This is a genomic window from Bdellovibrionales bacterium, from assembly GCA_016716765.1.
GTDB lineage: Bacteria > Bdellovibrionota > Bdellovibrionia > Bdellovibrionales > UBA1609 > JADJVA01.
In genome coordinates, this window is sequence record JADJVA010000025.1 from 690,643 (window position 1) to 747,967 (window position 57,325).

Below are 57,325 nucleotides of genomic sequence, written 5' to 3' on the forward strand. Positions count from 1 at the left end.
GGAGAGAGACCGCCTCTACAATGATTTGGTTGAGGTTGAAAGGGCGGCCTCACGGTGCCAGGCGATCATTTTCAACCTCCTTGAGTTTTCGAGCGACAGGAGTGATACTTCGATTAATTTGATCAGTTTGAATGACATGATTGAGAAAACTCTGCCCTTACTTAAAGCGGCAATGATTCCTTTTTTCAGAGAGATTAACCTCACCTCAGAAAGTACAAATGTGAGAGCGGAACCTCAGCTTTTACAACAGGTCATCTTCAATATCGTTAACAATGCTTGTCAGGCGATGGGAGACGAGGGGACCTTAACTATTTTGACCCATCACACCATGATCGATGGTTTGGATTACATAGATCTTCTTGTGCGGGACTCAGGAAAGGGAATTCCAGTCGATATTCAGCATTCCATTTTTAATCCCTTCTTTACAACTAAGGAAGTTGGGCAAGGAACGGGTTTAGGATTGAGTATCAGCCAGAGAGTGGTCGAAGGATTTGGGGGCAAGATTTTTTTGAATAAAAGTAATTTGGAGGAGGGCACTGAATTTGTTATTCGTCTGCCCTTTGCTGGTAATTCTCAATGAGAATCCTTGTCATTGATGATGAGCCTTTGTTGCGCAGGGCACTCGGGAGAGTGGGGCAAATGAGAGGGCATACTGTTTTTGAGACCTCCAATGGGGCCGAGGGGCGCAAAGTATGGCAGTTCGAGCGCCCAGAATTGGTGTTCGTGGATGTGTTGATGCCGGGAATAAGTGGTCCTCAGCTCCTCAAGGAAATGGGAACAGGCCATGGAGCCAAGGTTGTCTTGATTTCTGCCTATTCTGGGGATTATAACCTGGAAACGGCCAAATTCCTCGGTGCGGACATGTTTGTAGCCAAGCCATTTGAAGATATTTTTGCGATATTTTCTGCCGCCGAGGCTTTGTGTCGATGAGATAGGTAAATCGACGATGAGAGTTATCTCTGGAAAATTTAAGGGAAGGAACTTAGTTTCTTTTCAGGCCCCTCATATTCGGCCGACGACAGACAGAGTCAAGGAGAGCTTATTTAATAAGCTGATTCATGAAGTTTCTGAAGCTCAGGTGCTAGATCTGTTTGCGGGTACTGGAAATTTGGGAATTGAGGCACTCTCTCGCGGTGCCGCCGCTGTGACTTTTGTGGAATTGAGTGCCAAGAGTCTGAGCATTTTGAAAAAAAATCTCCATCTTTTGGGACTCACTGGAAGTGTTCAAGTCCGGCTCGTCAAGGAGGATGTCCTTCGATTCATCAAGCGTTGGCGGGGCACTCCTTTTGATCTTATTCTTGCAGACCCACCGTTTACGGAGCAGATTGCCCATGAGGTGATGCAAGCTATCTCGGTATCTGCCCTGTTGAGGGAGGGTGGGATAGTGGTTATTGAATCTGGTCAGCATGAACAAATTGAAGATAGCTATCCCCCTTATATTCTCTTGGACAGGCGCAGTTTTGGTGATAAGTTGCTGTCGTTCTTTGTCCTGTCGGAGAGTGACTCTGATGGTGGGCGAGGTGATTCATGATTCGCGCCGTATATCCTGGAAGTTTCGATCCGATTACGTTTGGCCATTTGGACATTATTCAGCGAATATTGCCCCTTTATGATGAGGTCGTTGTTCTTGTTGCTCAGGCTGAGCAGAAACAGTATTTTTTCAGCGGATCCCAGCGGGTCAATATGATTGCGGCTTGTTTGGCACCTTCCCCGAAGTTAAAAATTGAGTGTTATTCGGGCCTGACAATTGACTTTGTTCGTCAGATTGGAGCTCAGGTTATTGTTCGTGGTCTCCGGGCGGTTTCTGATTATGAGTATGAATTGGCAATGGCAAATATGAATCATAAATTGGCCCCTGAAATTGAAACGATGATTGTGTTCACTCGCCCTGAATACAATTATGTGTCCTCACGCATGGTGAAAGAGGTTGCTATTAACGGAGGTTCTCTCCAGGATTTGGTGCCTGAGCCAGTTGTTGAGGCGCTAAGAACTTGCATTAGGAATAAATAATTTCGTAATTTATAAATTTAAATAAAGGGTTGTTAAATGCTCTCAAAACGTGTTGAAAATCTAAAATCGTCACCCACACTCGCTCTCGCTGCCAAAGCGAAGGAGTTAAAAAATCAAGGTCTTGATGTTTATTCTCTCACAGTAGGAGAGCCAGACTGGGACACTTTTGATCTGATAAAAAAAGCAGGAATAGAGGCAATTCAAGCAGGTCAAACAAAGTACAGCCCTGCTGAAGGGACGCCGGAGTTACGTGCGGCTATTTGCCAGCAAACTGTCTTAGATTTAGGGGTTCACTATGACCCGAAGCAAGTGACTGTTACAGCCGGAGCGAAATTTGTAATTTACAGTGCGCTCCAGTGCCTGATTAACCCGGGTGATGAAGTTGTCATCCCTTCACCTTACTGGGTGAGTTATCCCACGATGGTAGAATTGGCCGGTGGTGTCCCGGTCATTGCCAAATGTGGAACCAAGGAAGGGTTTAAACTCACGCCAGAGATTTTGGCTCGAAGTTTGAGCTCTCGAACAAAAATGCTGATTCTGAATTCTCCAAGCAACCCGACGGGTGTGATTTACACTCGCGATGAGTTGCAGGCCATTGCGGAGGTACTGAGGGAGCACAGAGAGGTCGTCGTTCTAAGCGATGATATTTACAATCGACTTGTTTTTACAGGAGAATCAGTGGCTCCTCATCTGTTGCATGTGGCCCCAGACCTTGCGGATAGGACTCTCGTGGTCAATGGAGTTTCAAAAACCTATGCTATGACGGGGTGGCGATTGGGCTGGGCCTTGGGTCCGCACGAGATTGTAAAGGCGATGACAAATCTTCAGAGTCAATCGGTCAGTTGCGCAAGCCCTTTTACCCAGATTGCTGCCCTTGAGGCTTTGCGCTCCGGAAGCGAAAGTTTAAAGCCGTTTCTCAAAAAGCTTCATGCTCGGCGAGATTTTGTTTTCGAGAGATTGTCAAAAATGAAGGACATCGTGGTTGAAAAGCCCCAAGGGGCCTTTTATATCTGGCCCGATTTTGGTAAGATCTGCGGCAGGGGATTTAAAGGCAAATGCCTTGCAGGCTGTTCAGACATTGCAAGAGTCCTTTTGGAGGAAGAGTTGGTTGCGGTTGTGCCTGGTGTTGAATTTGGGGCCCCCGGATTCTTGAGGTTGAGTTTTGCGCTCAATGAGGACAGACTGGGCAAGGCGCTCATGAGAATAGAGTCCTTTCTAGATAGACTTGAATGACGAGAAAAGAAGACGGCAACAGGGGGGGGTGTATGTTGAAAAGATTAATTTCTGGTTTTGTGTCGATCAGTGCTTTGGTTTTTGTTTCAGGGGTTGGATTCTCTGCATATGCGCAGGCCAGAGGTTATCTCGGCGCCATTGGTGGCATCAGCGTTCCGAGTTATGAGAACACCAGTTCCCGCGTTGCCTTTGGATTGGTGGGAGGCACGAGACTTGACGGGGAACTTGGTATCGGCGCTTATTATCTTAATTCTGCCAAGTCAGAAGATGTGGCTGGGATTCAGACTGCTATTGATTACGGTCTTTTTGGTATCGAAGGGTCTTTTCATTTTGAAGGTGTTGCCGATGGGGCATTTGTTGGGGTTCGAGTAGGGACGACTAAGTTGAAAGTGGGACCTACTTTGAATACGAGCCCCACCCATTATGGGTTGGTCTTTGGTTATGATAAATTTCTGAATGAAAGTGTATCTCTTGGAGTAGAGGGAAGTTGGATTTCTATTGAATCCTCATCCTATTCCGGGAATGAGTTAAAGGGATTTAGCGCCCTTAATTTTATGATTGCTGCAAAATTCTGGTTTTAGAGTCATTTTGAGGGGAGGGTGACTGATGGGTGGGATGGACTGGCTTCAAGGTTTCGTCGATCTGGTTTTGGCCGTGGGAGTTTATGTTCTTTGGGTAAAACTTAAACAGCCACCGCAGGACGACCCTCGACTCAGTCGCGGGCTCCAATTGCTGCAGAGCAAAATAGCGGTCCTTGAAGATCTTTCGGATCGCACAGAGGTGCAGGTCGGGCAATTGACTGCTCTTTTGGAACAGAAGGTTCGAAAAGTTCAGGCGAAAATTGAAGAATCTCAAAAGCAGCTTCAGATGATAGACCAATCAATGCAGAGAAGTCGCGAAGTAGCGGAGATATTCCAGGACAAGATCCCTCATGAGGAAATTATTGAAAGGCAAAATACGATTAAGTATATCAAGGCCGCTCAGCTTGCTCACGAAGGAAAGACAGTTGCTGAGATTTCTCAGGTTGTGGATTTACCTACCGGTGAGATAGAATTTATTGCGAAGGTCAATAGAGACACTTTAATGTTTGATTCTAGCGCTCTACCGGAGTGGGCCAGACAGCCTAGCGCCACTGATGATTCTGTGGGCGGCCAATTCGCAGCCGCCGATAGCCGTGACGCCTTTGTATTCAAGGAGTCAGCTGAGGATTTTGAATTTCGAGAGAAGGATCTGGCGCGCGCTTTCGATATTCCTGAGGGGGACTATTCGTCTTTAAAGAAGTTGGGAGATGATTTTCGGCAAGCTTGTCGAGACTATGAGGAGCAACAGGTGGCGCAGTCTCGAGCTGAGCCTCATCGGGTGGTAGAGTCTGCTCGAAGTTTGACTGAAAAAATCATTGGCAAGGCCACTGAAATGCTTCACGACCGTGGAATTGCGTTTAAAGAGAGCGCTATTGACCAGGAGCAGAAGCTGGATGCGGTCTTCCTTCCTGTCGCAGATGATTTTCAAGACACAAAGAAATCTGGAGCGGTTGATTCTCCGGCGATTGCTTCCGAATTGGAAATCATAATGCCCGAATCAGCACAAGAGTCGCCTGCAGGAAAAAAGGCAATCCCCTTTGTGTTAAAAAAGGAGGAAAAGCTGATCAGAAGAGTGGAATTTCCGCGCATAGATTCGAACGATCCGTCGAGATAGTTTCTGTGAAACCAACTCTTTCTCATTTGAAAGTAGGAGACCAAATCAAAGGACGCATTTTAGAGATTCAGGACGATGGTTCTTTGATTATCAGTTTCCAAGGTGACTTGATTCGCGTTTGCAATCAAACTCAAAAGATTTTAAAGTGCGGCAATTCCATAGACTTGATCGTGACAGCCATCAACCCTTATGCTTTTCGCCTTGCGGAGAATCAAGGACTGCACATTGATGTTTCGATCTAGATCTATTTAGAGCTCTCTCGTATAAATCGACTTAAATAATATCTCACCAAGAAGTCGAGATTGATCACCTGGTCGTTATAAGTCCATTTGAGTTCTCCGAAAGCTCCCCATGCTCCTTTCAAGAGATCTTCTTTTCCCAAGTTTTCATCAGGATTTTGACCGGGTAAAAAACTAGCACCGATCTGATTGAAACGAACTCCAATGAGGCCTGGTTTTCGAATTGCGAAAATGAGTTTATAGCCATTTCGGAAAAGCATAAAGTCAGCTTGTGTTTTTGAAATTCCATAAATTTTCACTAGTCCAATGGAGGATCCTTTGAGCTGATTGAAAGCTGAGGCACTCTCAACAAACGAGGCCTTGAGATCATTCATAAATTCAATTGTTGTTAATGAGACGTCCTGCGCGGGATCAAAACCAGCTGAAAAATCAACAATCCCTGACTCTTCCATTTGCCGCTCAGCTGAAATTAGATCCCGAATCCACTGTAACTTGTCCATCTTTCCCCCGGAGGAAGTCATCACTCTGCTTTAATAGATGCAGCACATCATAATCATTTCCCGTGGGGGGAGAAAAGTCAAGAAAGAGGTGTTGGATCTCCTGCCAAATCAGGTGGACTTGCGCTGAACTCTTGGTCTCCCTCAGTGCAATTATTATCTTGATTTTGCTTTGAAAACATAAAACTCAGTTTATTAGCGAGAATTGTGACCTGCCGGTAACTTTGACCTGTTGAGTTTTTCATTTCCATCGAACTCAGGCTTCCCTCGATAGCAACGGGGGAGCCACGCCGAAGTTGGAGTCGACAGCGATCTGCCAGATTTCCGAAGACGAGAACTCGGTGCCAATGAGTTTGTGTTTCCCATTCCTTGTCAGCCCCTTTGCGACGTGACTGATGAGTTGCTAGATTGAGGTGAATGTAAGAGTAGCCGCTTTGGCTTTCTTTGACTTCTGGGTCGGTGCCAAGGTAGCCGGTCAATATGACGCTATTGATACTGTTCATTTTAAAATCCTCCAGTAGTGAATGTCGGTAGGGCTCAGCTGAGCCAGCTAGATGCATCACTTGGTATAGCAATCTCCGTGTCGCTGAAATAAGCGCTCAGATTCTCGTAGAAGGCATATTGGGTCCGATCTTCAGACGAAGTAGAGTTTAGGAAAGGGGGCCGGTTCGGCTTGCTCGCCGAAAGGAATTTATTGAATGGCGTCAAGTGTAATTGACTATGAATTCTCGTTTAAATTGACTTTCTGAGAACAATTCCTAGAATGGGGGCTTCCAAAAATAAGGAGTGTTCATATGTCTAGGTTTCTCGCGCTTTTATTCGTTTCCACAGCCATGATTTTCACGATGTCATGTGGAAGCTCTAAGAAAAAAGAAGATACATCTCAAGTAGGTGATGTGGCTGCTGATCCAAATGTTTCTTCAGAAGGGATGTCCTTTGACCCTACGGGGAGTGACAGTGGTAAAATTTCAGGTCTTAACAGCGTTAATTTTGATTACGACCAAGCTACCTTGACTACTGTGGCGCGTAAGTCTCTTTCTGCTAACGCTCAGTGGATTAAGAATAGTTCGAAAGTATCCGTTCAGATTGAGGGTCATTGTGACTCAAGGGGCTCTATCGAGTACAACTTGTCTTTGGGTGAAAGAAGAGCCAAAGCAGTTAAGAATTATTTGGTCAGCCTGGGGATTGATGCCAAGCGGATGACAATCATTAGTTATGGTAAGGAAAAATTATTGGCTATGGGAGATACTGAAGAGGATCATGCCAAGAATCGCCGGGCCAACTTTGTTCCTCTCCCAGAATAATTGAAGTCGGAGAATCCCTACAGCGGGGATAGATGATGAAGCTACTTAAGTTTATTATATTTTCTCCGCTCCTTTTTTGTGGTTGGAGTTGTGCCTCTCGGCCACCGATTTCTGAATACACGATCGCGAGGGCGGCTATGGAAGCCGCTCGTGACAAAGAAGCGGCTCGCTATGCTTCGGGACTTTGGCACAAGGCTGAAGAGTTCTACCGCAAGGGAGAAAAATCCTTCCAAGAGTCTGATTTTGTTGATGCCAAGGAGAATTTTGAAAGAGCTAGAATCTTTGCTGAAAAGGCTGAAAACGCGACTCGGTTAAGATTGTTTCAATCAGGAGATGGAGTTCCATGAGGCTTGGGAAATTTCTTGTTTCATGTTCTATGTTGCCCGTGTTCCTTTTGGGTTGTCTGAGAACTAGATCTGATCTAATGCAAGAGTCTGATCAAAAAAAAGAAATGAAAACCCAGCTTTCTACTCTGCAGCAGACTGCGGCTCGCGATGAATTGCGATTTCAGGATTACGAGACGCAGTTTCGTGTGATGAATGGCAAAATCGAGAATCTAGAACACCAGTTAAATGAGGCAAATGCCCAGCATCAGGAACTTATTAAAGCTCGTGATGTTGAGAGATTAAAAACTGAAGAGCGCTTAAAAATATATGAGGAGGCCCTGCGTTCTTTGGAAGCGCGATCTCTGCAAGTCAGTCAAGAACTGGAACAAATGAGGAGAGAGCGCGAGGTTGCATCCTCCTCTGCAGCTTCAAATCTTAAGACTGCTGAAAAGGGAAGTTACAAAATTGCTGATGAGGCCTTTACTAAGAAGGAATGGAAGACTGCAATTGTGGGTTTTCAAAAGTATCGGGAGGGAAATCCCAAGGGAAAGAACTATGCTTCAGCGACCTTTAAGATTGCTGTGTGTTTTAAGGAACTTGGAATGAACAGTGACGCCAAGCCATTTTTTGAAGAGGTTATTGAAAAATTTCCCAAGGCGAAGGAGGCCCTCCAGGCCAAGTCTCATCTCAAGTCGATCAAATAGTTCTCTGGGGTCTACGGGTGGGGGTCTGCGAGCGAGTCCCTGAATCTCTCGCCTTTCTGTTTTCTGTGTGCTAATTCATTTGTATGTTGAAAGCTCAGTTCGAGCGGGTGTTGGCTCTTGAAACTAGCTGTGATGACACATCGGTTGCAATTGTCATGCAGAATGGTTGGGTTGAGGCCGTATGCTCTGCCAATCAAGATTTGGCCCACGAGCCCTTTGGAGGGGTTGTTCCCGAGATTGCATCCCGAAATCACACTCTTAATATCCTTCCCCTCGTAGATGCAACTCTCGCGAAAGCGGGGCGAAGTTGGGCAGATATCGATGGTTTGGCGGTGACTTCGCGGCCAGGTCTTGTCGGATCTTTGTTGGTAGGACTTGTGACGGCAAAGTCTTTAGCCCTGGCTCGGGGTTTGCCTTTGGTGACAGTGAATCATTTGGAGGGACACCTCTGGGCCGGACTTTTAAGTGACTCTCAGACGCCGGCTCCAGAAGGGCTTGTCTTCCCGTTCATTGGACTGATCATTTCGGGGGGGCATACCCATTTGATCTTAGCAAAGGCCCTTGGAGAATATCACGTTCTCGGGCAAACCTTAGACGATGCAGCCGGGGAGGCATTTGATAAATTTGCAAAAATGGCAGGCTTGGGTTTTCCGGGGGGGATTCAGGTCGATCGACTTGCAAAGTCGGGGGATTCCTCCCTGTTTGCATTTCCTCGAGCAATGATAAATGAACATCACCTTAACTTTAGTTTTTCAGGATTGAAGACATCCGCACAAAATCAGTGGTTAAAGATGGATGCCGAAGACCGCAAGGCGAATATTCATTCGATCTGCGCATCTTATCAGGAAGCCATTGTTGATGTCTTATTGGCTAAACTGGAAAGAGCAGTTCGAAAAACAGGTGTTGATCGTGTTCTTATCTCAGGAGGGGTCAGCGCGAATTCCCGACTACGCCAGGCGGCTCAGGAGTGGGGAGACAAACAGAAGATTTTGGTTGTTGCACCTCCTCTCCGATATTGTACTGACAATGCGGCAATGATTGGTTATCCAGGAATACTCCGCCTTAATAGGGGTGAAAGAGCAAGTGATGAGATAGGCCCCTGTCCAAGGTCGCTCCCCGATGATTTTATCCATTCGGTTTACACATGAATCTTAAATCCTTAATATTGTCTCGCTTGGAGTTAAGTGGTGCGACTCCAAAAAGATCTCTGGGTCAGAATTTTCTTATCGATGAACAGGTTGTCGCTAAGATCATTGGCGCGGTCAAAGCGTCTCCAGGGGAGTTGATCATCGAAGTTGGCCCCGGATTGGGATCCTTGACTGAATCGCTCTGCAAAATGGATAGGCCATTGGTATTGATAGAACTTGATCGTCAATTTGCTGATTACTGGCGCGAGCGCGGTCAAAAAATGATCGAGGGAGATGCATTACAAATTGAGTGGGACTCGCTGACACTTTCGCCCAAGACAATTTTGGTGAGCAATCTGCCTTACCAAATTTCTTCTTCCTTGGTTATTGACAGGTGTTTTGGGCCGTCAGAGTTGAAAACAATGATTTTGATGTTTCAGAAAGAAGTCGCTCAACGGATCACTGCCTCTCCTCGGAAGAAAAATTATGGAATGCTTTCTGTTATGTCTCAGACATTCTGGGATATCACTTCGGTGTGCGATGCGGGGCCAAGGTGTTTTTTTCCGTCTCCTAAAATAGCCAGTCAAGTGCTGAAGTTCACTCGCAAAGATCCTTTTGGTGGTCTATCTGATGTAGCGAATAGTCAGGCCTTTTTGAATTTTGTAAAGATGGCTTTTTCTTATCGACGCAAAGTGATTTGGAAGAACTTGAATGTCGAATATCAGAAGTATGGTATGAATGTAGAGGAGGCGATTTTGCTGGGCGAAAGATTGGGGTTTGGTCGATTTGCTCGAGTGGAGGAGTTGAGTCCTTTGTAGTTTTGGAATTTGCATATCGAGATGGGAAAAGTGAAATGCAAAAAGTGAACGGAATAAAGCTTGTAGCCGACAATCGAAAGGCTCGCTTTGATTATGAAATTCTCGAAACAATGGAGGCTGGTCTTGTTCTCATGGGGAGCGAAGTGAAGTCTTTACGAGGAGGAAAATGTACCCTAAAGGACTCTTACGTTTCCTTTCAGGGAAGTGAAGCGTTTTTGCAGAACGCGCATATTCCCGTTTACAAACCCAGCAGTTATAACAATCATCCTCCTGAGAGATTGCGAAAATTGCTTATGAATAGGTCTGAGTTAGACAGAGTCGCGGCAGCGATTCAGGAGAAAGGTCTGACCTGTATTCCCCTGAAGGTTTATTTTAAGCAGGGGAAGGCAAAAGTTGAATTGGCCTTAGCCCGCGGCAAAAAGAGGCACGACAAACGGGAATCGGCTAAGACGCGCGACGCGAATCGTGAGGTTCAGCGCTCTTTGCGGAGGTCAAAGTGATTGGTTTTGGCAGAGGGTAGTCATGGGGTTGGTGCAGTTGGCTGGATTTTTCTTCAACCATCTGGCTCCATGCCATATACGCATCGCGGTTGCTGGCCTCGATGTTGAACTTCTTAAGGCGATCGAGATCTTTTTGTAGCATGGTACGATAGCTTGAATAGAAGTAGTTATACGCTTCTATGAGATCCTGAAATTCGTCGGTTTCCCGAACCTTGATTGGATTCAGACGCCAATTCCCTCGCGTGATTTGTTTCAGATGGTTTCGCATCACTTTCAGGGGGCCGAGTACTCTTGAAGTTAAACTAAACGCGACGAAACTAAAAAATACCACTGTTGAAAGAAAAGAACTCAGACAAAAAAGTTGAAGCCAAATCCGCTCGCGCCCCATTTGATCAATGATTTCTGGAGCACTGAGAAAGGCGAGATCATAGAAAATTCGGTAGTTTTGTTCCAGAAAGAAATAGATGGGAATTAAGTTAATGGTTGCCCCGAGAATTCCTGAGGCCAGTACGATGAGCACGTACTTCAGTTGGAACTCACGATCTATAAAAAAGCTGCCTCGCTTTTTGTAGGTTGCTGGGTGAATATGTTCCATTCCTTTACTTAGCCACATGCTCTCAATTGTATCTACCTTGAGTTACTATATGAAGACCTTTAGCAAGAGTTGTGTAACTCAATTCTTAAGTCGGTCGGAAACTTTTTCCCTCGTTACTTTGGTATGAGGACTATTTTGCCTACTCAGGCTGCGAAGGTCGCTCGCTGGTACTTAGGGGGCTTGTGCGCACGGCTTGACTGAGATATGAAAGTCATAAACTGGCCCACGAGGATGTTGGTGTGGCCCACGAGGATGTTGGTGAGGCGGACTTAGATCCCATGAGTTGGCGCATCATTTGCCTCTCCCTTCTGCTATGAAGCAGGTAGGCCAGTTTGTGAAAATCACTTTCGTTTGAGAAGCGCATCTTTCTTGAGTGATTTTTGTCTTTCCTTCTTTACCTTGCGAGCGAAGATTTTGCGAAGGTCATCGGGACCTAACAATTTATGTTCACCGTGCTTGAGGTTTCCAAGTTTCAACTGGCCAATTGAAACGCGTTGAAGTTTTTTAACGTCGAAACCAATTTTTTCAAACATTTTTCGAATTTGCCGATTTTTACCTTCAGTGATAACCACTCTCACCCAATCGTACTGAACAGAGCCTTTGCCTCGGGCACGATCAGCACTCTGCGCTCTGACTCTGCCACCGATGATAGAAACCCCTTGTACGAGTTTTCGGAGCTGCTCATCTGTTGGTTTGCCATTGAGCTTAGCTAGGTAAGCTTTGGGTATTTCATGTCGAGGATGCATGACTTTTTGGGCGAACTCGCCATCGTTCGTTAGGAGAATGAGGCCCTCTGTATCCCAATCAAGACGACCCACTGGAAATAATCTGAATGGCAGTTTGCGAAAATAATCTGCCACGGTGGCGCGGCCTTCTGGATCGCTCATGGAAGTCAGAACATGTTTGGGTTTATAAAACATCACATAAACTTTTTGATTGTCCTGGCGGAGGAGCTTGCCTTTGAGCGTGACGCGATCATTTTGAGGATCGACCTTGATTCCCAGTTCGAAAACGGTTTTTCCATTGATCTGAACATCACCCGAGTCGATCAATTCATCGGCCTTGCGTCGGCTGGCAACGCCACAGTCAGCAAGGTATTTGTTGAGGCGAACTAATTTATTGGTTGAGGCAGGAGACATGACTCGTCAGTTTCTGGTTGGGGTCCATTTTCGAAGACTTGATGACCCTCAGTTATTCGATACTCTAGGTTGGTTACCAGAAGACGCAGCAGCTTGTCATCGGGAAAAATATTTTTGAGGGCAAGCCGACCCTTTCGAAGGGCTGTATCGGCCAATCTGTAGGCTTCAGGATGTTGGGTCCCGATCAAATTGAGCGCCTTCTCGAGCATTGAGGCCAATTCTTGATAAAGCGGGTCCGACCTCAGATCGATGTAAAACCTCTCAAGCTGTTTGAGCCCGTAATAGAGTTCCGGGTAAAGGCTCATATTCTTACCGACAAAAACTTCGGCCTTTTGAAAAATATAGCCCTTGACAAGCAAACCATGGCACCCATCATCATCGATTTGAAATTTTGACCAGGCGGTGTGGCCTGTCTGTAAAATCTGAACCAGTCCCGGAATAAGTTCCAACTGAGATGAATACTGAAGCTGGGTCAGTGGTGCCAGTGGTTTTAACTGGTGGCCCGCAACTTTCATTTGATTTGTAAATACGCGAACAAGAAAGCCTTGATTGGGTGTGGCCTGTATCGTGAGGATTTGGTGGTTGTTGAGTGGCAATATCTTAAATTTTCCATGAGCTTTCGAGGTTTCCATGTGGGCCTCAATTGCCGAGAGCAAATCGCTGGTATGACTCAGCTCAATGGTCTGTAGCTGATGGGCATGTCGAATATCTTTCGGATCGAAATTCAGTGTATGTGAGCGAGAAAAAAGAAGAAGATCTTGGGCGACGGTTTCTCCCAACAATTGGGAGTTCGTTTGCCAGTGGGAGATCAACAAGGCATGGTCGTAGAAGCGATCTATCATATCTGCCTGAAGCTCGGCGTTTAGATCGAGAAAATTTTTGACCCAATGGTAAAAGCTAAGACGCGCCGAATGTGTCTGGGGATTTAGTTTCAAAAGAAATTGAGCTAATTGAGTGACAGATACCATAACCCAACGATAAATTTGTGACCTTGTTGGAGTCCAGTAAAAAGTGCGATACTAACGGGGAGAGAGGGCATGTCAAGAGAGTTAAAACGTGATCTTTTTGACGATTTACAACCTCCAGCCAGGACGGAATCCTCATTTCTTAATGTGAACCTTCAAGGATCTGTGGAGACAAACTCAGCTCTGCAGGAGGACTGGCACGTCTTGCTAGCCCAGTTTGACCTCTTTAAACGTCGTTTCAAGGAGTTGGAAAGTCGCCAGGAGAACACACAAAACCGAATGAGCGAGTGGATGGAGTCCACCAAAAATCGTTTTGACCGGTTCAATAGCGCGGGTTCTCGAATGGAGCAATTTCTTAAACAGACAATCCATGAGATCAATGAGAAATTTGCACAGCTCAACAGTCGCGTGACGGAGCGGCGTCTTCAGGAATCAAAAATTCAAGAAATGATGGATCGGCACAATCAGGTTTTGCAGACCTACGACGTGCGAATGGGGCAAATTCAGAAAATTGTTCATGAACAAGAACTTCAGTTGATGGGTGCGAAGGCCTCTTTAGAGGAGGCGCGTCGCGAAATTGCCCGTTTGAAAAAAATTTAATCGAGATTCAAGCGTTTCAGAAATGCGTTCGCATCTTCGAAACCTGTCAGAGTAAGATCCGCTCTCCATTCTTTCCCATCATAGATCACGATAGTAGGCAGTCCCAGTATGTTAAACTTTTGTCTGAGGCTCTCAAACTCTTCGCTTGTGTGAGTTGCATCAAATCTGAGAGGCAGGAAATTTTTTATTTTTTGAATGACCCTGGGATCCGAAAATGTTCGAGTTTCAAGCTCTTTGCAAGCGACACACCAGTCTGCATAAAAATCAATGATGACGGGTTGGTTCTTTGCGATGGCATTATCCAAGAGGACCGAGGAAAAGGGCTGCCACCCATGAAGAAGTTCCGATTTTTCGTTGGGTAGATTCACATTTGAATCTCTTTTGAAAGGCTCAGGGACGAAGGCTTTCGCTACAAATAGAACACCAACAAGGAACCCGGTCAGCATGAACCCTTTGGTCAGACTTCTGATTGGGCTGCTCTTCTGAAGAGGGCTAAAAGCGCCATGGATACTCGAGACTAAAATCAAAACCAGTCCTATGAGTCCATCAAATAACTGCGGGTGAGTTATTGGCCGTAAATAGAACAGAGCCAAGGCCATCATTGTGGTTCCAAAGGCAAATTTCGTTATATTCATCCAAGGTCCTGCTTTAGGAAGTTTGTGGATGAATTCGGTGGAGAGACCCAAAGCAAGAAACAGTTGGCCCATGCCCACAGCGAATGTAAACAGCAATGAAAAACCCATAAAAGGGTCTTTCGTTTGAGCGACGAAGGCGAGAATGGCGACAAGAACAGGCCCAACGCAGGGGCCCGCAATGACGCCAGCCAGCAGTCCAGATAAAAAAGCACCGACCCAACGGCTTTTGCTTTGATAGGTTCCCAGACGACGTCGAATAAAAAGGGGAGCTTGGATTTCAATAAGCCCGAAGGATCCTAAGGCCATGAGAGTAAAAATAAATGCAAAGCCAATCGCGACACTTGGGTGCCCAAGAATAGATCCAAAGATGGATCCCGTCAGGGCGGCTCCCACGCCTAGAAGGGAATATGAGAGAGCAATTCCGCCCACATAGACGAGGCTAACTCCGAAGTTTTGTAATCGACTCCTTTTTGTCCCCACAGAACCGATGACCGCGAGGGTAATCGGAATCATCGGAAAAACGCAAGGAGTAAAACTGGTCAATAGACCTGCCAAAAAGACCGTTAAAAAAATGAAAAGCCACCCCTTATCATGGGCTTGAGAAAATAAATTACCCTCCGAGTGGGCGCCTTGTGGTGATGGCTCCACTTTGCTTTCAACAACCTCAAATTCGAGGGGAACCACTAATTTTTTTGGAAGAAGACAAAAAGTGGGCGCACAAGCCTGATAAGTGAGTTCCAGCTTTGCCTTGATGGGTCCCAATGAGAATCCTTCTGGGACACCTAAAACACACTTCAATTGAGCACTAGCCCTCACCCCTTTCTTAATTTTTTTGGTCACGAAATCAGTAAAGTCCACAATAGGTAAAATTTCAAATTGGCTGAGTTGCAGGCCTTCAGGTTCAAGCAGGCTTAACTGAAATTGATCCACGTAGGCATGAAAATCGGGTGCCAATTCCAAGTCGATTTTCAGAGGACTATTGCTGCCCTGTGGGACGGAGTTTACGAGGAGCGAAGCTTGTGCCTTTAAGGGGTTATTGTTGATTGATCTTGAAGGGCTTTGGCCAAGACCTGTCAGGGAAGCAACCACAAACAGAAAACTAAGGGTCGTCCGGAAATAAAAAAAAGCGCAATTTAAGGCCAACAACTTCTTTTTCATGAATCTCACATAGGCTGTTACGTCTATTTGGGAGAAGAAGTTAACATCTCAAATTGGATTTATAAATTGTTTTCTCGTTGAAAGGCTAGGTTTAGGGTTTCTTGACCAAGAGGAATTCAAGAATAGGTCGAGAAAAGCTTACACTTCTGCCAAAGGTCGTGATTCTGAGAGGAATTTGAACACCTCTTCATTTCCATTGTCTATTTTCCGAATAATTGCTCGGAGGAGATAGCATGGGTTTTGTTGGAGCCATTATCGTGATCGTCTGTGTATTTGGCGGCTATCTAGCTGCTGGTGGGCATTTGCATGTCATTTGGCAACCTTTCGAAGTATTGATCATCGGAGGAGCTGCGCTGGGCGGGTTTATTACCGCCAATCCAATTGGTACGATCAAGATGGCGATATCTAAAGCCATGCACGCGATGGTTGGAAAGGGTCCTTCAAAAAAGGATTATCTTGAACTCCTCCAGATGTTGTTTCAGCTATTTCAGATATTTCGGAAGGATGGTCCGCAGGCAGTCGAAAAACATATTGAAGAACCTGAGGCCAGTGAGATTTTTAAAGCCTACCCGACCTTCTTGAAGAATCATCATGCAATTGACTTTTTATGTGACACAATGAAAATCACCCTTTCGGCGGATCTGACTCAATACGATGTCGATGATCTTCTTGATCAAGATATAAAGGTTGCCCACGCTGAAGAACATGCTGCATCTCATGCTGTCCAGTCTGTGGCAGACGCTCTTCCTGGGCTTGGAATTGTGGCCGCGGTTTTGGGAATCGTGCACACGATGGATTATCTGGATCAAGGTGTTCAAACAATCGGAAGTTTGGTCGCCGCAGCTCTTGTTGGAACCTTCCTTGGGGTTTTGATGTGCTATGGATTTATTGGTCCAATCTCAACCAAGATGAATAATGATATAGAAGTAGAGGGTCGCTATTTATCTGTGATCAAGGCCGCTCTCGTTGCACTTCAAAGAGGTGCACCTCCTCTTGTGTGCGTTGAATTTGCTCGGCGCAATATTTTTCCAGCGGATCGCCCCTCATTTGATGAAATGGATACTGCAACAAAAGAAGCGAAGAAAGCCGCCTAGGAAGGTTGAGGAGACATCGTGGCCGAGAAACAGCCAATCATTGTGGTGAAAAAAATCACGATTCAAGCGGCGGGCGCTCACGGTGGCTCCTGGAAGGTCGCCTTTGCTGATTTCATGACGGCCCTGATGTCATTCTTTTTAGTGATGTGGCTTGTAAGTCAGTCTGAACCGGTCAAGAAGAACATTTCTGACTATTTCTCCACTCCCAGTGTGATAGAATATAACTTCTCGAATTATGGTGTGGAACTTACTCTCGAAAAGCTGTTTCTCGATATTATCAATGAACCGCTTAAATTCTTTCAGGCCTTCATTACTCCCACTGATTTTACACCCAACATTCTTGGAATGGGCTCGAAGAAAATCGTGCTTCATCACCTGGCCGATCAATTGGGAGATCTAGCTCAAAATGTAGAAGTTAACGAGGATGAAATTGTCTTCAACATTTCGGCCGATCAGTTGTTCGAGCATGGGACGAGCAAGCCCGCAGCCAATTATGTTGGCATCATGGAAAAGCTGAAGACCATTATTTCGGGTCTAGAGGATTCAAATGTCTACATAGACGGACTGATCTTTGATAAAACTGTGAGTGATGGAAGCCGCGCCACTGCACGCAATGTAGCTGAGGCCAGGGTCGATTTGATTTCAGGTCAAATACAATCCTCACTTGAACATCCTAGTGTCGATGTTTATGGGAAAAGCGAGGTTCGGGAGGCGAAAGGTATTCAGCCAGGGCAAAAACCGTCCAATGGTGAAATAAAATTTCGCATGAAACAAAAGGATCTCACTCAAGATGGACGAAAACCCCGTGAGCTAGATGAAGTCTTTGGAAAATCAAAGGAAGAGGGATCTGTCTACAATAACTTTGTCAAACAGTTGGTTGAGAATAAGAAGGCATCTCCTGCAAAGGAGACAAGGAAGCGGGCGCAAAAAAAATCATTGTAATAGCCATAAAAACAACCTAAACCGAAACAATGGATCTCAGTCAGTTGTGGCCTGATGCCACCTTTGTTATCTTTGATACAGAAACAACCGGAAAGTATCCTCTTGACGCCGAGCTTTGTGAACTAGCGGCTGTGAAATGGGTCAGCGGAAAGGTTGTTGATCAGTTTCAAACCTTATTGAAACCGAGCCGTCCCATTCCTCCCGAGGTGACGGCCATTCATAATATAAACGATGGCATGGTCGAAAAGGCGCCAAGAATTCGAGACAAGATTGCTGAATTTCATCGTTTTATTGGAGACGGGATTCCAGTTGCCCACCATGTTCCTTTTGATTTGGGCTTTCTTGCCATCGAATTTGAAAGGGCGAGGCTCCCTCTGCCCACCGCCCCTGTCTTGTGTACGAGTTTGCTTTCAAGGGCTGTCATCACTGAATCCCCAAATCATCGAATGGCAACATTAGTGCAGGTTTTAGGTTTAGATGGTGGCCAGGCTCACCGAGCACTTGATGACACAAAGGCTTGCTTGGGTTTGTTCTCAAAAATTTTGGAGAGGATGGGTTCGAATTGCACAATAGCCGAATTGATCAGGAAACAAGGGGTAGATTTGCAGTGGAGAGACTATTCCTTGCAAAATCTGCGGGCAAATCGTGTCGTCGCAGAAATTCTCACGGCAATTGAAGAAAAGCGCGCGGTAGAAATCGTGTATTCCGGAGGATCTCGGCCTGGACAGGCACGAACTATTTTGCCCTTGGGACTTGTAAGAAATCATCAAGGTGATTTTTTGGTGGCCCGAGAAGAGTCCGAGGGAGTTCAAAAAACCCTTGATGATGTTCCAAAGCGCTATTTTTTGAGCAGAATTACTGCGGCAAGATCTTAGTTAATAGTCTGAGTGTCAGCTTGGCGTTGAAACTCAGGAGTTGGCTGTTTCTTTCCTAGATGGAAGGTTTGGGATGTCAATGCTCTCCTTGATTTCATTTTCGCTGGATGGAGAAGCGGGGTCATCTATCAGCTTGCCGAGAACAGAAGTGTCCTCAGGTTCAGTGATGGTGATTGGTTTTTCAGAGGGACGAAGAATTCCCTCGCGAATAAACGTCTCTCTAATCTTGCCAGCGAGTTCTTCGAGATGAAGGAATTCATCGCCCTGACGGAGCTTGAGAATCCGATCTTTCCCCTGCAAGACGTCATCGACGAATCGTTCGAAAGCATAAAGGGGGCCTGCCGTTCTGTGAGAAAGAATCCGCCCAATCAGAAAAAGCATCAACATAAATCCCAAATTGATTGACGAGTAGGTCAACAAGAAAGGAGTGAGAAATTTCTGTTCGGCCATCAAGGGCGGGCCAATGACAATATCGTCAATAGTCACTTTGAGAAAGGTATACGAAAAAACCCCTGAGATGATGCCGAATCCAAAACCAACAAAAACCAATACGAAGCAATATTTCCACTGAAAAATTGGATTTATCCAGACCTTTTTTCTTTCATTTTCGTTTGGCCATATTTGATTGCCCTCCCTTATCAGAGATCCGACAATCATAAAATATCCCACCCACTGAATAGCATCTGAAAAATTGAAGGCAGGAGTCGTCCACTGCATGTTTCCAAATAAAATCCAGTCAACAACTGAGCCCCAGATAATTCTGTCGGTTACGTTTCCGAGTATTCCACCAAGAAGAATCGACATTCCGGCTCGCAATACAAAAGATCGACGCGGAAGCAAATATTGAATAGTTGCGTAAGTAAAAATAAGAAAGGCGCCTCCCGTACTCAGTGATACGATCCGCAAGAGTGCTGGAAGGTTTGAGAACACTCCAAGTATAGCCCCAGGATTGCGGTGCAAGACGAATCCGATGGGCCCATAGAATTGGAGTTGAGTTACATATTCAACCGCAAGCGATTTGGTCACTCGATCGATGAACCAAACCACAAAAACCAAGCCGATCACAATCATCCAATCACGTTTATTCATAGGAATAAGAATACCGATGGATGAGGAAATTTAAAAGATGATTCATCGAAACTTCTAGTTCCGGTCGTGAGTCGAGGTTGCGACAGCAGTGCAATTTCGACCGAATTTTTTTGCCTGATAGAGGGCGGTATCTGCCGCAGCAATAAGGTCTGCCGGATGAGAAAATTCCTGTCTTTTGGTTTGGGTAGCCACTCCGATGCTTACGGTCAAAACATGATTGATGCCTTTGTCTAGGGAGACGGGTGAGGAAGCGATTTGTTGTCGGAGAGAGTCAGCTCTGGAATGAGCATCAGTGGACTCAGTGTTAGGTAGAAGGAGTGCGAATTCCTCTCCTCCATATCGACTCAACGACTCATTTCCTCTTTTTGTCGCATTCATACGATCAGCAATCTCCGCAAGCATTTGGTCTCCAGCCAAATGGCCGTACCGGTCGTTGCAGGATTTGAAGTTGTCGATATCTATCATGAATAAACTGAGGGGGGAGGAAAAGTTTTTTGATTTTGAGTGGAGCCATTCTCGCTGGAGAGTTTCCTGGAAGTACCTGTGATTTGTAAGGCCAGTGACAGGATCTGTGATTGCAAGCTGACGCAAGAGATCCTTTTCCAACAAGATGCTGTGAGCAAAGAGGGCTTCTTTCATTTGAATAATGAGATAGTCGTTGTCCCAGGGCTTCAGAATTAATCGGTGGATTTCGGCACGATTGATTGAGTCAGACATTTGTTTCAGATCGATGTGTCCGCTCAATAGCGCTCGCACAGCGTTGGGCGCTTTATTTCTGGCGATTCGCAAGAAATCTCCGCCGGAAAGCCCTTTTAGGTTAAAGTCACTCAAGAGTACAGAGATGTCTCCATTTTTGTCCAGAATCCCAAGTCCTTCTTCTGCTGATTCTGCCGTCAAGACTTCAAAATCAGTTCGCAATGTCCGGGTCAAAGCCTTGAGAACATCCGGTTCATCATCGATACAGAGGATCTTTGGTTTCTTTGGCAGGTTTACAATCAAAACGATCCCACTATTTTTTACTCACCTGAATCAGTGGACTGAAGTCCCCTCCCAGATGAGGTTGGTAATTTTTGACTCGGCGATGCACAATTGACACCTGTTCATCGTACCAGAGAGGAATGATTGCGAGGTCATCATTTATGATTTTCTGGACTTTCTGATATATTGCGATTCGCTTGGTCTTGTCTGATTCCTTCAGACCCTGTTCTAAAATTCGGTCGAGATTTGGATTTGAATAACGTCCGCGATTACGACCTGGGGGCTTTTCTGAACTATGAAAGGCGAGACGATAGATGTCGGGATCGAGAGCGCCTATCCAGCGAAGCGTGGCCATCTGAAACTTGCCCTTTTGAACGTCCTCATAAAATGTTCCCCATTCGAAACTCTCAAGCTTAACTTTCAGCCCAATCAGACTCAGTTGATTAGCAATAATCTTTCCGTTGTCGACAGCACTTTGGGTGTTTGATGTTTTAAGAACAATCTCTTTTCCTGGTAGTCCCAGTTTAGCAATCAAACCCTTCGCTTTTGAGGCATCAAATGAAAAGTTCGTCAGAGATTTGTCAAAAAAGGGGTTGTTGGGAGTAAGAATGGAAGTTGCCGGTCTGGCAAACCCTTCGAGCTTGTATTTGATGATTTCCTCTCGGTTGATTCCTTGAGCGAGAGCTGCTCTTAGCGACTTTTCCTTAAGTATGGGATCTTCAAAATTAATTAAGATATAACTCATAGACAACCCAGGATATCTAAAAACTTGAAATTCATCGGGCTTGTCTGAAAAATCCTTTATTTTGTTGAGTGGAATTTCGGCTTGCGCAATATCAACAGAGCCTTTGATTGCCTTTTGATATCGTGTAAAGTCATCGCGAATAATCTTGAAAACGACTCTTTTCATTTTTGGAGGCGCAAAGTTGTGATCAAATCTGCCGCTAAGGACAATTTCATTTGCAGTTTGAGTCTCAAACTTGAAGCTTCCTGTTCCAATGAGATATTGGTTGAATTCGGCTCCGTGTTCGAGGATTTCAGCTTTTGGAAGAATTTTGATGGCCGGAAGATCTGAGGCCAAGAACTTTGCCGAAAATTCATTGAGTATGATTTTTACGAGGAGACCGCGGCCATCCTCGCTCACATCAACAGACTTGACAGATGTCAGGGCTGTACGAAAGGGGCTGATCGAACTTTGGTATTCAGAGAAGGTAAATCGAATGTCTTCGGGAGTGACCGCTCGGCCATTGCTGAACTTCAATCCTTGACGAAGGCGGAATTGGTATATTTTGTCCTGGTACTCCCAAGATTCGGCTGCATCTCCCACAACGTCGAGTTCGGGCCCAATTTTCACGAGAGAATTAAATAGGAGGCCCGCAATCCTCATTCCATTGGCATCCGTCGCAAATCGCGGATCCAGAGTTGCAGGCGCGGAGGAAAGGGCCACCACGATGGCGTCAGGATCTGCACTTAGGTCCTTGGTGCATGAGGCTCCCAGTAAACATACGACAAACAAAAATAGAGTTGACAAAATTATGCGCTGCATTCGCTTCCCATCTGACGGTCGGTTGGTATGCTAGACAAATCAACCACACGTCATTTTGAAGGGTAATATGGCGACCAATATCTGGCAACTGGGCTTGAGTGCGTATCTTCTTTGCTTCAGTTTTTTTTGGACTGTAGCGTTAGGCACTGAATTGTCCGGTCGACTCAATCGAAGTCTGAGTCAGTCAAATTTGAATAAAGATGAGTTAGCACTTGTCGTCATGCTTCATTCTGAGGGTAAAGCTGAGGAGATTTTGTCAATCAATGCGGACCAGAAATTTATTCCTGCATCTGTAACCAAGATACTCACTGCTGCGATGGCTTTGGAGAAATACCCGACGGGACACCGGTTTGTAACGGAGCTGGTGTCTTCAAAGGCAAATGAAGGTCCGCTTCTTAAAGGAGACCTCTTTTTGAAAGGGGGAGGAGACCCAGGCTTTGTGTCAGAATCAATGTGGGCATTGGTGAATGAATTTGTCCGTACCGGAATCAAAACTATTGAAGGCGACTTGGTTGTCGATGACAGTCGCTTTGATAAGGAGCGTTTTGATTCAGGTCGAGATCCTGAGAGAGTAGATCGAGCCTATGACGCTCCGATTGGGGCCATGTCGTTCAATTGGAATTCGGTTAATATCTATGTTCGACCTGGAAAAAAGGAAGGGGATAAGCCTTTTGTATATGCGGATCCCGAGAATGAATACATTCGCCTTATTAATGAAGCTCACACGAGTGGGCCTCGTTCTAAAAAAGATCTGCAAGTGAGTCGGAAACCAAATGGCACGAAAAGTGATACAATTGTTGTCTCTGGAAAAATTCCAGTGGGAGGGGATGAGGTCGTTATATATAAGGGAGTTTTGCAGCCTGAAATTTGGTCGGCATTTAATTTACGTTCCTTTTTGCTCAGCAGGGGAATATCGGTCAAGGGTCAAGTTCGAGAGGGAAAGATCCCTTCTACGGGTGTCGTTCGTTTGGCAAAAATTGAAAGCAAGCCGATCGGTGCTATTGTGACTGACATGATGAAGTTTTCAAACAACTACGTTGCTGAGATGTTAACTAAGAATCTCGCTGCTGAGTTGGTTGGAATTCCCGGCACCATGGAGAACGGGATCAAAGTGCTTTCTGACTACATGAACGAAAAGGGTTTTAAGTCTGATAGCTTTTCTCTGACCAGCCCTTCAGGCCTTTCGCGTCGCAACCGTGTTACGGCCCACCAGCTCCTTCGGATTCTCGAAGACTTACGCAAAAATTTTACCGTTTTTCCGGAATTTGTCTCTTCACTTCCTATTTTGGGAGTTGACGGAACCTTGAAGTCGAGAATGAAAGGATCAGAAGCGAAAGGTTGGGTCAGAGCTAAAACGGGAATGCTCACTGGGACCATAGGGCTTTCTGGATATGCTGGGAGAGCAGATGGAGGAGTGATCACTTTTGTTTTTTTATTTAATGGCTCTGCTAACAAGATGGATGTGGCAAAGCGTTTTTTTGATTCCCTCATCATGGAGCTATTCCTCTAGAATGGAAAATACGAGAATGAGAAATGGATTTTTTAGGCGCTACCTGTCGCTTTGGATATCATTGTCGCCAATAGCATTTGTTGGAAGCTATCACAAAGCTCTGATTGGGGGAACCCTCGATGAGGAAACTCCGGTTGTAATGAGTGATATGGAGGGGTTAAAATCTATGGCTGGAGATCGCCCCTGGACTCCTCCTAAGTACGATTTGCAGTCCGATGCTTTGGGCTATTCTCCTGACGCATTCGGAATCCCGGCAGGAATGGAGTCACGAGTTTCATTTTGGGTTGACATCTATTCTAAGTACACGACGGATCAGGGACTTCTGCACGACAGTCAATATATTAATATTGTGTATGAATCGGTTGATTTCTCGGACTTAATGTCACAACCGGATTTGAGTCTTCATCAGAAAACGCGCGCAAGAAAAAAACGTGTAGATGAAGCAAAAAAGGCGATTCGAGAGAGACTGGCTCGTTTGCAAAAGATAAAAAATTCAGAGGGGCTTGAAGGTGAGGACCTGCGATACTGGAACCTATTTGCCTCTATCGAGGGGAACGGAAAGTTTGTAGAAGCCGGGCGAGAGGGACGCCTCCGATTTCAACTAGGGCAGAAGGATAGATTTGAGCAAGGAATTCATTATTCTGGAAAATACCTAGAAGAAATGGAACAAATCTTTCGAGATGAAAAACTGCCGATAGAATTGACTCGTCTTCCATTTGTTGAAAGCAGTTTTAATATCAAGGCGAGATCGAGAGTCGGAGCCTCGGGGATCTGGCAATTTATGCGGTACACTGGTAGGCAGTATTTGAAAGTGAATGCTTTTGTTGATGAGCGAAATGATCCCCTTATCGCCACTCGCGCTGCTGCCAGATTGCTTCGCTTTAATTACAATATGTTGGAGTCGTGGCCACTCGCCGTTACGGCTTATAATCATGGACCGGCAGGAGTACGCCGGCTCTCTCAGAAGTTCAGTACGACAAATATTGTCGAATTGATCGATGTGAGAAAGGGCCGATTTGGCTTCGCTTCGGCGAACTTCTATGCCAGCTTTCTTGCTGCTCTTGTGGTAGAAAAGAATGCGAAGGCATTCTTTTCAAATCCCATTTGGATGCCGACCCTGAAGACGGAGTTGTTGAAGCTGGATCGGAGTATCTTTACTAAAAATCTAATAGAATTCTTTAGTGGGGATGAGCAAAAGGCCCAAGAGTCAAATCCACATTTGCATTCAAGTGTTTGGCGGGGCAATCGAACTCTTCGAGAAGGTACAAGTATTCGAATTCCACAAGGCATGAAAGAACTATTTGTTCAAAAATCAAAGGAATTTAAAATCCAAGCTTTGCAGAAGGGAGAGAAAACAGAACAAAAACTAGAAGCGGAATACCGTGTGGAGAGGGGAGATACTTTGAGTGAAATTGCTCGGCAGTTTAATGTGAGTGTACAGGATATTCTTGAGCTCAATGACATCGGGAATCCGCGGTTACTTCGACCCGGAGTAAAAATTAGCATTCCCGAAAAATGACACAATCAAAAAAGAATGCTCCGACGAGACTAGATGAGTCCCTCGACTTGCGCAATATAGGGGATATTGCGGAAGTACCCCTGGTAATCAAGGCCATATCCAACAACGAATTCGTCGGAAACCTCGAATCCAACATGATCAACCGGACAATCGACTTTCAGGCATCCTGGTTTGAGCAAGAGAGTGGCCGTGGTGAGGCTTCTTGGCTTTCGGGCACTGAGATTCTTTTGAAGATAAGACATAGTCAGTCCTGTATCTACAATGTCCTCGATGAGCAGAACGTGTTTGCCCTCAATTGGGGTGTTTAGGTCGAGAGTCAGTTGGACTTCACCGGAAGACCTGGAAGCGTTAAGGTAACTAGATACGCCAAAAAACTCACACACCATATCAGTATCAATCTCTCTCACCAAATCGGCGTAAAACATAAAAGATCCCTTAAGAATGCAAATGGCGACGAGGGGCTCTCCCATGAATTTTTCGCTTAGGATTTTTCCCATTTCTTTGATTTTTTTTTGGAGCCTCTCTTCGGAGATGAGCTCAGTCAATTTGAGTTGTGACGACATAGGGAACTCCCTTTTGTTTAAAGAGCCCAGATACTGCCATCATCTCCTTTGAATTTCAAGTTTCCACCGATTTCAGCCTTAAAATCTCATTTTGCCTGCAATAAGATGGCAAATTCTGATTCATTTGCTTGAAACTCTGGTGAAATCAAAATCACGAGGGGCGTCTCCCGAAAGCCTCCCAGATCCTTTTCATTGAAGGGACGATGAGGGATAAATCCAGTGAGGATCAGGATAGATCCGACACTGATTGGATACGAACCGGCGAGGTTGAGGTGCACTGTTTGTTCAGGGGAGGTTCCCTTAATAAACAGGCTTCCTTCTGTTTCTAGGACCATTTCGAGAGGTGATAAACTGGACACTTGAATTTCAAAGTTGAAGTTGAGAAGCTCGTTGGAGCCAGGTGGCGGCGTTTGGCCCAGGATCATTTGCAAACGTCCTTCTAAAAAGACGGCGTCCTTTTTGCCTGGCAAGAGGATACTTCTAGGATTTTTCTTCAAAACTTCTTCGATAGATTGACTTGTCGAATGTCTAACAGCTTGGATCTGCTGAGATTCCTGTATGATCTGAGATTCGGAAAATATTTGTGCAAGAAATTCGCGCGGAATTTCGGCAAATCGAAGGAACAGCTTAGCAGGTGGGGAGGTTTTTGGTTTTTCTATTTCTCCTCCGACAGCTTTCTCGTTTGGGAGGTCTGTGCTGTTGCCTGTGTCTTGCAAGTTTAGAAGGCTGGAACTTTCCTGGCCAACTTCTTCTCTTTGCGAGCTTGGAACTCTCTCCCAACCATTCCTATCTTCATCGAAATCCTGGTCAAAAGCCGGGTCGTCTGTATTGGTGGCGATAGTGGTTGCGGTTGTGGCGGGCTCGGGAAGAAAATGCTGCTGCTGCGCTCTGAGTAAAACCTCGGAGAAGGAGGGGAGTCCCTTTTGCTGCCAATAGATATACCCGAAAGTACTGCAGATTGTGATACCCAGAACACCCACCTGAAATGCGGTGTTTAAGAGCACTCGCCGATACCACGGCTGAGGTTTAGTCAAGAAACTCTCGATATCTAAACCACAATAGGCACAGTAACGATCTCGTGGTTGAAGAAAACCACATCGAGGGCATTCCTGCATCATTCGTCCATTAACCTCCATGTGATGATCAAGACCAATCTTTGGTCTGCAGGCCCTCTGTCCTCAGCCGCGCAGCTTGATGCTAACACGCCTGGACAGAGAGCCCAAATGGATTTGCCCCATCTTGACGCGTAACCGCTCTCTGCTAAAGTGGATGAAGGTGGTAAGAAGTGGAACATGGGTGGTATTGCCTGTTTCTGTTTTACCCTGAAGGCCCATGGATGGGCTTTCCTCTCAGTTGGCCAATATCAAGGCCAGCTTTGTCTGGAGATCTGTTCATTATGGAACATGTACCCGTCTTACTCGAAGCTGTTCTTAAAATGGCGGGAGAGCTTGGCGCTTCCCCGCGGTTTATGCTTGATGGAACTTTTGGTCGTGGTGGGCATACTCAGGCTTGCCTGAAGTTGTTTCCGTTTCTGAAGGTCTTTGCAATTGATCAAGATGCGGACGCCATTGAGTTTGGTGAAAGCCACTTTGCTGCAGAAATCAAATCTGGGAGACTCGCTTTAATGCGTTCCAATTTTGCATCTCTATTGGATTGGAAGGCAGCTGCAGAAATATTCCATGGCGGCAGCGGTTTTGATTTGATTTTGTTAGATCTCGGAGTGAGTTCGCCCCAGCTTGATCGTGGCGAGAGGGGTTTTAGTTTTTATCATGATGGTCCTCTTGATATGCGAATGGACCAACGAAGCGAGCTAACAGCCGCTGATATTATTAATAACTGGGATGCCGATGACCTGAAAGAATTGTTTCGCTCCCTTGGTGAATTGCACCGACCAGGCAGAGTCGTTGAAGCAATTATAGCTGCTCGTCGTAACCGATTATTTCGAACAACAGGTGAACTTTCTGCTTTGATTGAAAAATGTGAGGGATGGAGGAAAAAGGGGTGCCATCCAGCGACGCAATATTTTCTTGCATTGCGATTGGCTGTGAATCGCGAAATTGAAGTGGTGAGAGAGGTCATTTTGCCTATGATTGAGTGTTTGGCTGACCAGGGTCGACTTCTTGTTATCACATTTCATTCGCTTGAAGATCGAATCGTTAAATATTCATTTAAAGAGCACTTAGATAAGGGCTTCCTGGTAAATAAAAAGGTCATACAGGCAGACCGTGTCGAAGCGAAGGATAATCCAAGGGCTCGCAGTGCAAAGCTTCGAGTTTTTCAGAGGGGCCAAAGAGAAAAAAAGGAGAAGGGGTTTAAAACATGGATCGGGGACAAGCGGGTGAATTGAAGCCATTTTTGAGTATAGTTCTTATTATCTCCACCCTTTTTACGCTCGTTTTTTTAAAGATGGAAGTGCGTAGAATGGGATATTCGGTTTTTGCTGTGTCTCGGAATTACAAGGTTCTGCGAGATCGCCATCGTCTGCTCGTCATGCAATACGCTCAAATTACGCGACCAGATCGTGTCAAGAGAATCGCCATTTCAAAATACACTTTGAATGATGCAAAGGTTGGCCAAATTATTCAAATGATGGGTTCTCAGATTGCTTTGCCCCAATAAAACGGTGGAAGTAAAATGAAGTCACGAATTGCTTTGATTTTTATGTTGTTTCTGATGCTGTGGGGCGGTTTGGTTTTGAGGGGGAGTTATCTGCAATTGGTTGCAGATCCAAGACTAAAGGAGCTCAAAAAGAGACAATTTGAAACTATGCTCACTCTGAGATCGAGACGGGGGGCCATCTATGATCGTGAGGGCCGAGAGTTGGCTGTGACAGTTTCCTCTCACTCGCTCTTCGTGGATCCGAAAATAATTGAAAACCCAAGAGCCGTTGGTCGGCGACTGGGTCGGTTCTTACAGGCAGACAGTCATCAAATAATCAAAAGACTATCGGCGAAGAACCGGCGTTTTTTATGGATCAAGCGCTATTTATCTAAAGAACAGAGAGATGAAATCGCTAAATGGGAGATTCGTGGTTTGGGATTCATTGAAGAGCCCAAACGCATTTATCCAAATAACTCTTTGGCAGCAGCTACCTTGGGTTTTGTTGGAACTGATGGACAGGGATTGGAGGGATTGGAGAGTCACTATGAAAAACACCTTCATGGTCGACAAATACGGATTCATCTTCCTCGAGATGCGAGAGGAAGGCCCTTGATTGAGGGTGGAAACTTTTATTCACAGGTTCCCGATGGTTTTAGCTTAGAACTCACCCTTGATAATCAACTCCAGTTTATGTTGGAGCAAGAACTAGAATCTACAGTGGAGAAATATCAAGCAGACTCAGCTGTTGGTGTTATTCTCGATGCGAGAACTTCAGATATTTTGGCTCTTGGTCAGGTTCCGAGTTTTGATTTGAATTCGGCGAGGAGCTATCCTCAGTCGGTTCGGCGCAATCGGGCAATTGTTGACGCATTTGAGCCTGGTTCGACCGTGAAAACATTTGTTATGGCAGCTGCTTTGAAATATGGGGTGGCGCAACCAAATACGGCTATCGATTGCCAGGGTGGCCGCTTGGAGGTGAACAAACGCATTATTCGTGAAGCCGAAGCGGACCATGAGTTTGGAGTTTTATCAATGAATGAGGTTCTTGCCTATTCTTCGAACGTGGGAACTGCCAAATTGGCTTTTATGTTGGGTGAGGAACGATTGCGAGAAATACTGACGGACTTTGGATTCGGCCAACGGACTCAAGTGGATTTTATGGGAGAGACGACAGGAGTCTTGCGCAACGAGTCCTGGAATAAGCATTTATTGGCAAATATTTCTTTTGGTCAGGGAATGACTGCAAGTCCACTGCAGCTTGCAACGGCCTATGCTGCGATTGCAAATGGCGGAATTTGGCGTCAGCCTCGGCTTGTGAAACGGGTTTTTTCTGATGATTTAAAAGTGGAAGACAAGGAAGAGAGCAGACTGGAGCGTCGAGTTATTTCACAAGATCATGCAGCAACTCTCACACTCATGTTAACGAACGCGACATCGGCGACCGGAACGGGGAGCCTGTCACGAATCAAAGGTTTTCCGGTCGCAGGAAAGACTGGTACTGCACAGAAGGTAGATTTTGATTTGGGAGGATACAAGGCTGGGGCCTATATCTCGAGCTTTGCAGGCTTTGTTCCAGCAAATGATCCACGGTTTGTCATTTACATTGCAGTCGACAATCCCCGCGTAAAATATTATGGGTCTCAGGTTGCGGCGCCTGTTTTTTCGCGTCTTGGAGCCTTTGCTGTCAGGAGGTGGGGTTTGGCTCCCGTACTTCTGTCTGAAGGCGATATCATCAGGCGGAAACCTGAGATTGTTGGCTCAGAGGACCTCATGCGCCGAGCCTTGGAGTCAGTGCATGAATCTAAGCGCATGGAAGCTGAAGGCAAAGTACCTGATTTGAGAGGCCTGACTTATCGAGAAGTCGTGAGAAGACTGAGAGGCACGGAAATCAAGTTTCGAATGCGCGGCTCTGGAGTTGTTGTATCATCAGTTCCGGCCCCAGGCAGTATTCTGAGCTCTGGTCAGTCAATCCAAATTTTGCTAAAACCAGCAGATAGCCTTGATTTGTAGTCCAATCAAATTGGATCGGGATAATCACAAAGGGGGGGCATTTGAAGTTAGCCCAGTTATTGTCCGTCTATTCTCAACTGAAATGGGGAGATGATCCTCTGGCTGAGGTCACTTCTGTTTGCCGAGACACTCGGTCCATGAAGGCAGGTTCCTTGTACGTTGCCATTCGGGGTCAGGCCTTGGATGGGCATGATTATATTTCTCAGGCCTGCGCAGGGGGGGCGATTGGATTGGTAGTTGAAAATGAAGCAAAGGTGCCCCTTGATTACCGCGGTGCTGTGGTTGTCGTGGAAGACTCTCGGAGAGCTCTCGATATTTTAGCAAGCCGATTCTTCGGAAATCCGGCCCAGAATCTTTTTTGCGTGGGAGTGACGGGAACAAACGGAAAAACGAGTACAACTCTTTTGACGGAAGCCATTCTGAATCGCTATGGGTGGACGACGGGGGTCATGGGTACGATCGATCACCATGTTGGCACTCACACCTGGGAAACTCAGATGACAACGCCTGACGCAATTGATTTGCAGAGGAGACTTTCAGAGTTTAACTCTCTTGGGGCCAGAGCCGCCATTTTTGAAGTTTCAAGTCATGCCCTTTCTCAATTTCGTGTTGATGCGATACCATTCGACTGTGTTGTTTTTACCAATTTAACCCGAGACCATCTCGACTATCATGAAACAATGGAGAACTATTTTATTGCAAAGCAACGGCTTTTTGATGAGATCCTTTCCCGCTCTACGAAATCCCCGGTTTTTGCGATCATCAATTCCAATGATCCTTACGGAAAGAAACTTCAGCTATCGAGTCGGTCGGTGAATTGGACTTATGGCCAAGGGGAAGCGGATTTTTCCTTTCAGGTAGAAAAGGCCGATTTTTCTGGAACGAGCTATCGATTGAAATACCTTGGTGGAGTGGTCAGGATAGAAATTCCACTGATAGGTATTCATAATGTCTACAATGCGACGGCGGCCTTTGCTGTTGGGATGGCTGCTGGCGCTGGAGCTGAAACCTGTCGTACAGCTTTGGCTGGATTTTGTGGCATTCGTGGTCGAATGGAAAGAGTGGGTGATCCAAACAGTGCAATTCACGTGTTCGTTGATTATGCGCACACAGATGATGCCTTGAGGTTTGTTCTTGAGGGACTAAATGAAATTCGGCGCGAGGGTCAACTGCCGGTTCGAATCATCACCGTATTTGGCTGTGGTGGCGATAGAGACAGAGGCAAGAGGCCTTTGATGATGCGAGTGGCTTTGAATGGCTCTGACCGTGTCTACGTGACTTCGGATAATCCGCGAAGCGAAGATCCGGAGAGGATTATTTCTGAAATCATCTCTGAGACACCCAAACCCGTACTCAAGGACAAGGTCGTTGTTGAAGCGGATCGGAGGGAGGCAATCAAGATGGCCATCTTGTCTGCTCAGCCTGGAGATGTGGTGCTTATTGCTGGAAAGGGCCATGAGAATTATCAAATTTTAAATACGGGGCAGATCTTTTTTTCTGATACTTTGGTTGCTGGGGAGTTTTTAAAATGAAATGGGAAGTCAAAATTGATGAAATCTTGAAAGTAACCGGAGGCAAGCTCTTATCTCAACATGAGACCATTTGGAACGGGGTCGGAACGGACACTCGCACAGATCTTTCTGGACAGCTCTTTATCCCGCTCCGCGGAGATCGTTTTGATGCCCATGAATTTGTTCGTGTCGCGTTTGAGAGGGGGGCGAAGGGGGCTCTTTTTGACAGGTCATTTCCGGAGATGGAAAAACTGAAGTCACAGATGACCTTGATTGAAGTCTCCGACACTTTAGAAGCCTTGCAGAGTTTAGGTCAGTATTGGCGTCGAAAAAACAAGGCCAAGATCGTCGCGATCACGGGATCATCAGGAAAGACGACAACAAAGGAATTTGCCGCAAGTATTTTAGAGAAAAAATATAAGACGCATTTTAGTCAGGGCAGCTACAACAACCATTGGGGAGTTCCGATCACTCTTTTGGGGATTCACCCAGACCACGAAGTTGCAGTCATCGAGATGGGCATGAATCACTCTGGTGAGATATCAGAGCTTTGTCGAATTGCAGAGCCAGATATCACCCTGGTGACAAACGTTGGGAGTGCCCATATCGGCGAACTTGGATCGCAAGAGGCCGTTGCTGAAGCAAAATGGGAAATTTACAGAACTTGTCCAGATTCAATTCAAATTTATAATCTGGCCAATTCCTTCACGAGGAAAATGTATGAAGCGGCCGCGATGAGCCTTGAGAGAAGTTCGAACGGAAGAAAGAAAATCTTCACCTATTCTGATCAAGGAGATGTCCACCTGAAGGTTGTTGAAGTGGGCCTTGATTTCATTAGGGTCAATGGGCACATAGGAAAGCAAATGGGAGAGGTCTCTATTCCGATTTTTGGTCGTCACAATGTGGAGAATGCCATGGCAGCGGCGGCCTTGGCTCTTAGTCTGGAGATGGAGCCAGGTACTATTTGGCAGGCACTGGCAGGTTTGAAGACCTCTTGGGGTCGGAATCACCTGGTGCGTTTGCGATCGGGCACCCGGGTGTTATTCGATGCTTACAATGCAAACCCTGAGAGCATGGCGGCCCTGTTAAGTAATTTTTCTGAAGTGTCATGTGAGGGAGAGAAAATATTGGTGCTCGGAGAAATGCTCGAGCTAGGGGCCGATTCTTCGCGTTTTCATGAGGAGTTGGGACGGCGGGCTGGAAATGCAGGAGCCTCAACCATTTGGTTTATGGGACCCCACCAGGTTGATTTTGAGCGCGGTATCGGCCTCAGCAGCTTTACTAAAAACTTAATCCTATCAGATGGTTACAAAGTAGACCTTGCATCTAAACTAGGCTCTGTGTTAAACGAGTCAGATATTGTCGCCTTAAAAGGTTCAAGAGGCATGAGGCTGGAACAAGTTTTGCGGGTTTGGAATCCCGTCGACTTTGACGGGTAGACACAACCTTTAATTGCGGAAACTAAATGTTATATCGTTTGCTTCATGAGGCGTCTGTATCGGTTTCGGCCTTCAACGTTTTTCGATACATTACCTTTCGGACCTTCATTTCTTTTTTTACGGCGTTTTTTCTTTGCTGGATATTGGGTCCATTTTTTATTCGTCACTTGCTGCGTCGGCAGTTGGGACAAAATATTCGTGAGGACGGCCCTCAATCCCATAAAAAAAAGGCGGGCACTCCCACTATGGGGGGGGGACTCATTTTAATGGGATTATTGTCCTCATTTCTTTTGTGGGTGGACGTTTTTAATCCTATGGCTTGGGCGGTCATTTTCGTCACTTTTAGCTTTGGAGCTATTGGCTACCGTGATGATTTTTTAAAAGTTTCAAAAAAGAATTCAAAGGGTTTGTCGGGCCGGATCCGATTGTTGTTAGAGTTTGGAATTTCTATTTTGATGGTGGCTTTTTTGGTTTGGAACGGAAGTCTTTCCTCCGTGCTTTCAGTTCCATTTTTGAAGTTCATTAATATTGATTTAGGATGGGGATATGTCCTTTTTGCGAGTCTGGTGATTGTTGGGTGTGCGAATGCCGTCAATTTGACTGACGGTCTAGATGGTTTGGCCATATTTCCTGTTATTGTTTGTGCCGGTACCTTTATGATTTTTGCCTATGTTTCAGGACATGCTGAGATCGCCCACTACTTAGCGATTCCTTACGTTCAAGGCGCCGGCGAGTTGACGATATTGGCAGCTGCCGTCGTGGCCGCGGGTCTTGCGTTTCTCTGGTTTAACACCTTTCCGGCTCAAGTTTTTATGGGGGATGTGGGGAGTCTGTCTCTGGGAGGGTTTTTGGGAATAATGGCAGTTTTGACGAAGAACGAATTGCTCCTGGTTCTTTTGGGTGGAGTTTTTGTTGTGGAAGCCCTATCAGTTATTACCCAAGTGGCCTCGTTTAAATTAACTGGCAAACGAGTTTTCAGAATGGCTCCCATTCACCATCATTTTGAATTAAAGGGATTGGACGAAACAAAAATTATCGTCCGATTTTGGATTATTTCTATTCTCTTAGCGGTGCTGAGTCTCAGCACCCTCAAGTTGCGATAATAAGGAAGGATTAAATCAATGGAACTTTCTGAGTTGAAGGACAAACGCATATTGATCGTTGGATTGGCCAGGACTGGCGTTTCTCTGGCACACCTTTTAGTAGAAAAGGGAGCTGATGTTACCGTGAGTGATCACAAGTCTAAGGCGGAACTTTCGAATCATCTCGAGAAATTGGCTGGGCTACAGATCAATTATGATTTGGGTGGCCACACGCCCAAGACTTTTTTGCAGCAGGACCTCATTGTTCTCAGTCCGGGGGTTCCACCTCATCTGAAGATTTTTGATTACGCTCGAAGTCACGGAGTTAAGGTGTCAGGTGAGTTCGAGTTTTGTGCTCAACTCATTAAGGAGCCAATTATTGCGATAACCGGGACGAACGGAAAGACGACGACCACTCATCTGGTTGAGCTTTTTTTGAAACGTTCAGGAGTCAATGCTTGGGTGGGTGGAAATTATGGTTCGCCGTTGAGTGAGTATCTTCGCTCGGGGGAAAAAGCGCCGGTTGTCATTGCAGAGGTCAGTAGTTTTCAGCTTGAGCACGTTGAAAATTTTAATCCTACCAATATCGTGTTTATGAATTTGGCAGAAAACCATTTAGATCGTTATCGAAGCATGGAAGAGTACGTGAACGCCAAGCGAAGGATTTTCCTTAATACGAATCAATCAACGACCAGCGTGCTGAATGCCGATGACAATGCTGTCGTAGAACTGGCCCGTGATCCGGCTGTGCAGAGGGGTCGGATATTTTATTTCTCTCGTAGACCGACCCTTGAACCTCAAATTATGAACATTGGTGGAGCAGTATTGATCAAAGATCAAATTCGAGTCAGAACTGGGCCAGAGATTGAGTATTACAGTGTTGGAAGTGCTAAGATTCGTGGCAAGCACAATTATGAAAACGTCATGGCGGCCATTCTTGTTGCGCGCGAACACGGAGCCGTTCATGAGGCCATCCAGAGAGTGATTGATGATTTTCCGGGTATGCCTCATCGTCTTGAGTATGTGCGACGGGTGGGAGGTGTCGAATTTTATAATGACTCAAAGGCGACAAATGTTCATGCAGTCATGCGAGCCCTAGACGCTTTTGATGAGAACGTGATTTTAATAATGGGCGGTAAAGACACAAATCTCAATTATTTGCCTTTGAAAGACCGTATCAAGCGATCGGTTAAGACTTTGATTTTGGTTGGCGAGGCCAAGGAGCGGATCAATCGCGACGTCGGTGATTTCACTGAAACTTTCTTGATTGGAACTTTTGAGGAAGCTGTGTTGATCGCGTACCAAAAGTCTAGAATTGGCGACACAGTCCTACTGTCTCCTGGTGCGTCGAGTTTTGATATTTTTGATAGCTACGTTGAGCGTGGAAATTATTTTAAGGAGCTGGTGAATAAGTTTCGTTAGGCCTAATTTTCTTATGCCATGGGGTTGGGGTTGTCCGGATTTATCTCTGAGGAGCTACGAGATTGTTTGGGATTGTGCTAGACTCCACTGGGGGTGGGTGTGGCAAAATGGGAAATTGACAAAGGAATCTTGCTCATTGTTTTTTTCTTTCTTGGGCTAGGTTTAGTTCAAATTTACAGTGCGTCGTTTATTTTTGCGATGGAGAAACATGGCGACGGACTGTATATTTTTCGACGGCAGTTGCTGTTTTCACTGCTTGGAGTCCTTGCAATCTTTGTTGGATTTAAAATGCCACTCCAGTGGTTACGAAAATGGTCTGCCTTATTTTGGTTGGCAGCTATTTTTTCTTTGGTTCTTACGTTTGTTCCCGAATTTGGAATCAAGGCTGGGGGCGCGCAGCGTTGGGTGAGACTTCCCTTTGACCAGAGATTTGAGCCGGCCGAAGTTATAAAACTCCTGCTCCCCTTTTTGATGGCCACGTTTATCTCTCGATCTCAAAAATCTCTGACTGGAAGCCAGTGGCTATTGCGGTATCTATTTCTGGGAGTTCCGCTTCTGTTGTTATTGAGGCAACCTGATTTTGGTACGTTTGCGATTTGCATGGCTGTGATTTTCCTTATGCTGTTTGCCTTTGGACTGAGGTGGAGATACATCATTGCGGGCCTCAGCTTGATTCTTCCCGCTTTTTATTTTTTAGTTCTTCAGGTACCTTACCGAGCGGCGAGAATTCGCGCTTTTTTAGATCCTTGGTCAGATCCATCGCAAAAGGGCTTTCAGGTTATTCAGAGCATGCTGGCCTTTTCCAATGGTGGACTCTGGGGGGAGGGTTTGGGCCAGGGACAAGGAAAGCTTTTTTTTCTCCCTGAGGCTCACACAGATTTTACCCTTGCCGTTTTGGGAGAAGAAACAGGTTACGTGGGCTTTGTTGCTGTTCTTCTTTTATATGGCGTTTTGGTTTTTAAGGGGATTCAGATTTCTGTCAGAGCCCAGGACTCATTTTCTAGAGCGGCGGCTTTGGGTTGGATTTTGATTTTTGGCTTGTCGGTATTTATTAATGTGGGAGTGGTGCTTGGACTCTTGCCGACGAAGGGTCTTACACTGCCATTCCTGAGTTATGGGGGAAGTTCCCTGGTGACAACTTGTCTTGGCTTTGGTTGGCTACTAAACATCGACAGAATGAACAAGAGGCTTAGATTTGGCGTTCTTTCTCATCTGCAAGCTTAGGGATCACTTTTGATTATATGAGAAAAGCAGTTTTTATTGCGGGAGGCGGCACTGGTGGTCACATTTATCCGGCGCTGGCTATCGCCCACAGTTTGAGAGGAATGGCTCCTGATCTTCAGATTCATTTTGTGGGTTCTCGGGGTGGACTTGAATCCAAGATCATTCCCGAACATGGGTTTCCTCTTCATTTGGTTCCCATTGGAAAACTCAACCACAATGTGAGCCTTGCCGAACGCTTTGAGAACATTGGTCAGTTTGCCTATTTCGTTCATTGTCAGCCTTTTTCTTTTACTCAAACATCGGCCACTCATTATTGTTGGAGTTGGGGGTTTTGTTTCTGCCCCGATTCTATTTACGGGAGCTTTACTTGGTTTTCGCACTGTCATATGGGAGCCAAATGCTTTTCCAGGAATGGCCAATAGATTGTTGGTGAATTGGGTTGGGCTTGCCTTGGTGGTCTTCGAAGAGGCAAAGGGAATTTTCGAAAGAAAAATGAGGAGGGTTCAGATTGTTGGTCTTCCTATTCGGCAGGAAATTGAAAATCTCAGGGATTTTGTATCTGAAACAGTGAGTTCTCAAAATTCCTCCAGTCCAATGAAAATTCTCATCTTTGGGGGTAGTCAGGGAGCGAGAGGTATCAACAATACCGTTTGCGAAGCATTGACTTCAGGAGAAGAGTGGTTACGAGATTTTGACTTTATTCACCAGACGGGATCGCTGGATTATTCCTCCATCAAAGAACGCTATCGAGCCAAGGGCGCGAGGGTTAGCGTGAGGGAATACCTCCCGGAGATATTTAAGGAATACAGGTGGGCGGATTTGATTGTATGTCGCGCCGGAGCCAGTACAATTTCAGAGTTGGCGGCAGCCGAGAAGGCGGCCGTACTCATTCCTTTTCCGTTCGCTGCTGATAATCACCAGCAGCGAAATGCTGAAGCCGCCGTTAACAAGGGAGCGGCGGTAATGATCCTTCAGCGCGACTTTAGTCCGGAATGCTTTCGTGAGTTGCTATTAGAACTAAGGGCCAACCCCCAAAAATGCACAGAATTATCAAGAAACATGGGAAGGCTTTATCACGCTCATGCGGCCGATGAAATTGCTCAAATTCTTATCAAGGAAATTTCAGGGAAACTACAATGAATGAAATTCGAATTCGTTCTCAAAAATTGACCAATGCCAAAGTGCATTTTATCGGTGTTGGCGGGATAGGTATGTGCGGTTTGGCTGAGCTCCTTCATAATATGGGGGCACGAGTATCGGGCAGTGATTCGGCTGAGAACAGCCAAACGATTCGCCTGCGGGAAATGGGTGTCTTGATTTTTATTGGACAGCGGCCCGAGCAAGTTGGCGATTCCGAAGTTGTGGTTTATTCGAGCGCAGTTAAGTCCCATAATCCAGAGTACCGCGAGGCGCGACGCAGGGGCATTCCACTTATCCCAAGAGCTGAGGCTCTCGCCGAGATGATGCGCCTGAAGCGAGGCATCGCTATCGCTGGCACTCACGGAAAGACGACGACCACGAGCATGACGGCCTCTGTTTTTTTGGCAGCAAAGGTCGATCCTACCATCGTGGTGGGGGGACGCCTTGATGTCATTAAATCGACGGCCCAGCTGGGGCAGGGAGAGTTCTTAATAGCTGAGGCCGATGAGTCGGATGGGAGTTTTAATCGTCTCTCTCCTGAAATTGTGATTATCACTAATATCGACAACGACCACCTGGATCACTATAAGGATTTCGGAAGTTTAAAAAATGCGTTTTTCGATTTTGCTTCGCGAGTTCCATTTTTTGGATCTGTCATTCTTTGTGGAGACGATCCAAAAATTCGAGAAGTTTTTTCTGATTTTCCGAAAAGAACTTTGCACTATGGTTTTAATTTGGAGAATGATTTCATTCTCGAAGGAGAGAATGGAGAATATGTGGTGAGAACTTCAGGTGCAGCACTGGGAAAATTGATCGTTCCAATTCCGGGACGTCATAATGCGCTAAATGCTCTGGCGGCTGTGTTAGCTGGATTAGCTGCGGGTTTGGAATTTGACGTGTGCGCCAAAGGGATCAGTGGTTTTCAGGGAGTCGATCGAAGATTTCAAAAAATGGGAGAATGTAACTCCATATCTTTTTATGATGATTACGGTCATCATCCGACAGAAGTGCGAGCTGTTTTATCAGCATTTAAGGAAAAGTTTCCAGAGAGCCGAATTGTCGTGCTATTTCAACCCCATCGCTACTCTCGAACTCAGTTGTGTTGGGAGCAATTCCTGATTTGTTTTCGAGACGCAGATGCTCTCTTTCTTGCGGACATCTACGCGGCTGGAGAAGCGCCGATCGAGGGAATTACCTCGCATCTTTTGGCTCAACAGATCGAAAGCGTAAATGTCAGATGTCTTGACATCACTTCTGCAGATTCTCAGAGGGAGATACTCGATTTTCTAAAACCTGGAGATGTCTTTGTGACTTTGGGAGCTGGGGATGTGTGGAAATTTGGCGAGAGAGTTCGCAAATCATTGCTTGGTGATAAATCGTGAACAGCGAAGGACTCATAGCAAAGGGAGTTGAGCTAGCCCCCCTCACTTCCTGGCGAGTGGGAGGCAAGGCGGAGTTTTTTTGCTCCCCTCGCAGCATCGAAGAGTTGGAATGGATTTTGGTATGGGCACATCAAAGAAATCAAGCCCTCACGGTGTTAGGTGGCGGCAGCAATGTTTTGGTGAGCGATGATGGCGTATCTGGTTTGGTTTTGTCAATGCGACTTCTCGCAGGAATAGATGCAAAGGAATCCGCAGGCCATTGTCGATTAACCGTGATGGCGGGGACTCATAAGTCTCAACTTTTGAGATTTTTTCTCCAGCGGCAGCTTGCGCCTGCATTGTTCTTGTCGGGTCTTCCTGGAGATGTTGGGGGGGGAGTTGCGATGAACGCCGGAGTGAGTGAAAAGCGGATTCCTCGCGAATTTTGTGAGATTGTGGACTGGGTTGAAGTGATGCGCATGGAAGGAGACAAGCCCTTGCGAGTATCGAAGCCCGCAAGCGAGATTGTTTGGTCCTATCGTCACAGTTCAGGTTGGCAGCCTGGAGTGATCACGAGAGTTGGTATTGCCTGGCCAAATTTGCCCGATGAAAATATTCCCGCGTTGGTAAAGGAAGTGAATCGAAGAAGACTTTCCAAACAACCTCTCGACCTCCCGAGCGGGGGCTCTGTGTTTGTGAATCCGCCTGGTGAAAAGGCAGCCGGAGCCTTAATTGATGAGTGCGGGTTTAAGGGATTCACAATTGGCGGCGCCAGAGTTTCTGAAAAACATGCCAACTTTATCGTGAACATTGGCGGAGCAAACGCCAAGGATATTCATTCTGTCATTCAAGAGGTTAGGCAAGGAGTTTTGGTTAAGACGGGAGTTCTGTTATCTACTGAGGTTGTTTATTTAGGCAATTGGCCTTAGTTGTTTTGTGGAGTCTTTTGAGGGGAAGACCCTGCTCCTATTGAGCAGAGTCTTTGATTTGACAGGTAAAAGAGAGAGATAGATTTATTCGCAGAAACTGAGTGAGATGGCTCTTTCCTTTCCATCCTGTGAAATCGTGGCGGAGCCGCAGCCCTCGAAAGTGATGGAGCCGGAAGAAGAAATACTACCAGAGTAGTTTACTGTTAGACTTCCGGATATTGGGTGGCAGCAAGTAGAACTGTATTGGATATTATTTGGCGTAAATATAGCGGTGTATTTTGCCAAGTTATGATTGACTTCTAATTGACCACCATTGACCAGCCGGCTGGCTCGATCTAAACCTCCAATGATATTGATGGGTGTTAAAGTTCGGATGGAGTGACTCATGAATACTCTGTTTCCGCGACTCAGTTCATTGTTTTTTCCGATAATTTCAAGATCCCAGCCTCCTGATGTTTTTGTGAGTTTGCCTCCACCAGAAATAGAAGTTCCACGGTAATCAGTATGGGCGGAGCTGAACACTCGCAGTTCGCCATTGCGAGGTCCAATGATTCTAAAGTCGTAAGTTCTGTTGACTGAATCTCCAATAGCACTGAGGCCACATCCAGAGTCGGAATAGGAAAGCGAGACAGAGCCATCAATGCTCAAAGCAGTACCGGAGATATCACAATCCGAATAGGAGGCAGTTTTTAACCCGCTGACACAAGATTCAGAGAAGGCCCGCGAACAAGTTGCCGCAAAGGCTTTTGGAAGCAAAGACTCTTGAATGGATTGAGCAAAGGTCTTGTGCTGCAAGTTAAGGGATGTGTATCCGATTCCGTTTTGGTCATCAACTGATCCACTGATAGATGTAATTGCCGATTCAGCAGTCAACTCAAAGGATTCATCGAGTTGACTTTGGTTGATTTTTTTTCCGCATCCATTGATACATATGGCAAGTCCGACAATCGCGATCATTTTTAATTTTTCCAGATGTTCCGTTTTCATAAATTCCTCCGTTTGAGATGTAAAGGGACACAGGAGTGAAGCCCCAGCGGGAACGAACAGTTGCGTTATAAATTAAAAAAATGCCTTATTTTCTCCGAACCCATTAGATTTCTTAGGTAAATCAAAGTCGAGTTTCAGTAAAATGAATCGCCAGTGATGGATCCTATTGCATATAATGGATAACAATTCTCTCAATGGTTCATTTTGAGACAAGGGTGGGGGATTAGTGGCTATATGGTCGAGAAAGTTGTTGAGCGGCATAGCAGGATTCTTGATTGCCTCGACAATGGGATTTGGAACCTATTGGGCAATCCAGGGGCCTTGGTTTGGTATTGAGCAAATAGAAATCGAGATGGATCCGATCAGCGGTCAGGACGTTCTGTTTCAGAGAATTCAGGGAGATTTAAGGAAGAAATACCAATTATTTAATGGCAAAAAATTGTGGGAGGTGTCCATTCAGGATCTTCGTTCTATTGCAGAGAAGGATTCGCGAGTGAAGCGCGCCTCTGTTTCTCGCCGATTTCCAGATGGTATTCTTGTACAAATTCGACCTCGCGATCCTGTGTTAGGCCTGGTAGATAACCGTGGCAGAGTGCATCCAGTGGCCAACGATGCCAGCTTGCTACCGGACCTACCTCCTGAGGATGCTCCCGATCTTCCCTATTTGAGGGGAGCTGAATTTTTCAAGAAATCAGAAATGCGTTCCAAAGCTGTGCACCTCATTGCGCAAATTCCCCCACAGGGGATGATCAGCGTTGCCTCAATATCTGAAATACACTTTCTCCCCAAGGAGGGATTCTATTTTATTTTAAGACAAAAAGGGATTCGGGTTCTAATTGGGGAGAGCGTTCCAAAAATGAAGCTGAGTCACGTTGAACAAGTTTTGAACTATCTTGCCGAACATCAGATTGACGGACGCGTCATTGACGCTAGATTCTCCAAGAAAGTTGTTGTCAGGCTGCGTAATCAACCTTAGTTTGTGAGAATAATTCATTAGTCTGGGTTTCTTTCAAACAGTCGCAGGTGTTATAAACATAGTCTAGTGCGGGAGTAGCACTGTTTAACTGTGGCAGTTGAAGGTTTTAGCAACAGAGTGAACGCAGCATTGAGGACTTATGGCAAAAGTGACTAAGAAGAGCCACGTGGTAACGGGTCTTGATATTGGTACGACAAAGGTGGCTTGTGTCGTTGGCGTGGTGGGGGTTTCTGGCGGGTTGGACATTGTTGGAGTTGGAGTTGCTGCCAACCCAGGTATGCGCCAGGGAATAGTTATCAATATTGAGGCGACTGTCGAAGCGATAAAGAAAGCTCGTGAAGAAGCAGAGCTGATGTCCGGCATGCCAGTTTCGCCGGGCGTTTGGTTGAGTATCGGGGGCACCCACGTTGAATCTTTTGATTCAAGTGGAATGGTGGCGATACGACACAACGAGGTCACTGCCGATGATATTGATAGAGTGATTGAGGCCGCTAGGGCGATCGTAATTCCCACGGATAGACAGGTTCTCCATGTACTTCCCAAAGATTATAAGATTGATGGCCAAGATGGAATTAGCGATCCTATTGGTATGTCAGGAGTCAGACTAGAGACGTCTGTACACATCATTACTGGCAATGCATCTGCCGTTCAAAACGCAATAAAATGTACTGAAAAGGCGGGGCTTCAGGTCCGGGGCTTGGTATTGCAACAGTTAGCTTCAGCACTGGCTGTTGCAACTGAAGATGAAAAGGGCCTTGGATGTACTGTCATTGATATTGGTGGTGGAACCTGTGATATGGTCAGTTTTGTCCAGGGTAGTGTAGCTCACACAGCAGTGATTCCCGTCGGGGGTAATAATTTTACTCATGATGTTGCGATGGGTTTGCGGACGACTCAAATGAGTGCTGAAAATCTCAAAAGAAAATATGGTTGTGCCTTGGCAGAATTGGTGCCAGCAGAAGAGGCAATCGAAGTGGAGGCCGTAGGTGGGCGAAAATCTCGAAGTCTTCCGCGTCGAGAGTTGTGCGAAGTCATCGAAGCCAGAGCTGAGGAAACTTTGCAACTGTTACGGACTGAATTATCTAAAATGGATTTCTTTAAAAAAATAGGGTCCGGTTTGATTCTCACCGGAGGAGGAAGCCTATTGCCAGGTTTGGTAGAAATGGGCGATTTTATTTTCGATGTGCCTGTTCGTAAAGGTGCTCCGGATCGAGTTGGAGGTCTTACGGATGTGGTTCGTTGTGCGAGCTTTGCGACTGGAGTGGGTCTTGTTCTTTACGGATTAAGGCAGGAAAAGCACAAGGCAACAGAAGTGGCGGTCGCGGTCAAGACGAACGTTTCTTTCGCGGATGTAACAAGAAAAATTAAAGATTATTTTGTGAGCGTTTTTTAGGATGGCTCCATGGGAGGGGTTATGTTTGAACTCGAAGAAAACACCAGCGTCGGAGCTTGCATTAAGGTTATAGGTGTTGGTGGTGGAGGCAACAATGCTGTTCAGACGATGATCGAAGGTGGTCTGACGGGCGTTGAGTTTGTCGTTGCTAATACTGACCGTCAGGCTCTTTCTGCGAACCGGGCAGAAAGGAAAATTAATCTGGGGTCGGAGCTCACTAAGGGGTTAGGCGCAGGAGCTAATCCTGAAATTGGTAAGCGTGCAGCGATCGAATCTTATAATGACATTGTCGAGACTCTTGATGGTGCCGACATGGTTTTTGTCACCGCAGGAATGGGTGGAGGAACAGGCACAGGGGGGGCTCCCATTGTGGCAAAAATTGCCAAAGAATTGGGAGCATTGACAATTGGCGTGGTGACCCGTCCCTTCTTTTTTGAGGGCAAAAAGCGCAAACGTCATGCAGATCTCGGAATACAAGAGCTTAAGGAAAATGTTGATACTCTGATTGTGATTCCCAACCAGAAGCTACTTTCTGTTTCAAGCGAAAAGACGCCCCTACTTGAGACCTTTAAAAAAGCGGATCATGTATTGTTACAGGCCGTGAAAGGCATTTCTGATCTGATAAATATACGTGGTTTGATCAACCTGGACTTCGCTGATATTCGCACGGTTATGGCAGCTAAAGGCATGGCGATCATGGGTTCTGGAGTTGCGGTTGGAGAGAATCGTGCGGTGGAGGCGGCGACAGCTGCGATTTCTTCTCCGCTTCTTGAGAACATCGCGATTGATGGAGCTACCGGAATTATTATCAATGTTACCGGCGGCTCGAATTTGACTCTTTGGGAGGTAAATGAAGCATCAACTCTCATTACAGAGGCCGCCCATGAAGATGCAGAAATTATTTTTGGAGCCGTCATTGATGAAGAAATGGGCGATGAGGTGAGAGTGACAGTTATTGCGACAGGCTTTGGCGAGGACAATCAAACCACAATTGTCTCAGATCAAATCATGCGATTGCAAGCCTTAGCGGAGGCCCAGGTCAACCAGGTCAATGCAATGGGACAAAGACTGATGGATCAGATGGAATCTCGGACGATGGCACAGGTCTCGGTGAGTGCTGAAGTCGAGATGAGATCCCAGGCGGCAACGGCCTGGCATCAGTCACAACAAGCGCCACCCGCTCTTCCTGAGGAAAGAATTGAAAAGCTGACTCCTCTTTCAGAAGAGGAGGGGGTTGATCAGACTATGATCGCAGAGGGCCAGACGGATACGAGCGGCGATTTGGCTGATACAGAAAGACCGCGTTTGCCTCGCGATATACTTCTTGCTAAAGCCAAGGCCTATCGTGAGAGTCAGGCAAAAAACCCTTCTCATCAACCGGAGCAGTTAAGTATGGATGTCGAAGATGATGGTGATGCTTTGGCTGCGGCGAGGCGCTTGGCGCGAGAGATGGCTCGCTCTCCATTTGATTCTGAGACTTTGGAAGTGCCATCCTATCTTCGTAAAAAGCAGCAGTCAGATGAGCAGAACAGTGATGGCATTTAGGGATTTGAAATCCTACTCTTCATGATTTGGGTTGCCATTGAGCATTAAGGCCTTGTTTGTTTCTGATCTTCATCTTGGTGACCCAGGTGATGAGCGGACTAAAAAATTTTTGAATTTTTTGAGTCGTCTGGGTGGAAGAGAAGAATGTACCCACCTTTTTCTTTTGGGGGATATTTTTGATTTATGGATTGCTCATCATTCCTATTTTGTTGACCGCTTTCGCCCTGTTATTGAACAACTTCGGCGTCTTCAGGCTGTGGGTATCGAATTGCACTATTTTGAGGGGAATCACGATCTTTACTTGAGGGATTATTGGCAGAATCAGCTCGGACTAGTGGTCCACTCTGGTCCTTGCTATTTCACCTTGGATGGATTGGTTTTCCGTCTGGAGCATGGTGATCAAATGGATCCTGACGACAAAGGATATATTTTTTTACGCTGGCTTTTGCGAACTCGCGTCTTGAGGTTTTTGGCTTTCCACCTTTCCGGTAAAATACTCGCAAAGATTGGTGAGAAAGCCAGCCGAAAAAGTCGTCAGTACACAGGTCAAGTGAGGAGACAAAGTGATCTTGTGGCGAAACAAAAAATGTCCAGTCATGCGGTCAAAGTTTTCTCTGAGCGCCCTTTTGATATTCTCATAGCTGGTCATTTGCATGTGAAGGAAGATAAGCAGATAGCTTTGCCTGGTAGATTTATTCATCTATTTAATTTGGGAAGTTGGATTGAGAGCCCTCAGGTATTGAGGATATCGAACTCAAAGATCTCAGGCGGAGTTCCCTTGATTTCACAAATAGAAGGAGCAGGTCCGGAGCAAGCTCTTAGTTGGTCATATCAGTGGTTGTTAACCCAGTGACTCTGTATGGGTTTTAAACAGTGAAGCGAGGGAGTGGGGTCTTTGGTTTTTTTATTAAAATCCAATATGTTGGAGTGAAGTTCAAATTTTTTTTGATCATTCACTAGGCAGTGCCATAACTCCTGTCCAAATACCAGTCACAGAGTGCAGGAGCCTGAATTTCTTAATGAAAATTAGACTTTCTCAAATTGATTCACTAAAAAATAGACATGATGTGATTGGCTTGAGCTTCTCCTGTAATTGAGGACTTCCCCAGGTTGGTACGTATTTTGGAATAGGTAAGATATGATGATTGTTAAAAATTGAAACCCATAACTGAATCTTCAACCACCCCGTTGCTGATTCAGTTTCATAAGCCGAGTCAGAGTTGCCCCTCTTTCGGCTTAAGCACCCCATACCCCAGGCCTCTCTCACTCCCCTGAGTGAGGCCTTTTTTTTGATTTAGGAGAGAGACAGATGGAAAAAATCGGATGGACGAAGATAGTAGTTATCAAAAAAGAAGAGAAAGTGATTTTCTTGATTACAGCGCTGGCCACTTTCTTGTTTATGGCAAGTATCACTCAAGGGAGTACAGCTCCGTTGGAAATAGCCTTTAAATTCATTTTTTCATCATTTTCTTCAATTCGATAGTCTCAAAAGAAAAGTTTCAAATCGATGCTTCTGAATCTTGAAGCAATTGTCGGGCATGGTCTCGGCTCGTTTTGGTTATCTTCTCTCCCGAGATAAGACGCGCAATTTCTCCAATCCGGTCGTCACTCTTGTTCAAATATTTGACTTCTACTTCAATTTTTGTTTTGCCAGGACTTTTATGGATGAAAAAGTGATGGTCAGCATAAGCTGCCACTTGAGGAAGATGAGTCACACAAATGATTTGTTGGCCCTTTGCAATGGACTTTAATTTTCGTCCCACTTTTTCAGCGGTCATGCCGCTGACACCAGCATCGACTTCGTCAAACAGGTAGGTCCGAGGAAGATCAGAAAGTCCTACAACCCTTTTGAGAGCGAGAAGGATCCGACTGAGTTCGCCGCCACTGGCAAATTTTGCCAGTGGTCGAGGTCCATCGTTGGCTCCAGAAGAGGTTGTGAATTCAACGTCGCTGAGTCCTGTTGGGCTGGGTTTTGAGAGTTGAGTTACACTGACTCCAAACAAGACTCCCTTCATATTGAGATCAAAGAGTTCCTTATTAACCTGTTTGCTCAATGGAACACTCGCCTTTACCCTCTTAGAATGAAGTTCTTCGGCGAGGATATTGAGAGCCGCAGTTAGCTCCCTTTCCTTCTGTTCAAAATTTGCCAGAGACTCATCAAAATTTTCTAGGGAGTCAATTTCAGACACGATCTGGGTGAGTTTCTCCATAAGGTGAGAAACGTTTCCCCCATATTTTTTCATGAGTCGGCGACAATACGAAATTCGCTCCTCAAGATTCTGAAGTTCTCCGGGTTCGATTTCAAGGCTACGCCCGTATTCGCGGAATTCATAAACAGCCTCTTCAATCAGGGTTTTTGCTGACTGGAGAGGTTCGAGCTTTTTGATTAAGTCTTCATCGACGGCGCAAATTTCTTGACCTCTTTGTAAAATGCGATGGATTCGAACCAAAACGGATTCGTCATCGCCATAGAGGCTGTCCTCGCTTTGGGAGCAGAAGTCAGCGAGACGGCTGGAGTTCTTAGCGCGATTAAAACGAGATTGTAATTCGTCTTCCTCTCCCGGCACAATATTTAATTGAGAGAGTTCATCTCTCTGGAAGGTCAAAAAATTCAGGCGCTCATCTCTTTTGAGACGATCCTCTTTAAATTGTTGGAGGCGTTGACTCATGGCCTTCAGCTCATCAAATTTGGCATGAACTTCTTTTCTCAGTTCCCAAGTTCCAGCAAAGCGATCCAAGATATCAAGATGGTAGGATTTTGAATAAAGGTGCCGATTGTCATGCTGTCCCGTCATTTCAATTAAGGGGGCACCATAATGTCCGTTCACTTCAAGCAAGGGAGTAACAATTTCTCTCAGACTATTTAGAGCCGTAAGGCCCCCATTCAAATAAACTCTGCTGCGTCCCTGCGGTGAAATCAAGCGTCGAATGACCAGCTGATCGTCGGAGGTATCAATTCCGAGTTCATGCAGGCGATCTATAACGTCGGATCGGTCTTCGAGGTCGAAGGCTCCTTCGATTGTAGCAAACTCGGCACCACTTCGCACGCTCTCGGCGTAAGACTTATCACCCATCAATAAAGCGAGGCTTTTAAGTAAAATTGATTTTCCGGCCCCCGTTTCGCCACTGAGAATATTTAATCCGGGCTGGAACTGCAAGCTAAGAGATCCTATTATTGCGAAGTTCGTGACCTTCAGTTCAACTAGCATTGTAACTCCTAGATCAGAAGACTGCTCGCGAGCCAAAATTTAACTTCTCACGGAGAAGGTCAAAATAATTATGACTTGGGCGGCGCAAAACAAAATGATCGCAAGCATCCCTTCGAACGGAGACCTCATCTAAATGAGTGAGATTGCAAACAAATTGTCCATCGACGGTAAGCACTGCATCGTGACGCCCCTTTTTTATTTTAAAGGTGAGAATTTTATCATCAGGAAAAATGATGGGTCGATTTGTCAGGCTATGAGGACAGATAGGCGTAACGACCAGCGACCTGACCTCTGGGTGGAGGATGGGACCACCAGAGGCCAAGTTGTAAGCCGTCGATCCTGTGGGAGTTGCAATGATGAGCCCATCCGCCTTGTAGTCACAGACATGGCGGTTTTCGCAATAGGTTGATAATGTGATCATGTGCCCTCCACCGCCACGTTCGATGACAATGTCATTGAGGGCTGTGCGCTGAGTGATGACCTTATTTTCTTGCTGTGTGGTGACTTGAATCATAGACCTGGGGCGCATTTCCATTTTACCGGAGAGAGTCAACTCTAGATTTTCATATAAGGTTTCGAGGCGAGTTTCAGTTAGAAATCCCAAGGATCCCATGTTGACTCCTAAAATTGGTACTTTCCTCCCTTGCAAGTGCCTCACAGCTTCGAGGTAGGTTCCATCTCCTCCGAGCACAATAACGAGATCAATTGTGTCTAGGTTTGAGGTCGCTGTAATGTTCATATCCTCTGGCCAATTCTGATCCTGGGTTCCGAATGTGTCTCTTCCCTTGGCCTTTAGCCAAGAAACCAATTCGATTGCAACTTTACGGGCCTTTGTGGTTCCCTGTCTGTAGACAATCAGGACATTTTCAATCTTCTTGCTGTTGGGTTTCAAATTGTTTGCCATACCTCTAGATCAACCCAAGTTTACGAAGGAGAGCGTTTGGGTCCGGTTCACGTCCTCGAAAGCGTTTATAAAGTTCCATAGGATCTTCGCTTCCTCCTTTAGAAAGAATATTTTTTTCAAAAAGTTCACTGACAGTGGAGTCGAATAAGCCCTTCTCTTTGAAATATTCAAAGGCATCTGCATCTAGCACCTCCGCCCATTTGTAAGAATAGTAGCCCGCCGAATAACCGCCGCCAAATATGTGAGAAAAGGAGGGAGAAGAGAGGGAGCCTTTTATGTGAGGCAAAAGCCGACATTTGGTTGTTGCTTCTTCTTCATGTTGGCCTACGTCTGAGATATTTCTCGGGTCAAGATCATGCCACGAAAAATCCAAAATACAAAAATTCAATTGGCGAAGAGAATTGAATCCAGCCAAAAATTTGACAGAGTCTTTGATCTTTTTTGAAAAGATCTCTGGTATTTTATCCCCAGTTTCGTAATGAACGGCAAAGAGATCAAGAGCCTGCTTTTCGGCAACCCAATTTTCCATAATTTGTGATGGAAGCTCGACAAAATCCCAAAAAACATTCGTCCCAGAAACACTTCTATAGTGGCAGCGGGAGAGGAGTGAATGAAGCGCGTGGCCGAATTCGTGAAAGAGAGTTTCAACTTCATCAAGGCTAAGTAAACTGGGTTTCTCTTTGGTGGGCTTTGTAAAATTACACACAATCCCAACGTGGGGACGCATCATCTTGTTTTCGAACATTCCCTGCTGATAATAGTTGGTCATCCAGGCTCCACCTTTCTTGGTGGGACGAGGAAAGAAATCAGCGTAGAAGAGTCCCATGAACTCTCCAGTTCTCTCTTTGCTGACTTCGAACACCTTCACATCTTTATGGTAAACGGGGAATTCGGCTGTTTCTTTGAATTGAAGGCCGTAAAGGAGACGGGCATGTTCAAAAACTCCTTTGATAACCTTTTCCAACTGAAAATAAGGACGAAGCTACTCTTCATCAAAATCAAATAAGGAAATCTTATATTTTTCAGCATAATAAGAGAAATCCCAGGGCATCAGTTGAGTGGGACCGCCCATATTAAGCGCCAGGGACGCGACATTGGCCAATTCTTTTTCTGCTGCCGATTTTGAAGCTTTTAGAAGTTTGTCCAGAAACTGGTGAACCCTTTCTGGGCTCTTCGCCATACGTCGACGCAACACAAAGTCTGCGTGAGTTTTGTACCCCAGCAGGGTGGCTCTTTCAAATCTCAAATTTACAATTCTTTTGATGAGTTCCAGATTGTCAAAGGTCCCGCCATTGCAACGGGAATGATAGGCCCGCCAGACAGATTCGCGGTGCTCACGGTGATTAGAATACTTTAAAAACGGAACAAGGCTTGGAGCGTCGAGAGTGATCAGCCACCCAGATTTGCCTTTTTCTTTGGCTGCTTGTGCGGCTGCCTCTAGAGAGGACTCTGGAAGCCCATCCAATTCCTTTTCATCAAGAATATGAAGTTCAAAACTCATGGTCGCTTTGAGCACATTCTCATTAAATTGAGGAGAAAGCTTAGACAAGTCTTCGTCTATGGCACGAAGTTTCTCCTTTTGGGGCGCCGTCAGAAGAGCTCCATTCCTCGTGAAGTCAAGGTAAGTGTTCTCAAGAAGAGTTTGCTGTTCAGCTGTAAGATCGCTATGGGGGAGGTCCTTGTGTTTTTCGTAGACCTTTTTTACTCTCTCAAAGAGTTTGGCATCGAGCAAAATATCGCTGGAGTAATTTGAAAGTTGGGGTCCTATTTTTTCGGCCAAAGCCTGCAGTTCGTCACTTGTATCGGCATGGAGGAGGTTGTAAAAAATGGAAGATGTCAGATCGACATTGTCGCCAATCAGTTCTAAGGCCTCAATTGTATTTGAGAAAGTCGGTTGCTCTCCGCTGTCGCGCAACTTCTCAATTTTGGATTTAGCTTCGGCGATGGCTTCCTTGAGGGCTGGAAGAAAATGTCCTACCTTTATCTCTGGAAAAGGAATGGCGCAATGCCTAAGCTCGGATCGCTTCAGAAGAGGATTGGTCAAATTGTCATTTGGATTCGTATTATTTGTGCTCATCGCCTCAACCTACTCCTTCATTTAAAAAGGAGCAAGTACCACTCTAGATTGGCGACTGAGGTTGAAAATAAGCTTTAGAATTGGCCTAAAACTGGGCCCAACACCATTGTAAGGTACCCCAAAACACACTGTTGCATTTGCAGTTGCTAGTCCCCATTTGGCAGCTCGCGAGAATGGGGTTGCCCGGCACCCAAGTGCCACCGTAGTAAAGCCTGTTGAGATAGGCCTGAGTAAAGGTGGCTTCCAGAGTTATACGGTTGACACAGACAATAGTTCCACCCATGAGAACCGGATAAAAGACTCCTTGGCTGTAAGCGCCGCATCCATTTCCAGTGTTGGTGTTATATGGAAAAACCCCGTTATTGGTATTGAAAAGACTATTGAAATTGCACTCGATCCGATTTCCCCCGGTGTCCACATAGAAGCCTCGAGAGGCGTCAAATCGAAAGTTACTGCAGCTATTGGGATCTCCGTTTGTGCAAGTCACAACATTATTATTTGCATCATAATAAAAGCCGTTTCTGTAGGCGTAATTCGAGCAAGCATTGCCAGCGGCAGGAAGGGGAGCAGGGGTTACCGCGACAACAGTACTGCCAGAATTCTTCTTATCTTTTGTGCAGGAAAGGGTCGTTACCGCAAACAGGGCCAGACACGCCAAGTAAAGATTTTTCATAACTTTGCCGCTCCAAAGACAACAGACAATTTTAAATAAATCACTTTTTCAGATCAGTAGAGAGGCAAGTTCAGTGCCAGTCATTTCGATGCCTAAGGAATCTGAGTTTGAAAAGAAGTAAAAGTGGTGACAAAAATGGTCAGTCAGCCACAGGTGGGTGACAGTAAATGCCAGATTTAAAATAAATTGACGCGAATAGCGAATATGAAATCAGCGCTGGCGACGGCTCACCTTTGGCTTGAGAAAAATGCCTGAACAAGCTCTTTTGGCAGCCACTCAGCCCGATAAATCTGGAATGGTGTATCGAGTTTCTCATTTCCAATTAGAGTGCGCCATTTCCATACAACCGAACCTTGAGCAGTCACTTCGATAATGGCGCTGCGGTCACAACCGTAAGAAATGAGTGTGTTTCCGTTCCTTAGCCTCTGTGCAGAGCCAAATCGATTGCAATCCATTTCGCCAATGGGCTTTTCCGTAAAGGACCAAAGAGTTTCATGTGTGATCGGGTCAATTTCGACTACGCATGAAGCCGGCGGGAGATTGCCATTTGGCAACGGATCGTTAGCGAACATCAGAATGTGTCCATTCTCCAACCAACGGGGCGAATGCAATCCCAAGCGTGCGCCCTTGTGGATCCACACAATTTTCCGAGTCGTTCTATCAATTATAAAAGCGGCCCCGTTGTGGTGCTCAGTGACGAGAATGTTTCCAGCAGAAAACTGGGGATGTGATTGCTCCAATTTGTTGGGTGGAATTATCTGGACTGCGTTCGCATGAGTGATGTTTAGGGCCCCCTCGTATGGGTCTCCCTTTTTAGAAGTATAGGGTGAACTCAGCCCTCCCCATGGCCTAAGAAGCTCAGAGAGCTCCTTCAGATGTTCGTCCAAACTCCACCGAAAAATCTCTTCGCCCTGGCGGCTCAGGCCAAGGATATAATCCACCTTTTTTCTTTTATTTCCGATCTTAGCAATGCCCAATCCCTTAGCCCAAATGGACTGATCAATAGGTGAAACTGAGATGTCATGGGTGACAGTCGCCCGAAATCGCCAATCTACAGTGCTCCCATTGAATTTCACAATATCATTATTGTTTTCTGAATCAGCAACCGTTGAAACCACCGAGCCATCCTCGAGGAGTTTGCAAAGCTGGCCAGGAACGAGTCCCTGTCTGATCCCATCCATTGTTAGCAGGTGGCATTCCATTCCCGGCGAATGGTACAAAATGTATCCATTCTCAGAAAGTATGCTCTCTGGGGACCAAGTAATAACTCCATTCTCAGAAATTTCCTTCAAAAAGGATTCGCGATTTAGTGTGACCATTGCTGAGCTCAGAGCGGCCACGACAGCAAAGAATATTCCCAAAAAAAATATTCCAATCCAGAGAGTATTAGGTCTGCCAAGCTGCCACATAACTGAGGAATTCCTATTCGAATTGCATTGCGCCTGTTTAATGATAATATTCAACCTTCCTGTTTTGGGTAAAGTGAATCGTGTTAGGGTCAGGACTTTGGACTGGGCTTGTAAACAGGTCTCCTCACTGAGAATATAATCGTTTTATGCAGTTAGTTGACTCGGATTTTTGAAAAAAAAACCATAAGGCGCGGTTATAGTCATTTTTTTGGAGTGAGGTAAGAATTCAGTGTGTTATCAGAGTTAAGTTATATAGTTATCTGTCCAGAATACTCTTCAAAAAGAATGGCAAGGCCCAAATGCAAGATAAATCAAATATAAAAAATGCAGTTCTAGTTGGCATCCAATTGCCAAATGTCAGCGTCCAGGATCTTGATGGCTCCATGCGGGAGCTCAAGGGTTTGGTGACGACTTTGGGATACCAGGTCATAGGACAAGTCACACAAAAAAGGAAATCTGATCGATCCGCTTCTATTCTTGGCAAAGGAAAATTAAAGGAATTGGCTCTGTGGACTGGCGGTTCGGGCGAAGTTAGCATGATGGTCGACCGCAAGCTCAATAAGGCGGCGATCAAATGGAAAGAGGAAGACGAAGACGAAGATCGAGAAGACAAAAATCGACTCGACGATGACACTCAATCTTGGGAATGGAGTGGTTCACCTATTGAGGAAGTGCAGGAGGAGGAATTCACTGCGATTTCTGAGGAAGAAATGGGAACTGCACAAATTGTGGTTGTTGACACGGATCTTTCGCCGTCTCAATTGCGAAACTTAGAAAGTGCGGTTGGTGTTCCTGTTCTTGATCGCACGGGGGTTATCATCGAGATTTTTAGTCGTCATGCTCGTACGAGAGCTGCCCGTTTGCAAGTGGAGATCGCAAGGCTCACGTATGTGGCTCCGCGCTTGCGAAAAACCGGAGGCGGTGAGGATCGCTTGGGCGGTGGAGTGGGGGGCAAAGGTGCAGGCGAAAGTAAATTAGAGCTCGACAAGAGGAAGATTCGTGATCGCATCAAGGAATTGAAATCAGAATTGGCTTCCATCGGCAATGAGCACCAAGTCAGACAGGCGCGAAGGGGGCAGGAATTGACTGTTGCAATTGTGGGTTACACCAATGCAGGGAAGTCTTCTCTGATGCGAGCGATGACGGGAAGTGAAGTCTTGGTTGCTGACAAACTGTTTGCGACTTTAGATACGACAATTCGTCCTTTGCATCCTGAAAGTCGTCCTAAAATTTTATTGTCAGACACAGTGGGATTTATAAAAAAGCTGCCCCATGACTTAGTTGCTTCTTTTAAATCCACTTTGGATGAGGCACTAAGTGCCTCTCTGTTGCTTTTTGTCGTCGATGCGGCGGATAATTCTTTTCGTTCTCAGTTGGAAGTGACAAGAAATGTGTTAGCCGAGGTTGGAGTTGATGATACGCCAAGTTTGCTGGTTCTCAACAAGAGAGATCGTATTAGCGAAGCTCAGGCTGCTGAGCTTAGCAAGGAGTTTCCCGACGCAGTGTTAATATCAACTCGAAATCAAGAAGATCTTTTGCAATTGAGAAATCGGGTGATTGGCTTTTTTGAAACAAATATGTCAGATGAGGAAATTTTTGTCCCCTACACCGTCGATGGAGTCATTGGGGAGATTCGTGGAAAAATGCGAGTTCTCAGCGAATCCTACGATGAAGCTGGAGTCACACTCAAAGTGAGGGGGACATCCGAAGATTTTTCTAGAGTGAGAAAAATGGTGGGAAAGCCTAGCAACTGAGTCTAGTGAAATGAACCTAATTCCTTGCCTTCCGAAGCGGCCAGTGATGTGATTGGATGAGCTGAACAGGGGGATAAAAATGGAAAGAAATTTTTTGTGGTTCCTTGCATTTCTTTATTTCTCAATCTTGGGATCCCTTTCGATTGTTGATGATGCTAATGCTTTGGTTGAAAGAAGAGCTTTGTCAAAAAAGACGCATCAATATTTCAATGATGGCGTTTTTATCGGTGGGAAAGCTGGTCGGGGCTTTTCCTTAATAGGCGTCGATCGCAAGTTGGGCAAAGCCACCAAGATGGAGCGTATCCTTTTTGATATTGGAGATGAGTTGGGTGCTCCGGTCAGTGATAGCCCAGGGTATTTTCATATTGAGATTAGTAAAAAGAACAAGCAAATCATTGTGGATTTGGCGCAAGCTCAACGTTCTTTGGTGAGTGAAGAGGACCTGCGTAAGAAACTGTCTGGATCACCCTATGTTCAATTGGCGCGAGTTATTTATGATCCGGAAGACAAGGCCACATCTTTTATTCTGAAAATGAAGCAAGACTTGAAAGTAGAGGTTTTTAGCCCTCAGAACAAAAGCGAGCCAGGGCGAATTATTTTGGATTTGAAGCCAGAGAATGTCCAGACTGAGGGGCGGGCTCTGCCTGATAAAAAGGCCAATCCAAAAATTTCTTTAAATAGGATCGTGCAGTGAGTGATCGAAATTTTGATTTTTTTCTAAAATCATTTTTTACGGTATTTACGGTATTGTTGGCTTTCTTTGAATTTTCGGCTCAAGCCAGAGTATTTAATCTTCAGAGCGAATACCTAGCTTCTTATTTGAGAGGAACGGCTGGTACCTCGCGGGCGGGAGACGAAGCATTTCGTTTGGCTGGAGGGCCCGGGACTAGCTACGAAGATAAAGTGTCATACAATTTTTCCGGGGAGATTGGATTTTTGTTGAGATTCAAGGGGCTTGTAACATTTCGAGTGGGTGCAGAATTACTTCAAACGAAGCCGCTTGTTTCTATACCTGGGAAAAATGCATCTGGTGTTGACCTTTTTTCTCTTCAAAGTGATGTTCTTATCTTGCAGCCAACCGCAACAGTCGAAGTAGACGTTTTTTCTTTGAATGAATCAAGAGCTTTTTTCTTTGCAGGTGCAGGCCTCTCTGCCGTTACAATCGAAAATGAATTTGTCATGACCGCGACGGGGACATCTGAATTGGGAGGGATAACTGATTTTACCGAGAAGGCCGTTGCAAATCAAATCAGCGGGCATGCGGGATTTGGCTACGAAAGATTGGTGACAGATACGGTGACAGTTGCGGCCGAGTTGGGATACCGTTATTTGCCAGTCCCTAAATTCAAAATGTCAAACAATGCCACAACCATAGCCCAAGGTGCTACGAGTAAAAATGATACTCTTTTGAACAGTGATGGATCCAATCGACAGATCGACATGACTGGTTTATTTGCCAGCATTGGTTTTCGATTTTACATTGATTTTGTGAAATAATGAGATTTCCATATACAAAAAATCACACGATTTCTTTGTCGATTCCGTAAAGTCCATCTAATACGTCTTTGTATTTCTCATCACAAAATCGACGTCGGATCTTCATGCTTGGAGTGAGCTCTCCCGTTGCGACAGAGAAGTCGTTGGGCAATACTGCAAAATTCTTGATTGACTCAAAGCTAGCCAGCTCCAAATTAGCCTCAGCAACTGCCTCGCGGATAATTTCAATGACCTGTGGATTCTGTGAAGGATGCTCTCCATCCTTTATCTGGATCATTTTTTTGATAATGAATTCGGAAATAGCATTTGAATCAAGAGTAATTAAGCAAACAATGTATTTTCGACGATCGCCGTGAATAAGTGCATGAGAAATATATCTATTCGTTTTGAGAATCGCTTCAAGACGATCAGGGTTGATATATTTCCCTCCTGAGGTTTTAATCAAATTCTTTTTTCGGTCAGTTATACGTAAGAATCCTGAATGAGTCCATTCACCGATATCGCCCGTTTTAAGATAGCCT

At 45.6% G+C, this 57,325-nt stretch carries 57 protein-coding genes and 1 pseudogene (2 of these 58 running past the window's edge); 40 read left to right on the plus strand and 18 right to left on the minus strand.

Translation table 11 applies throughout. The features are described 5' to 3' along the window. The 8 genes in view from IPL83_19710 to IPL83_19745 are tightly spaced (at most 36 nt apart) and all read left to right on the plus strand, a layout consistent with a single transcriptional unit that may run on beyond the window. On the plus strand, positions 1–580 hold the 3' end of the coding sequence (locus IPL83_19710; protein MBK9041349.1) for a hypothetical protein. Its footprint begins 1,484 nt before the window's first position; 580 of the gene's 2,064 nt are visible here — the last part of the coding sequence; the start codon falls outside the window, past its left edge; the stop codon is at positions 578–580. Then, positions 577–930 (plus strand): response regulator, encoded by a 354-nt coding sequence (locus tag IPL83_19715; GenBank protein ID MBK9041350.1) that lies wholly within the window; start codon positions 577–579, stop codon positions 928–930. The genes IPL83_19710 and IPL83_19715 overlap by 4 nt, the downstream gene beginning before the upstream one ends. A 16-nt stretch (positions 931–946) precedes the next feature. Further along, entirely contained in the window at positions 947–1,531 is a 585-nt protein-coding gene (rsmD, locus tag IPL83_19720; GenBank protein ID MBK9041351.1) for a 16S rRNA (guanine(966)-N(2))-methyltransferase RsmD, read from the plus strand. Further along, a complete protein-coding gene (gene coaD, locus IPL83_19725) occupies positions 1,528–2,010 on the plus strand; it encodes a pantetheine-phosphate adenylyltransferase (protein ID MBK9041352.1) in 483 nt (160 codons plus the stop codon). Before rsmD ends, coaD begins: the two co-directional genes overlap by 4 nt. Positions 2,011–2,046: 36 nt before the next feature. Continuing rightward, a complete protein-coding gene (locus IPL83_19730; GenBank protein ID MBK9041353.1) occupies positions 2,047–3,243 on the plus strand; it encodes a pyridoxal phosphate-dependent aminotransferase in 1,197 nt (398 codons plus the stop codon). A gap of 32 nt (positions 3,244–3,275) precedes the next feature. Then, the gene (locus IPL83_19735; protein MBK9041354.1) at positions 3,276–3,824 is read left to right on the plus strand and encodes a hypothetical protein; all 549 of its coding nucleotides are present in this window, start codon (positions 3,276–3,278) and stop codon (positions 3,822–3,824) included. 25 nt (positions 3,825–3,849) lie between these two features. Next, positions 3,850–4,938, plus strand: a complete 1,089-nt coding sequence (locus tag IPL83_19740) for a DUF2802 domain-containing protein (protein MBK9041355.1) — start codon at positions 3,850–3,852, stop codon at positions 4,936–4,938. Positions 4,939–4,943: 5 nt separating this feature from the next. Then, positions 4,944–5,180 (plus strand): hypothetical protein, encoded by a 237-nt coding sequence (locus IPL83_19745; GenBank protein MBK9041356.1) that lies wholly within the window; start codon positions 4,944–4,946, stop codon positions 5,178–5,180. A 2-nt stretch (positions 5,181–5,182) separates the two neighbouring features. Here the strand turns inward: IPL83_19745 and IPL83_19750 are convergent, their stop codons facing one another. Beyond that, positions 5,183–5,677, minus strand: coding sequence for a hypothetical protein (locus IPL83_19750; GenBank protein MBK9041357.1), 495 nt, complete (start codon positions 5,675–5,677; stop codon positions 5,183–5,185). Positions 5,678–5,754: 77 nt separating this feature from the next. Continuing rightward, the gene (locus IPL83_19755; protein MBK9041358.1) at positions 5,755–6,177 is read right to left on the minus strand and encodes a single-stranded DNA-binding protein; all 423 of its coding nucleotides are present in this window, start codon (positions 6,175–6,177) and stop codon (positions 5,755–5,757) included. A 291-nt stretch (positions 6,178–6,468) separates the two neighbouring features. Between IPL83_19755 and IPL83_19760 the strand changes: the two genes are divergently transcribed. The 6 genes from IPL83_19760 (at position 6,469) to smpB (ending at position 10,453) form a co-directional block, all read left to right on the plus strand. Continuing rightward, positions 6,469–6,978 (plus strand): OmpA family protein, encoded by a 510-nt coding sequence (locus IPL83_19760; GenBank protein MBK9041359.1) that lies wholly within the window; start codon positions 6,469–6,471, stop codon positions 6,976–6,978. Positions 6,979–7,013: 35 nt separating this feature from the next. Continuing rightward, on the plus strand, positions 7,014–7,325 hold the full coding sequence (locus IPL83_19765; GenBank protein MBK9041360.1) for a DUF4398 domain-containing protein: 312 nt from the start codon (positions 7,014–7,016) through the stop codon (positions 7,323–7,325). Beyond that, the gene (locus tag IPL83_19770; protein MBK9041361.1) at positions 7,322–8,008 is read left to right on the plus strand and encodes a hypothetical protein; all 687 of its coding nucleotides are present in this window, start codon (positions 7,322–7,324) and stop codon (positions 8,006–8,008) included. The genes IPL83_19765 and IPL83_19770 overlap by 4 nt, the downstream gene beginning before the upstream one ends. 83 nt (positions 8,009–8,091) lie before the next feature. After that, a complete protein-coding gene (tsaD, locus tag IPL83_19775; protein MBK9041362.1) occupies positions 8,092–9,156 on the plus strand; it encodes a tRNA (adenosine(37)-N6)-threonylcarbamoyltransferase complex transferase subunit TsaD in 1,065 nt (354 codons plus the stop codon). Further along, the gene (gene rsmA / locus IPL83_19780; GenBank protein ID MBK9041363.1) at positions 9,153–9,953 is read left to right on the plus strand and encodes a ribosomal RNA small subunit methyltransferase A; all 801 of its coding nucleotides are present in this window, start codon (positions 9,153–9,155) and stop codon (positions 9,951–9,953) included. The genes tsaD and rsmA overlap by 4 nt, the downstream gene beginning before the upstream one ends. 35 nt (positions 9,954–9,988) lie before the next feature. Next, positions 9,989–10,453, plus strand: a complete 465-nt coding sequence (gene smpB, locus IPL83_19785; protein MBK9041364.1) for an SsrA-binding protein SmpB — start codon at positions 9,989–9,991, stop codon at positions 10,451–10,453. Here smpB and IPL83_19790 read toward each other — a convergent pair. The 3 genes from IPL83_19790 to IPL83_19800 form a co-directional block, all read right to left on the minus strand. Further along, positions 10,398–11,066 (minus strand): hypothetical protein, encoded by a 669-nt coding sequence (locus IPL83_19790; protein MBK9041365.1) that lies wholly within the window; start codon positions 11,064–11,066, stop codon positions 10,398–10,400. The genes smpB and IPL83_19790 overlap by 56 nt on opposite strands. A gap of 323 nt (positions 11,067–11,389) precedes the next feature. Continuing rightward, positions 11,390–12,187 carry an rRNA pseudouridine synthase gene (locus tag IPL83_19795; protein MBK9041366.1) on the minus strand — a complete coding sequence of 266 codons (798 nt, stop codon included), beginning with the start codon at positions 12,185–12,187 and terminating at the stop codon, positions 11,390–11,392. Beyond that, positions 12,160–13,155: a hypothetical protein gene (locus tag IPL83_19800; GenBank protein ID MBK9041367.1), complete on the minus strand. Its 996-nt coding sequence runs from the start codon at positions 13,153–13,155 to the stop codon at positions 12,160–12,162. Before IPL83_19800 ends, IPL83_19795 begins: the two co-directional genes overlap by 28 nt. Before the next feature lie 69 nt (positions 13,156–13,224). Between IPL83_19800 and IPL83_19805 the strand changes: the two genes are divergently transcribed. Then, the gene (locus tag IPL83_19805) at positions 13,225–13,752 is read left to right on the plus strand and encodes a hypothetical protein (GenBank protein MBK9041368.1); all 528 of its coding nucleotides are present in this window, start codon (positions 13,225–13,227) and stop codon (positions 13,750–13,752) included. Here IPL83_19805 and IPL83_19810 read toward each other — a convergent pair. After that, positions 13,749–15,545 carry a sulfite exporter TauE/SafE family protein gene (locus IPL83_19810; protein ID MBK9041369.1) on the minus strand — a complete coding sequence of 599 codons (1,797 nt, stop codon included), beginning with the start codon at positions 15,543–15,545 and terminating at the stop codon, positions 13,749–13,751. The genes IPL83_19805 and IPL83_19810 overlap by 4 nt on opposite strands. A gap of 233 nt (positions 15,546–15,778) precedes the next feature. On the opposite strand from IPL83_19810, the gene motA reads away from it, so the two are divergent. From motA to IPL83_19825, 3 genes are read left to right on the plus strand one after another with little or no spacing between them, the layout of a single operon-like run. After that, positions 15,779–16,639, plus strand: coding sequence for a flagellar motor stator protein MotA (motA, locus tag IPL83_19815; protein ID MBK9041370.1), 861 nt, complete (start codon positions 15,779–15,781; stop codon positions 16,637–16,639). Between the two features lie 18 nt (positions 16,640–16,657). Continuing rightward, positions 16,658–17,581 carry a chemotaxis protein MotB gene (locus IPL83_19820; GenBank protein MBK9041371.1) on the plus strand — a complete coding sequence of 308 codons (924 nt, stop codon included), beginning with the start codon at positions 16,658–16,660 and terminating at the stop codon, positions 17,579–17,581. A 44-nt stretch (positions 17,582–17,625) separates the two neighbouring features. Further along, on the plus strand, positions 17,626–18,456 hold the full coding sequence (locus IPL83_19825) for an exonuclease (GenBank protein MBK9041372.1): 831 nt from the start codon (positions 17,626–17,628) through the stop codon (positions 18,454–18,456). Between the two features lie 33 nt (positions 18,457–18,489). On the opposite strand, the gene IPL83_19830 is transcribed toward IPL83_19825, so the two are convergent. Genes IPL83_19830 through IPL83_19840 form a run of 3 tightly spaced genes read right to left on the minus strand, consistent with a single transcriptional unit; the run spans position 18,490 to position 22,069 of the window. Then, the gene (locus IPL83_19830) at positions 18,490–19,545 is read right to left on the minus strand and encodes a signal peptidase II (protein MBK9041373.1); all 1,056 of its coding nucleotides are present in this window, start codon (positions 19,543–19,545) and stop codon (positions 18,490–18,492) included. Positions 19,546–19,599: 54 nt separating this feature from the next. Continuing rightward, positions 19,600–20,544, minus strand: coding sequence for a diguanylate cyclase (locus IPL83_19835; GenBank protein MBK9041374.1), 945 nt, complete (start codon positions 20,542–20,544; stop codon positions 19,600–19,602). A gap of 10 nt (positions 20,545–20,554) precedes the next feature. Further along, on the minus strand, positions 20,555–22,069 hold the full coding sequence (locus IPL83_19840; protein ID MBK9041375.1) for an ABC transporter substrate-binding protein: 1,515 nt from the start codon (positions 22,067–22,069) through the stop codon (positions 20,555–20,557). Positions 22,070–22,136: 67 nt separating this feature from the next. On the opposite strand from IPL83_19840, the gene dacB reads away from it, so the two are divergent. Together dacB and IPL83_19850 are read left to right on the plus strand one after the other, a co-directional pair. Continuing rightward, on the plus strand, positions 22,137–23,579 hold the full coding sequence (gene dacB / locus IPL83_19845) for a D-alanyl-D-alanine carboxypeptidase/D-alanyl-D-alanine-endopeptidase (GenBank protein MBK9041376.1): 1,443 nt from the start codon (positions 22,137–22,139) through the stop codon (positions 23,577–23,579). Position 23,580: 1 nt separating this feature from the next. Beyond that, positions 23,581–25,098, plus strand: a complete 1,518-nt coding sequence (locus IPL83_19850; protein MBK9041377.1) for a transglycosylase SLT domain-containing protein — start codon at positions 23,581–23,583, stop codon at positions 25,096–25,098. Positions 25,099–25,127: 29 nt separating this feature from the next. On the opposite strand, the gene hpt is transcribed toward IPL83_19850, so the two are convergent. Continuing rightward, positions 25,128–25,661: a hypoxanthine phosphoribosyltransferase gene (gene hpt, locus IPL83_19855; protein MBK9041378.1), complete on the minus strand. Its 534-nt coding sequence runs from the start codon at positions 25,659–25,661 to the stop codon at positions 25,128–25,130. An 86-nt stretch (positions 25,662–25,747) separates the two neighbouring features. Then, entirely contained in the window at positions 25,748–26,797 is a 1,050-nt protein-coding gene (locus tag IPL83_19860; protein ID MBK9041379.1) for a zinc ribbon domain-containing protein, read from the minus strand. Positions 26,798–27,057: 260 nt separating this feature from the next. Between IPL83_19860 and rsmH the strand changes: the two genes are divergently transcribed. From rsmH to murB, 12 genes are all read left to right on the plus strand, one after another. Continuing rightward, on the plus strand, positions 27,058–28,008 hold the full coding sequence (gene rsmH / locus IPL83_19865; GenBank protein ID MBK9041380.1) for a 16S rRNA (cytosine(1402)-N(4))-methyltransferase RsmH: 951 nt from the start codon (positions 27,058–27,060) through the stop codon (positions 28,006–28,008). Then, positions 27,981–28,280 carry a histidine kinase gene (locus IPL83_19870; protein MBK9041381.1) on the plus strand — a complete coding sequence of 100 codons (300 nt, stop codon included), beginning with the start codon at positions 27,981–27,983 and terminating at the stop codon, positions 28,278–28,280. Before rsmH ends, IPL83_19870 begins: the two co-directional genes overlap by 28 nt. A gap of 15 nt (positions 28,281–28,295) precedes the next feature. After that, entirely contained in the window at positions 28,296–30,272 is a 1,977-nt protein-coding gene (locus tag IPL83_19875; GenBank protein MBK9041382.1) for a transpeptidase family protein, read from the plus strand. A gap of 41 nt (positions 30,273–30,313) precedes the next feature. After that, on the plus strand, positions 30,314–31,804 hold the full coding sequence (locus tag IPL83_19880) for a UDP-N-acetylmuramoyl-L-alanyl-D-glutamate--2,6-diaminopimelate ligase (GenBank protein MBK9041383.1): 1,491 nt from the start codon (positions 30,314–30,316) through the stop codon (positions 31,802–31,804). Beyond that, positions 31,801–33,222: a UDP-N-acetylmuramoyl-tripeptide--D-alanyl-D-alanine ligase gene (locus IPL83_19885; protein ID MBK9041384.1), complete on the plus strand. Its 1,422-nt coding sequence runs from the start codon at positions 31,801–31,803 to the stop codon at positions 33,220–33,222. Before IPL83_19880 ends, IPL83_19885 begins: the two co-directional genes overlap by 4 nt. Positions 33,223–33,248: 26 nt before the next feature. Further along, entirely contained in the window at positions 33,249–34,325 is a 1,077-nt protein-coding gene (locus IPL83_19890; GenBank protein MBK9041385.1) for a phospho-N-acetylmuramoyl-pentapeptide-transferase, read from the plus strand. An 18-nt stretch (positions 34,326–34,343) separates the two neighbouring features. Then, on the plus strand, positions 34,344–35,726 hold the full coding sequence (murD, locus tag IPL83_19895) for a UDP-N-acetylmuramoyl-L-alanine--D-glutamate ligase (GenBank protein ID MBK9041386.1): 1,383 nt from the start codon (positions 34,344–34,346) through the stop codon (positions 35,724–35,726). Between the two features lie 99 nt (positions 35,727–35,825). After that, positions 35,826–36,950 carry a putative lipid II flippase FtsW gene (gene ftsW / locus IPL83_19900; protein ID MBK9041387.1) on the plus strand — a complete coding sequence of 375 codons (1,125 nt, stop codon included), beginning with the start codon at positions 35,826–35,828 and terminating at the stop codon, positions 36,948–36,950. Between the two features lie 17 nt (positions 36,951–36,967). Beyond that, entirely contained in the window at positions 36,968–37,372 is a 405-nt protein-coding gene (locus tag IPL83_19905; protein ID MBK9041388.1) for a glycosyltransferase, read from the plus strand. Continuing rightward, positions 37,362–38,090: a hypothetical protein gene (locus IPL83_19910; GenBank protein ID MBK9041389.1), complete on the plus strand. Its 729-nt coding sequence runs from the start codon at positions 37,362–37,364 to the stop codon at positions 38,088–38,090. The genes IPL83_19905 and IPL83_19910 overlap by 11 nt, the downstream gene beginning before the upstream one ends. Then, the gene (locus IPL83_19915; protein ID MBK9041390.1) at positions 38,087–39,472 is read left to right on the plus strand and encodes a UDP-N-acetylmuramate--L-alanine ligase; all 1,386 of its coding nucleotides are present in this window, start codon (positions 38,087–38,089) and stop codon (positions 39,470–39,472) included. The genes IPL83_19910 and IPL83_19915 overlap by 4 nt, the downstream gene beginning before the upstream one ends. Beyond that, positions 39,469–40,380 carry a UDP-N-acetylmuramate dehydrogenase gene (murB, locus tag IPL83_19920; GenBank protein ID MBK9041391.1) on the plus strand — a complete coding sequence of 304 codons (912 nt, stop codon included), beginning with the start codon at positions 39,469–39,471 and terminating at the stop codon, positions 40,378–40,380. The genes IPL83_19915 and murB overlap by 4 nt, the downstream gene beginning before the upstream one ends. A gap of 84 nt (positions 40,381–40,464) precedes the next feature. Here the strand turns inward: murB and IPL83_19925 are convergent, their stop codons facing one another. Then, the gene (locus tag IPL83_19925; GenBank protein ID MBK9041392.1) at positions 40,465–41,367 is read right to left on the minus strand and encodes a hypothetical protein; all 903 of its coding nucleotides are present in this window, start codon (positions 41,365–41,367) and stop codon (positions 40,465–40,467) included. 226 nt (positions 41,368–41,593) lie between these two features. On the opposite strand from IPL83_19925, the gene IPL83_19930 reads away from it, so the two are divergent. The 5 genes from IPL83_19930 (at position 41,594) to IPL83_19950 (ending at position 46,764) form a co-directional block, all read left to right on the plus strand. Beyond that, on the plus strand, positions 41,594–42,343 hold the full coding sequence (locus IPL83_19930) for an FtsQ-type POTRA domain-containing protein (GenBank protein MBK9041393.1): 750 nt from the start codon (positions 41,594–41,596) through the stop codon (positions 42,341–42,343). Between the two features lie 139 nt (positions 42,344–42,482). Further along, positions 42,483–43,736 (plus strand): cell division protein FtsA, encoded by a 1,254-nt coding sequence (gene ftsA, locus IPL83_19935; GenBank protein ID MBK9041394.1) that lies wholly within the window; start codon positions 42,483–42,485, stop codon positions 43,734–43,736. Between the two features lie 21 nt (positions 43,737–43,757). Beyond that, positions 43,758–45,281 carry a cell division protein FtsZ gene (ftsZ, locus tag IPL83_19940; protein ID MBK9041395.1) on the plus strand — a complete coding sequence of 508 codons (1,524 nt, stop codon included), beginning with the start codon at positions 43,758–43,760 and terminating at the stop codon, positions 45,279–45,281. Positions 45,282–45,318: 37 nt separating this feature from the next. After that, complete coding sequence (locus tag IPL83_19945) at positions 45,319–46,134, plus strand: UDP-2,3-diacylglucosamine diphosphatase (GenBank protein ID MBK9041396.1); 816 nt, start codon at positions 45,319–45,321, stop codon at positions 46,132–46,134. A 456-nt stretch (positions 46,135–46,590) separates the two neighbouring features. Continuing rightward, entirely contained in the window at positions 46,591–46,764 is a 174-nt protein-coding gene (locus tag IPL83_19950) for a hypothetical protein (GenBank protein ID MBK9041397.1), read from the plus strand. Between the two features lie 16 nt (positions 46,765–46,780). Here IPL83_19950 and recN read toward each other — a convergent pair whose 3' ends face one another. The 5 genes and pseudogenes from recN to IPL83_19975 all read right to left on the minus strand — a co-directional run bounded on the left by recN (position 46,781) and on the right by IPL83_19975 (position 53,553). After that, entirely contained in the window at positions 46,781–48,490 is a 1,710-nt protein-coding gene (recN, locus tag IPL83_19955; GenBank protein MBK9041398.1) for a DNA repair protein RecN, read from the minus strand. A 13-nt stretch (positions 48,491–48,503) separates the two neighbouring features. Next, entirely contained in the window at positions 48,504–49,394 is an 891-nt protein-coding gene (locus IPL83_19960) for an NAD(+)/NADH kinase (GenBank protein MBK9041399.1), read from the minus strand. A gap of 4 nt (positions 49,395–49,398) precedes the next feature. Further along, positions 49,399–51,471: pseudogene (locus IPL83_19965) on the minus strand (M3 family metallopeptidase). 85 nt (positions 51,472–51,556) lie between these two features. Next, positions 51,557–52,144 (minus strand): hypothetical protein, encoded by a 588-nt coding sequence (locus tag IPL83_19970; GenBank protein MBK9041400.1) that lies wholly within the window; start codon positions 52,142–52,144, stop codon positions 51,557–51,559. Between the two features lie 227 nt (positions 52,145–52,371). Continuing rightward, positions 52,372–53,553: a hypothetical protein gene (locus tag IPL83_19975; protein ID MBK9041401.1), complete on the minus strand. Its 1,182-nt coding sequence runs from the start codon at positions 53,551–53,553 to the stop codon at positions 52,372–52,374. A gap of 299 nt (positions 53,554–53,852) precedes the next feature. Here IPL83_19975 and hflX point away from each other — a divergent pair, with 299 nt between their 5' ends. The 3 genes from hflX to IPL83_19990 all read left to right on the plus strand — a co-directional run bounded on the left by hflX (position 53,853) and on the right by IPL83_19990 (position 56,804). Then, positions 53,853–55,307, plus strand: coding sequence for a GTPase HflX (gene hflX, locus IPL83_19980; GenBank protein ID MBK9041402.1), 1,455 nt, complete (start codon positions 53,853–53,855; stop codon positions 55,305–55,307). Positions 55,308–55,386: 79 nt separating this feature from the next. Beyond that, positions 55,387–56,001, plus strand: a complete 615-nt coding sequence (locus IPL83_19985; protein MBK9041403.1) for a hypothetical protein — start codon at positions 55,387–55,389, stop codon at positions 55,999–56,001. Further along, entirely contained in the window at positions 55,998–56,804 is an 807-nt protein-coding gene (locus IPL83_19990) for a hypothetical protein (GenBank protein MBK9041404.1), read from the plus strand. The genes IPL83_19985 and IPL83_19990 overlap by 4 nt, the downstream gene beginning before the upstream one ends. A 22-nt stretch (positions 56,805–56,826) precedes the next feature. Here the strand turns inward: IPL83_19990 and IPL83_19995 are convergent, their stop codons facing one another. Beyond that, positions 56,827–57,325: the 3' portion of a long-chain fatty acid--CoA ligase gene (locus tag IPL83_19995; GenBank protein MBK9041405.1), read on the minus strand. 1,301 nt of this gene lie beyond the right edge of the window; 499 of the gene's 1,800 nt are visible here — the last part of the coding sequence; its start codon lies beyond the right edge, outside the window; the stop codon is at positions 56,827–56,829.

Excerpts from the sequence above, each read along its gene's own strand:
- IPL83_19715 (MBK9041350.1), top strand. The coding sequence starts at position 577 with ATGAGAATCCTTGTCATTGATGATGAGCCTTTGTTGCGCAGGGCACTC.
- rsmD (MBK9041351.1), top strand. The coding sequence starts at position 947 with ATGAGAGTTATCTCTGGAAAATTTAAGGGAAGGAACTTAGTTTCTTTT.
- coaD (MBK9041352.1), top strand. The coding sequence starts at position 1,528 with ATGATTCGCGCCGTATATCCTGGAAGTTTCGATCCGATTACGTTTGGC.
- IPL83_19730 (MBK9041353.1), top strand. The coding sequence starts at position 2,047 with ATGCTCTCAAAACGTGTTGAAAATCTAAAATCGTCACCCACACTCGCT.
- IPL83_19735 (MBK9041354.1), top strand. The coding sequence starts at position 3,276 with ATGTTGAAAAGATTAATTTCTGGTTTTGTGTCGATCAGTGCTTTGGTT.
- IPL83_19740 (MBK9041355.1), top strand. The coding sequence starts at position 3,850 with ATGGGTGGGATGGACTGGCTTCAAGGTTTCGTCGATCTGGTTTTGGCC.
- IPL83_19750 (MBK9041357.1), bottom strand. The coding sequence starts at position 5,677 with ATGGACAAGTTACAGTGGATTCGGGATCTAATTTCAGCTGAGCGGCAA.
- IPL83_19755 (MBK9041358.1), bottom strand. The coding sequence starts at position 6,177 with ATGAACAGTATCAATAGCGTCATATTGACCGGCTACCTTGGCACCGAC.
- IPL83_19760 (MBK9041359.1), top strand. The coding sequence starts at position 6,469 with ATGTCTAGGTTTCTCGCGCTTTTATTCGTTTCCACAGCCATGATTTTC.
- IPL83_19765 (MBK9041360.1), top strand. The coding sequence starts at position 7,014 with ATGAAGCTACTTAAGTTTATTATATTTTCTCCGCTCCTTTTTTGTGGT.
- IPL83_19770 (MBK9041361.1), top strand. The coding sequence starts at position 7,322 with ATGAGGCTTGGGAAATTTCTTGTTTCATGTTCTATGTTGCCCGTGTTC.
- tsaD (MBK9041362.1), top strand. The coding sequence starts at position 8,092 with ATGTTGAAAGCTCAGTTCGAGCGGGTGTTGGCTCTTGAAACTAGCTGT.
- rsmA (MBK9041363.1), top strand. The coding sequence starts at position 9,153 with ATGAATCTTAAATCCTTAATATTGTCTCGCTTGGAGTTAAGTGGTGCG.
- smpB (MBK9041364.1), top strand. The coding sequence starts at position 9,989 with ATGCAAAAAGTGAACGGAATAAAGCTTGTAGCCGACAATCGAAAGGCT.
- IPL83_19790 (MBK9041365.1), bottom strand. The coding sequence starts at position 11,066 with ATGTGGCTAAGTAAAGGAATGGAACATATTCACCCAGCAACCTACAAA.
- IPL83_19795 (MBK9041366.1), bottom strand. The coding sequence starts at position 12,187 with ATGTCTCCTGCCTCAACCAATAAATTAGTTCGCCTCAACAAATACCTT.
- IPL83_19800 (MBK9041367.1), bottom strand. The coding sequence starts at position 13,155 with ATGGTATCTGTCACTCAATTAGCTCAATTTCTTTTGAAACTAAATCCC.
- IPL83_19805 (MBK9041368.1), top strand. The coding sequence starts at position 13,225 with ATGTCAAGAGAGTTAAAACGTGATCTTTTTGACGATTTACAACCTCCA.
- IPL83_19810 (MBK9041369.1), bottom strand. The coding sequence starts at position 15,545 with ATGAAAAAGAAGTTGTTGGCCTTAAATTGCGCTTTTTTTTATTTCCGG.
- motA (MBK9041370.1), top strand. The coding sequence starts at position 15,779 with ATGGGTTTTGTTGGAGCCATTATCGTGATCGTCTGTGTATTTGGCGGC.
- IPL83_19830 (MBK9041373.1), bottom strand. The coding sequence starts at position 19,545 with ATGAATAAACGTGATTGGATGATTGTGATCGGCTTGGTTTTTGTGGTT.
- IPL83_19840 (MBK9041375.1), bottom strand. The coding sequence starts at position 22,069 with ATGCAGCGCATAATTTTGTCAACTCTATTTTTGTTTGTCGTATGTTTA.
- dacB (MBK9041376.1), top strand. The coding sequence starts at position 22,137 with ATGGCGACCAATATCTGGCAACTGGGCTTGAGTGCGTATCTTCTTTGC.
- IPL83_19850 (MBK9041377.1), top strand. The coding sequence starts at position 23,581 with ATGGAAAATACGAGAATGAGAAATGGATTTTTTAGGCGCTACCTGTCG.
- hpt (MBK9041378.1), bottom strand. The coding sequence starts at position 25,661 with ATGTCGTCACAACTCAAATTGACTGAGCTCATCTCCGAAGAGAGGCTC.
- IPL83_19860 (MBK9041379.1), bottom strand. The coding sequence starts at position 26,797 with ATGGAGGTTAATGGACGAATGATGCAGGAATGCCCTCGATGTGGTTTT.
- rsmH (MBK9041380.1), top strand. The coding sequence starts at position 27,058 with ATGGAACATGTACCCGTCTTACTCGAAGCTGTTCTTAAAATGGCGGGA.
- IPL83_19870 (MBK9041381.1), top strand. The coding sequence starts at position 27,981 with ATGGATCGGGGACAAGCGGGTGAATTGAAGCCATTTTTGAGTATAGTT.
- IPL83_19875 (MBK9041382.1), top strand. The coding sequence starts at position 28,296 with ATGAAGTCACGAATTGCTTTGATTTTTATGTTGTTTCTGATGCTGTGG.
- IPL83_19885 (MBK9041384.1), top strand. The coding sequence starts at position 31,801 with ATGAAATGGGAAGTCAAAATTGATGAAATCTTGAAAGTAACCGGAGGC.
- IPL83_19890 (MBK9041385.1), top strand. The coding sequence starts at position 33,249 with ATGTTATATCGTTTGCTTCATGAGGCGTCTGTATCGGTTTCGGCCTTC.
- murD (MBK9041386.1), top strand. The coding sequence starts at position 34,344 with ATGGAACTTTCTGAGTTGAAGGACAAACGCATATTGATCGTTGGATTG.
- IPL83_19905 (MBK9041388.1), top strand. The coding sequence starts at position 36,968 with ATGAGAAAAGCAGTTTTTATTGCGGGAGGCGGCACTGGTGGTCACATT.
- IPL83_19910 (MBK9041389.1), top strand. The coding sequence starts at position 37,362 with ATGGCCAATAGATTGTTGGTGAATTGGGTTGGGCTTGCCTTGGTGGTC.
- IPL83_19915 (MBK9041390.1), top strand. The coding sequence starts at position 38,087 with ATGAATGAAATTCGAATTCGTTCTCAAAAATTGACCAATGCCAAAGTG.
- IPL83_19925 (MBK9041392.1), bottom strand. The coding sequence starts at position 41,367 with ATGAAAACGGAACATCTGGAAAAATTAAAAATGATCGCGATTGTCGGA.
- ftsA (MBK9041394.1), top strand. The coding sequence starts at position 42,483 with ATGGCAAAAGTGACTAAGAAGAGCCACGTGGTAACGGGTCTTGATATT.
- ftsZ (MBK9041395.1), top strand. The coding sequence starts at position 43,758 with ATGTTTGAACTCGAAGAAAACACCAGCGTCGGAGCTTGCATTAAGGTT.
- IPL83_19950 (MBK9041397.1), top strand. The coding sequence starts at position 46,591 with ATGGAAAAAATCGGATGGACGAAGATAGTAGTTATCAAAAAAGAAGAG.
- recN (MBK9041398.1), bottom strand. The coding sequence starts at position 48,490 with ATGCTAGTTGAACTGAAGGTCACGAACTTCGCAATAATAGGATCTCTT.
- IPL83_19960 (MBK9041399.1), bottom strand. The coding sequence starts at position 49,394 with ATGGCAAACAATTTGAAACCCAACAGCAAGAAGATTGAAAATGTCCTG.
- IPL83_19970 (MBK9041400.1), bottom strand. The coding sequence starts at position 52,144 with ATGAAAAATCTTTACTTGGCGTGTCTGGCCCTGTTTGCGGTAACGACC.
- IPL83_19975 (MBK9041401.1), bottom strand. The coding sequence starts at position 53,553 with ATGTGGCAGCTTGGCAGACCTAATACTCTCTGGATTGGAATATTTTTT.
- hflX (MBK9041402.1), top strand. The coding sequence starts at position 53,853 with ATGCAAGATAAATCAAATATAAAAAATGCAGTTCTAGTTGGCATCCAA.
- IPL83_19985 (MBK9041403.1), top strand. The coding sequence starts at position 55,387 with ATGGAAAGAAATTTTTTGTGGTTCCTTGCATTTCTTTATTTCTCAATC.